The organism is Streptomyces sp. NPDC031225 (genome assembly GCF_055570355.1).
In genome coordinates, this window is sequence record NZ_JBVIHJ010000025.1 from 1 (window position 1) to 55001 (window position 55001).

The window sequence follows — 55001 nt, forward strand, 5'->3', positions numbered from 1 at the left end:
CAGGCCTATCTGGCCGGCGGCGCGGTGCCGTCGTTCACGTATCACCGGTTCTGGGCCCAGGCGGACATCGCCCTGGCCATGGGCTCGTACGCGGAGCTTCTGGAATAGCCCCCGCCGAGCGCTCCGCGGGTTGGGTGGTCGTTCGACTGCGGGTCCGATGTGGCTGGTCGCGCAGTTCCCCGCGCCCCTGAAGGGGCGCACCCCGTACCGCCCACTCCGACGGAACCGCTTGAAGGCTCCGCGCACGAGGCCCCGTCACCTGACGACGGGGCCGACCGGCCGGGCGGCCCCCTCCCGCACTGGGGGTCGCCCGGCACCTCTCGCACCTGACGGAAAGCGCTTGCCCTCCCCCACCCTTCCCCTTTCCGGAAAGGACCCCCCGTGCGAAGAACCCGCATTCTCACGGCCGTTCTCGCGCTCGCGGCCGGGCTGCTCGCCGGTGCCCCGACCGCGCTGGCGGCCGGCAACACCGCGAAGGTGCCGCTCGCCGCCGACACGTACACCTGGAAGAACGCCCGGATCGACGGCGGTGGTTTCGTCCCCGGGATCGTCTTCAACCGCAAGGAGAAGAACCTGGCCTACGCCCGCACGGACATCGGCGGGGCCTACCGCTGGCAGGAGTCGTCGAAGACCTGGACGCCACTGCTCGACTCGGTCGGCTGGGACGACTGGGGGCACACGGGTGTCGTCAGCCTGGCCTCCGACTCCGTGGACCCGAACAAGGTCTACGCGGCCGTCGGGACGTACACCAACGGCTGGGACCCGAAGAACGGCGCGGTCATGCGCTCCTCGAACCGGGGCGCAAGCTGGCAGAAGACCGTCCTGCCGTTCAAGCTCGGCGGCAACATGCCGGGGCGGGGCATGGGAGAGCGGCTGGCGGTCGACCCGAACAGGAACAGCGTGCTCTATCTGGGCGCGCCGAGCGGCAAGGGACTGTGGCGGTCGACGGACTCGGGCGTCAGCTGGTCGCAGGTGACGGGCTTCCCCAACGTCGGCAACTACCAGCAGGATCCGAGCGACACCAGCGGCTACGCCAGTGACAACCAGGGCATCGTCTGGGTCACCTTCGACGAGAGGACGGGCACCTCCGGCACCGCGACGCAGGCCATCTACGTCGGGGTCGCCGACCTCCAGAATTCCGTATACCGGTCGACGGACGGCGGCGCGACCTGGAGCCGGCTCGCCGGCCAGCCGACGGGATACCTCGCCCACAAGGGCGTCCTGGACGCGGCGGGCGGCTATCTGTACCTCTCTTACAGCGACAAGGGCGGCCCGTACGACGGCGGCAAGGGTCAGGTGTGGCGGTACGCGACGGCGACGGGCGCCTGGACGAACATCAGCCCGGTCGCGGAGGCGGACACCTACTACGGTTTCAGCGGCCTGACGGTGGACCGGCAGAAGCCCGGCACGGTGATGGCGACGGCGTACAGCTCCTGGTGGCCCGACACCCAGATCTTCCGGTCCACCGACAGCGGGGCGACCTGGACGAAGGCGTGGGACTACTCGTCGTACCCCACCCGTGCGAACCGCTACACGATGGACGTCTCGTCCTCTCCCTGGCTGACCTGGGGCGCGAACCCGTCGCCGCCCGAACAGGCTCCGAAACTCGGGTGGATGACGGAGTCGCTGGAGATAGACCCGTTCAACTCGAACCGCATGATGTACGGGACGGGAGCGACGCTCTACGGCACCGAGAACCTGACGAACTGGGACTCGGGCAGCCAGTTCACCATCAAGCCCATGGTGCAGGGCCTGGAGGAGACGGCCGTCAACGACCTGGCCTCCCCGCCCTCCGGCGCCCCGCTGCTGAGCGCGCTCGGCGACATCGGCGGCTTCCGGCACACCGACCTGACCAAGGTCCCGTCGATGATGTTCACGTCCCCGAACTTCACGACGACCACCAGCCTGGACTTCGCCGAGACGAACCCCAACACGGTCGTACGGACGGGCAATCTGGACTCGGGTCCGCACATCGCGTTCTCGACGGACAACGGGGCCAACTGGTTCGCGGGCACCGACCCTTCGGGCGTGAGCGCCGGCGGAACGGTGGCCGCGGCGTCGGACGGCAGCCGGTTCGTGTGGAGCCCCGACGGCACGGGTGTGCAGTACACGACGGGCTTCGGCACGTCCTGGTCGGCGTCGAGCGGGATCCCGGCGGGCGCGATCGTCGAGTCCGACCGGGTCGACCCGCGGACCTTCTACGGCTTCAAGTCCGGGAAGTTCTACGTGAGTACGGACGGCGGGGCCACCTTCACGGCGTCCACCGCCGGCAACCTCCCGGCCGGTGACAGCGTGCGCTTCAAGGCGCTGCCCGGCCAGAAGGGCGATGTGTGGCTGGCGGGCGGGTCCACCGACGGGGCGTACGGTCTGTGGCACTCGACGGACGGCGGCGCGAGCTGGACGAAGCTCTCGGGCGTCGACCAGGCCGACGCGATCGGCTTCGGCAAGGCGGCGGCAGGGGCGTCGTACCAGACCCTGTTCACCAGCGCGAAGATCGGCGGCGTCCGTGGTGTCTTCCGCTCGACCGACAAGGGCGCGACCTGGACCCGCATCAACGACGATGCCCACCAGTGGGGTTGGACCGGCGCGGCCATCACCGGTGACCCACGGGTGTACGGCCGCGTGTACGTCTCGACGAACGGCCGGGGCGTGATCTACGGCGACACCTCCGACACGGGCGGCGGCACCGGTCCCACGGATCCGACCGACCCGACGCCGACGGGTGCCTGCACGGTGACGTACAAGATCACCAACCAGTGGTCGGGCGGCTTCCAGGCGGACGTCCAGCTGAGCAACACGGGTACGAGCGCCTGGTCCGGCTGGTACCTCGGCTGGTCCTTCCCGGGCGGCCAGACGATCTCCCAGGCCTGGAACGCCGAGGCCACCCAGTCGGGTTCGACGGCCACGGCCAAGAACGTCGGCTGGAACGCCAACGTGGCGGCGGGCGCGTCCGTGAGCTTCGGCTTCACGGGCAACTGGTCGGGCACGAACGGCAAACCGACGGCCTTCAAGCTGGGCGACCAGAGCTGCACGGTCGCCTGACGGCCCGTCCGCACGGTGGGTGCGTGTCCCGAGGGGGCACGCACCCACCGTCGTTCACGGCGTGTACACCGTCGGCCTCGGTGCCGTCGCCATTCCGTTGCCGAGGAAGAAGCTCGGGTGCGGGGGCTGGTTGTAGGCGGTGTTCTGCCAGGCCAGGGCGGTGCGGTACATCGTGTCGTGGAGGAGGGTCGTGATCTTCGTGGTCGTCTCGTACGGGGTGGAGTAGATCCGCAGGGCCGTGTTGTCGGACGTCGGCCAGACGACCTCCTCGCGCCAGTCGCCCAGGATGTCGCCGGACAGCGACGGTGTCGCCTTGGTGCTGTTGTTGGAGTGGACGCCGGAGCCCGTCAGCAGACGGGTGTCGGCGGAGGTGCCGTACTTGTCGATGTGGGTGCCGTCGAGGAGTTCGCGGACCGTGTCGCCGTCCCACCAGGACAGGAAGTTGACGGAGGACGGCTCGCGGCCCTTGGTGGCGCCGCCCTCGTCGCGGATCGAGGAGTCCGAGGCGGACCAGACCTCGGCCCCGTCGTTGCCGGCCCAGATGTCACCGGCGACTCCGCGGCCGTTGTCGCAGCACCCGGCAAGACTCCAATTGACGGTTCCGTTCGCCGGGTTGATGTACAGCTCCGCCGGCTGGGACGTCGACTCCGAGACCTTGAAGTACTCCAGGCCCGCGTGCGAGGGGTCGAGGTCGCCGAGGTGCTGGGCGTCGCCGTGGCCCGTCTTCGTGGTCCACAGCCCGTTGCCGTTGTCGTCGACGGCCATCGCGCCGTAGACGATCTCGTCCTTGCCGTCGTTGTCGACGTCCCCGACGGACAGACTGTGCGAGCCCTGACCGTCATAGCCCTTGCCACTGTTGGTGGAGGAGCTGGAGTCGAAGGTCCAGCGGCGGGTGAAGGCGCCGCCTCGCCAGTCCCAGGCCGCGATCACCGTGCGGGTGTAGTAGCCGCGGGCCATGACGAGCGACGGTCGGGCTCCGTCGAGGTACGCCGTCCCCGCGAGGAAGCGGTCGACGCGGTTGCCGTAGGAGTCGCCCCACGACGACACCGTGCCGCGCGCCGGTACGTAGTCCACGGTCTGCATCGCCTTGCCGGTCTGGCCGTTGAACATGGTCAGGTACTCGGGGCCGGAGAGGACGTAACCGCTGGAGTTGCGGTGGTCCGCCGACGAACTGCCGATCACCGCGCCCGTGCCGTCGACCGTGCCGTCCGCCGTCTTCACGGCGATCTCGGCCTTGCCGTCGCCGTCGTAGTCGTACGCCTGGAACTGCGTGTAGTGCGCTCCGGAACGGATGTTGCGGCCCAGGTCGATCCGCCACAGCCGGGTGCCGTCGAGTTTGACGCCGTCGAGGATCGTGTTGCCGGTGTACCCGGACTGGGAGTTGTCCTTGGCGTTGGTCGGCTGCCACTTCAGGACGAAGTCCAGCGCCCCGTCCCCGTCGAGGTCGGCGACGGAGGCGTCGTTCGCCTCGTAGGTGTACGCCACTCCGTCCGGGGTCGTCCCTCCGGCGGGCGGGCTGATCGGAACGTCCTTGTATCCGGTGCGGAGTTGGACCGCGTGGACCGAGTCGGTCTGCTCCACGCCGCCGACGATCGCGCGGACCGTGTAGTCGGCCTGGGCGGGCGCGCCGGAGTGGAAGTAGTTCGTGGAGCCGGTGATCGGGGCCGAGTTGACCTTCGTACCGGCGCGGTAGACGTTGAACGAGATGTCGTTCGGGTCGGTGCCGAGCCAGCGCCAGCTGACCAGGTTGCCGCTGTCGGTGTGGACGCTGACGACTCCGCGGTCGAGCTTCTCGACCTGGCGGGCGGTGGCGGCCTGTGCGGTACCGGGCGACAGTGCGGTGAGCCCTGCGGCCACGAGGGCCACGGCGGCGGTCGTCGCCGAGAGCAGGACTCGGCGTCTGCGGTGCGGGTGCGGGTGCTGCACGGGGTGAACCTCCGAAGCGAGAGGACGGACGGGTTCCGCCCACTCAGTCGCCGCACGGGGAAGGCGAGTTGCCGTACCTTTCGGCCAGTTCGGCGACCGTTCGGGCCATGCGTTCGCGCAGCTCGGCCGGTTCCAGCACCTCGATGTCCGTGCCCAGGCGCAGGAATTCGCCATGAGCGTGCTCGATGGACTCGATGGGGACGCGGGTGACGGTCCAGCCGCAGGAATCCGTACGCTCCGAAACCGCCCTCGGCAGCCGCACGCCGGGCGCGAGCCGCACGAGCGCCTCGGCCCGGTACAGCCGATCGTGGAAGTCCCGCTGATACGCCGTCCAGTAAGCGCTCAGATCGAAACCCTCCGGACGGACGAACTCCTCGTCCACAAGGAGAGTTCGAGGATCTGGTCCACCCGGTAGGTGCGCGGCCCCGGTCCCGCGACGACATACCAGCGACCCGCCTTCAACACCATCCCGTACGGCTCCAACCGCCGCTCCACGTCGGTCGGTTCGGCCCAGCGGCGGTATACCAGCCGAAGCACCCGGCTGTTCCACACCGCAGCCGCCACCTGCGGCAGGAACGGCGCCTCCTCGGCCTGTGCGTACCACCCGGGCGCATCGAGGTGGAAGCGTCCGCTGATCCGGTCCGCGTGGGCCCGCAGTTCGGCCGGCAACGCGGCCCGCACCTTCAGCTGGGCGGCGGCGAGGACCGAGCCCAGACCCAGCTCGGCGGCGGCCCCCGGGGCTCCGGCCAGGAAGAGCGCCTCGGCCTCGTTCGCGGTGAGGCCGGTCAGACGGGTGCGGTAGCCGGCGAGCAGGCGGTAGCCGCCCGCGTGGCCCGCGTCGCCGTACAGCGGGACACCGGCCGTACTCAGTGCATCGACGTCCCGGTAGACCGTGCGGACCGAGACCTCCAGCTCCTCGGCGAGCTGGGCGGCCGTCATTCGGCCCCGGGTCTGGAGCAGCAGGAGGATCGAGACGAGGCGGCTGGACTTCACTGCCACATGGTGTCAGTGAAGCGGTCCTACCGTCATCACAGACGGCCGCCGGCCCAGGCCCTCGGCGTCGCCGCTCGTTGACGGTCCCCGCGCAGAGGGGATGGGCAGACCACGCCTCTTGGCAGTGGGTGATCGTGCTTCACCCGTGGGCGCAAAAGTTCGCCGAGTCTTCGGACGACTCCCCCTGGCAGTCCGACACCGCCCGATGCAGACGCCTTGGCCGGGGCAGAGAGGCCAAGCGTCCGGCGTCATGTCGATCACGGGTTGACGGGTGCACTTCACCCGCCGAGACCTGGCCGGGCCGCGCGAAGAAACGCCCGGTGGAGAAACTCCGGCGCGATCTCCTCATCCGTACACCTGCGCACGAGGGTGCTGCGGGCGGGGTGGACGTGCACGGTGCTGCAACCCCGCCTCACCCTTGGCCCGGCCCTTACCGGCCCGGCGCCCAACCTGGTCAACGATCTGCGGGAACCGCCAGGAGGTCGGTGAGGCAGGCGAGGTAGAGGGCGAGGGTGGTGTGGTGGTCGCGCAGGGGGCGGCCGGTGAGCTGTTCGATCTTGTTCATGCGGTAGACGACCGTGTTGCGGTGGATGTGCAGGGCGGCCGCGGTACGGACCAGGTTGTAGCCGCTCTCGCACCAGGCGGTGATCGTGTCGCGCAGGGTGGGCCAGTCCGGCTGGGTGCGCAGTTGGGCGGTGGTGGAGTCCACGAGGCGGGTGCGGGCGGGCTGGCCGAGGGCCGTGAGGAGCTGGTGGACCCGTAGGTCTCTGATGGGGTGGACGAGCGGGCCGTCGGGGCGACGTGTGCCGAGGCGGAGTGCCTCGCAGGCGTCCTGGTAGGAGTGGTGCAGGGCGTCGACGGTGGCGGCCGGCTCGCCGATGCCCGCGCGGGCGGCGAGACCGTCCTGGGCGGCGATCGCGTCGATGACCCGGCGGCAGTCGAGGGGGACGGAGTCCACCGGCCGCCGGGGACCGAGCCGGTGCAGGACGCCGACCCGGCCGGGGGCGGTCGCGGCGACGATGTCCTGCGGGTCGGCGAAGACCTCACGGACCGTGCGCAGGATCTCGGAGCGGACCAGACCGATGTCCCGGCGCGGGGCGCGGGGCGGCGCGGTCACCTCGAAGGCCACCGCGATCCTGCGCAGGCGCAGGTCGAAACCGAGGTCGGCGGCCCGGAAGGCGAGGCTGTCGGCCTCGATGACCTCGGGGTCGTAGGAGGCAAGGTCGGCCAGGAGCTTCTCGACGGCGCGCTCGGCGAGCAGCCGCGAGCGGAGCATGACCGATTCCCTCAGGAGGATCTCGGTCTGGCGTTTGACGAGCAGTCCGAAGCGTCGCACCTGCGCGGGCGTGCCGGTGATGCCGACGGTCCCGACCGCCTGTCCGCCGGCGACGAGCGGCAGGGTGACGCCGGGCCGCACCCCGCGCAGCAGCTGGGCCTGGGAGGCGTTGTGAGTGGCGGCCTCCTTGGTACGCATGACCTCGACGGACGCTTCGTGGAAGGTGCCCACGCGGCTGCGGTCGCCGCTGCCGATGACCACGCCCTCGGCATCGGTGATGAGCACGTTGTAACCGATCACGGCGGAGGTGTCCCCGGCGATCTCCTGGGCGAGCGAGGGGCTCAGCACGGCTCGTCCTCCCGTCCGAGGGCGTTGCTGGGATGGACGGACCGTACAGGGCGGCGCGTGATTTCGGCCAGACATTCGTACGAAGTGAACAGTGACGCAGGGCGGGGTGATCCCTAACGTTTGGCCTCAATCCCACCCCGCCCCGCGACGGAAGGGCTCAGCCCATGTTCCGCCTTCGCTCCCTCGTCGTCGCCCTGGCGGCGACGCTCCTGATGTCCCTGACGGCCGCCTGCGGATCCGGCGACGAAGCTCCCACCAACGTGTCGGCGCAGACCGCCGCGCTGGGCACGCTCACGCCCGGTGTCCTGAAGGTGGCCATCGAGCCCTACGCTCCCTACACCTCGCTCCAGGGCGGCAAGATCGTCGGCCTGGACGGCGACATCCTCGCGCATGTCGCCAAGAAGCTGGGACTGGAGATCAAACCGCAGGTCACCGACTTCGCCGGCATGCTCGCGGGCGTGCAGTCGCGCCGTGTCGACATCACGGTCGGCGGCGTCGCCTGGTCCGCCGACCGGCAGAAACAGGGACTATTCACCGACCCGCCGTACTACTCGCCGCCCGCGATGGCCGTCCGCGACGGAAAGACGTACAAGACGGTCGATGACCTCAAGGGCCTGAACCTGGGCACGGTCGAGGGCTATGTGTGGGTCAAGTCGATCCAGGCGGTGCCGAAGGCGAAGCTGCACGCCTACCCCGACGCCAACGGTGTCTTCGACGACCTCGGCGCGGGCCGTGTCGACGTCGGCTTCCTCGACCCGCTGATCATCATCGCGGCGCAGAAGCAGCGCCCCGACCTGAAGATCGCAACCGGGTATCTGACCCCACCGACCGCCGCCGAGGTGAAGCAGCAGCCCGCCTACGCGTACTTCCAGCAGTACCAGACCGGCTTCTACCTGCCCAAGAAGGCCACCAAGCTGGAACAGGCCATCTCCCGGGAGATCGACGCCATGTACACCAACGGCGAGATGACCGAGCTCGTGAAGAAGTACGGCGGCGACCCGGAGCAGTTCCTGAAGCCGGCCGCGGACGTCGCCACCGCGCGACGCGGAGTGGACCGGCCGGCCGGCTGGAACCCGCCGACCATCGGACAGTGAGGGGCTGACATGTCCGGTCTTTTCCAGGTGCCCTGGTCCGACTACCGCGGCGACCTCCTCGACGCGCTCGGCCGTACGGTCTCCTACACCGTGGTCAGTTTCGCCGGCGCCGTGTTCCTCGGCCTGGCCGTGGCACTGCTGAGGCTCAGCAGGGCATGGCCGCTGCGGACCGTGGCCGCCCTCTACACCGAGGTCTTCAAGAACGTCCCGCTGCTGGCCATCATCTTCCTGACCTACTTCGGCCTGGCCTCCACCGGCATCCGGCTGGACGTGTTCAGCGCGGGATGCCTGTCCCTGATCGTGTTCTACGCCGCCTACCTCTCGGAGATCTTCCGCGCCGCGATCAGCGGAGTGCACGACGGGCAGACAGAGGCCGGCGAGGCGCTCGGCATCGGCAGGGCGGGCATCTTCCTCCACATCGTCCTGCCCCAAGCCGTCCGCCAGGCCCTGCCCGGCACCAACACCATGCTGGTCGACCTGCTGAAGTCGACGTCCCTGCTGGTGACCGTGTCGGCCGCGGAACTGATGTCGGAGGGACGGCTGATCACCTCGGCGACGTTCAGGGCACTGGAGGTCTACCTGGTCATCTCCGCCCTCTACTTCGCCCTGTGCTACCCCCTCTCCCAACTCCTCCTGCTCCTCGAGCGCAAGGTGCGCGCCGGCATCCCGCTGTCCCCGTGGCGACGGCGCCGGGTAAGGGCGGCCCGCGCGCTGCTCGCATCCGACCTGAACGCCACCGCCGGACGAAAGGAGGCGGCCGTATGACCGAGCCCGTCACCACCCACAAGACCGCTGAACGAACTGCCACCGCCGAGGAGGTCATACGGATCGAACGGCTGAGCAAGTCCTTCGACGGCAGGCTCGTCCTCGACGATGTGCACCTGACGGTCGGCCGGGGCCGGATCGTCAGCGTCATCGGGCAGAGCGGCGGCGGCAAGACGACCCTGATGCGCTGCGTCAACCTGCTGGAGAAACCCGACGCCGGCACGGTCGAGGTGGCCGGCGAGGTGGTGCACAGCCAGGGCCGGACCGTGTGCCGCGATCTGCCGCGCCTGCGGCGCACGGTCGGCATGGTCTTCCAGAGGTTCAACCTCTTCCCGCATCTGACGGCCGTGGAGAACGTCGTCCTCGCCCAGCGCAAGGCGGGGATCCCGGAGCCGGAGGCGCTGGAGCGGGCCGTGACGCTGCTGCGCAGGGTCGGGGTGGCCCACCGGGCGCTGGCCCAGCCCGAGCAACTGTCCGGCGGCGAGCAGCAGCGGGTCGCCATCGCCCGCGCGCTGGCGCTCAAACCGGAGGTCCTGCTGTTCGACGAACCGACCTCCTCCCTGGACCCGGAGGCCACCCGCGAGGTGCTGAGCGTGATGCGGGAGCTGGCCGCCGAGGGCATGACGATGCTGCTGGTCACCCATGAACTGCCGTTCGCCCGCGAGGTGTCCGACCATCTCGTCTTCGTCGACGGTGGCCGGATCGTGGAGGAGGGCGCTCCCGGGGACGTTCTGGACCATCCCTCCCACGCCCGGACCCGCGCCTTCCTCGCCGCCTCCGGGAGCGGGGCGTGAACGGGCCCGTCGTGGTGGTCGGCGGCGGTGTGGTCGGGCTGTGCACGGCGTACTACCTGGCGGCCGCCGGGCTGCAGGTCGAAGTGGTGGAGCGCGGGGACCTGGGCTCCGGCGCCTCGCGGGGCAACGCGGGCTGGGTCTGCCTCAGCCACTCCACCCCCGTCCCGGCACCGGGCGTGGTGCGCTACGCGCTGCGTTCGCTGAACCGCCCCGACTCGCCGCTGTATCTGCGGCCCCTGCCGGACCCGGCGTTCGTCCGCTGGCTGTGGCGGTTCTGGCGCAGCAGCACACCGGCCACATTTCGGCGCGGGTACGCGGCGATCGCCGAGCTGAACCGCGACACCTTCGACCTGTTCGACGAGCTGAGCGCGGCGGGCGTGGAGACGACGCTGACCCGTCCCGGCATGGTGCACGCCTTCCTGTCGGCGACCGAAGCCCGCCATCACCTCGCCGTCCAGCGGGAGATGGCCGACGGCCGCTACCGGCTGCCCGACGACGTGACCACCGGCGACAGGGCGCGCCTGCTGGACGACGCCCTCGCGCCCGGGGTGCGGGCCGCGTATCTCGTCGAGGGCGAGGGCCTGGTCGATCCGGAGGCATTCGCCCGCGGACTCGGCCAGGCGCTGACCGCGGCCGGGGTGAAGGTCCACGAGCACACGCCGGTCACCGGGTTCCGCACGGCCGCGGGGCGGGTGACGGCGCTGCGCACCGGCCAGGGCGAGATCCCCTGTGACGCCGTCGTCATCGCCGCCGGCATGCGCTCCCCGGCCCTGCTCGACCTCCTCGGCCGACCGCTGCCGCTCCAGGCGGGCAAGGGCTACAGCTTCTCGGTCGACCTCGACCCGGCACCCCGCCACACCCTCTACTTCGGCGAGCGCCGGGCCGTCGCCTCACCCATCGGCGCCACCACACGCATCGGCGGCACGATGGAACTCAGCGGCAACAACAACCGGCTCGACTGGCGCCGGATCACCGCGGTCGCCCTCGCCAGCAGGCACTACCTCGGCAACTGGTTCGACGACCCCGACGACCTGGTCACCCTGATCCGGGACCCTTGGGTGGGCGGGCGCCCCTTCCTCCCCGACGGACTCCCCGTCATCGACCGCGTCCCCGGCCACGACAACGCCTATGCGGCGACCGGACACGGCATGCTCGGCGTCACCCTCGGCCCGGCCACCGGCCACCAACTCGCCCAATACATCCGCACCGGCAACCGCCCACAAGTACTACGGCCGTTCCGGTTCGACCGATTGCGCGGATAGGGCGTTCAGGGCGTCCCCGTGAGGTGGTCCGACGGCGGTGTTGCCGACGACCAGCAGGAGGATCGAGACGAGTCGGCCGGACTTCACTGCCGCATGGTGTCAGTGAAGCGGTCCTACCGTCCTGCCATGGCCTTCACCGAGAAGCTGCTGACCGTGCCACCGCCCCTGTCGGTCGCCGGGCGGCGGATCAAGCGCTACCACGTCACCTCCGACCCGGCCGGCATCGCGCCCGACGTCGAGAAGGCGGCCTACGAGATCCTCCCGGAGCTGCTGCCGGAGCCGGACGGGACTCCGCCCGCGACCTTCGTCGTCCTGCACCGGGGCGGGGACACCGGCGCCTACCTCAACGTCTACAGCTGGGTGTGGGACAACGTGCTCCACTTCCGGGGCGCATCCGCCGGGCAGCCGACGCTCGGATGCCCGGACCTCGACCCCACGCACTTCGTCAAGCCGGACCTGCCCTGGATCGGCTGCGTCTGGGAGCTCCCGCCGATCCTGCACGAACGGGACGCCTGGGTACGGCACATGCTGGCGCCCGAAGTCCCGGACCTGGCCGGCTACCTGGCCGATTCCCTGCCCGAGGGAACCACTGGAGACCGCTCATGAGCAGCCCCCACGACTTCGACTTCTTCCACGGCGACTGGAAGGCCGTGAACCGCCGCCGCACCGACTTCCTCGACCCCGACAGCGCATGGGAGGAGTTCCCGGCCACGCACCGCTGCCGGCCCCTGTTCGACGGCGCCGCGAACGTCGACGAGATCGACATGCCGCACCTCGAAGCGAAGGGCGTGACGTCGCGACTCTTCGACCGGGAGACCGGACAGTGGTCGCTGAACTGGGCGGCGAGCCGCAGCGGGAGGCTGTTCCCGCCGGTGACCGGACGGTTCGAGGGCGGCCGCGGCGAGTTCCACGGCGACGACACTTACGACGGGAGGGACGTGCGGGTGCGGTTCGTGCGGGCGGACATGTCCGCGGCCGGGGCCCACTGGGAGCAGGCGTTCTCCGTCGACGGCGGGGAGACCTGGGTGACCAACTGGACGATGGAGTTCAGCCGGCCCTGCGGAACGCCCTGACACCGAACACCGGGTCGGCGCGCGGGAGTTCCTGGTCCGGAAGCTCCTCCAGGCGGGCGGCGAACCGTTCGGTGCGGGGGTCGCCGGGCGGCAGCAGGGTGAACCAGCCGCGCCGCAGGTCGGCGGCCGTACGCCGGGGACTGCGGCCCTGACCGCGGCCCGGGAAACGGGCCTGCCCCGCCGGGTGCAGCAGGTGGGCCGCGGCGTACGACTCCACGAGCGGCGCCGCGTCGGGGGCCGGGCGGCGCGGGCGCGGGGCGAGGACGGCGTCGATGTCGCTGCCGACGTCATGGGCGGCGGCCTTGTCGACGGTGGTGACGTACACCCCGCCGGGCCTCAGGACCCGGGCGCACTCGGCGACGACAGCCCGGACGTCCTCGGGTTCGTCGAAGAGGTGCAGCAGCCACACGCTGGTCACGGCGTCGAACGCCCCGTCGGGGAAGGGCAGCGCGCGGCTGTCGGCGAGCACGACGGCGCCGGGCAGCCGGCCGGCGGCCACCCTTGCCATGCCGTACGTCAGGTCGGCGCCCGTCACCCGGGTCGTGGGCCGTGCCTCGGCGAGCCTGCGGGTGACGATCCCGGTGCCGCAGGCCACGTCCAGGAGCCGCCTGGTCTGCGCGGGGACCAGGCCGAGCACGGCGGCCGCGGCCGCGGCGGCCCTGGGCTCACCGCCGCGGGTGGCGTCGTAGGCCTGGGCCTCCTTGTCGTAGTCGAGCACGGGCTCACTGGGCTCCGTGGCCGGGGGCGAGCGCCTCCACGCGCTGCGCGAGCTCGAAGTCCTTCTCGGTGACGGCGCCGCCCGCGCTGTGCGTGTGCACGGACAGGCCGACCGTGTTGTAGCCGAGGGTGAGGTCGGAGTGGTGGTCGAGCTCCTCCTGGACCTGGGCGATGTGCACGACCATCGCGGTCGCGGCGAAGTGCGTGCCGAGCCGGTACGAGCGGGTGAGGCGGCCGCCGTCGAGGGACCAGCCCGGCAGTTCCGCGAGCCGGTCCTCGATCTCCTTCTGCGACAGGGGTTCGACGGGCATGACCTGCTCCTTCCGGGGGGCCTGAGTGTGTGTCCAGCGTGCCACAGCCGTGCCGCAGCGGCCCTGGTCACAAGGGTTCCCGACGGCCGCTCGCGGACACCTTCGGCAGGGGGCGTCGGCGGGCGCGGCGGCATGCGGCCGGTGGCAGCACCCCCGGGGCCGCACTCGGCGGGGGGAGCGGGAGCGGTTGCCACCGTGCGCGCCGGGCAGCACCCCGACTACGGTCGTACGTATGACCATGCTCCCGGCAGGCAAGGCCGACCCCGCCACCACCTCCTCCGGCCAGGCCCTCGGCATCGGCCCCCTCCTGCGCTCCTGGCGTGAGCAACGGCGGCTCAGCCAGCTGGAGTTGGCGCTGCGGGCGGACTCCTCGGCGCGGCACATCAGCTTCGTCGAGACGGGGCGCTCCCGGCCGAGCGAGGAGATGGTGCTGCGGCTCGCGGAACACCTGGACGTGCCCGTGCGGGAGCGCAACGACCTGCTGCTGGCGGCCGGTTACGCCCCGCGGTTCTCCAGGACACCCCTGGACGACCCGGCGCTGGACGCCGTACGGGAGGGCATCGAGCGGCTCATCCAGGGCTACGAGCCCTACCCCGCCCTGGTGTTCGACGCCTCGTACGACGTGGTGGCCGCGAACCGGGGCATCATGATGCTCCTCGACGGCATCCCCGAGTCCCTGCTCCGGCCCCCGCTGAACACGATGCGGCTCACCCTGCACCCGCGGGGTCTCGCCCCGCGCATCCTCAACCTGCGGGAGTGGCGCGGGCATCTGCTGGACCAGATGCGCCGGCAGCTCGCCCTGAGCCGCTCCGCGTCGCTGCGCGAGCTGTACGAGGAGGTGGCGGCGTACCCGATGCCGGAACCCGAGGGCGACGGCCCCGAGGACAGCGAGCCCGTCCCGTACTTCGCGCTGCCGATGCGCATCGAGCACGAGGGCAGGACCCTGTCGTTCATCTCGTCCACGTCCACCTTCAACACGCCGATGGACGTGACCGTCGCCGAGCTGGCCATCGAGACGTTCCTCCCGGCCGACCCGGCAACGGCCAAGTACCTGCACACACTGCTGTCCTGACGATCCCTCAGGACGGCGTACCCGAACGGCGGACCCCGGGCCGGAGTGCGCCGGCCCGGGGTCCCTGTCCTCAGCATCCCGCCCACCCGTTCCCCCGTCGATTACGCCGAAGGTAAGGAACGAAGCGTCCGGGACCGGTGAGACCGGCACCGGAACATGACACACTGCACGCGAACTTCGACGCGTAGGGGAGGCGTGGCGTGAGTGAGCGGCGGCCTGCGCCGACCGTGGGTCAGGTGGTCCTCGGCAGACGGCTCCAGGAACTGCGGGAAGCGGCGGGCCTCAAACGCGAGGAGGCCGCGCTGGTACTGCGGGTGGCCCCCGCGACCGTGCGGCGGATGGAGATGGCCGAGGTCGCCCTGAAGATCCCGTACGTCCAGGTGCTCCTGGAGACGTACGGCGTCCCCACGGACCAGACCGAGGGCTTCGTGCAGCTCGCCGAGGAGGCGAACAAGCCGGGCTGGTGGCAGCGGTTCCACGACGTGCTGCCCGAATGGTTCAGCCTGTACGTGAGCCTGGAGGGCGCGGCCCGCATCATCCGCTCCTACGAACCGCACTTCGTGCCCGGTCTGCTCCAGACCGAGGGCTACGCGCGGGCCGTCATGGAGGCCGGGACGATCGGGCAGTCGGGTCCGGAGTCGCTGGAGCGGCACGTGTCGCTGCGTATCGAACGGCAGCGGCTGCTGGAGCGCCCGAATCCGCCCCACCTGTGGGCGATCATGGACGAGACGGTGCTGCGCCGCCCGGTGAGCATCCGCGCCGAGGTGATGCGCGAACAGCTGGACAAGCTCCTGGAGTTCGCCGAGCGCGACCGGGTGACGCTCCAGGTCTGCGAGTTCGAGGACGGCCCGCACCCGGGGACGTACGCGCCCTTCTCGCTGTTCCGCTTCGCCGAGCCGGAGCTGCCCGACATGGTGTTCACCGAGTACCTGACCGGTGCGCTGTATCTGGACTCCCGCCAGGAGGTCGCCACGCACCTGGAGGTCCTGGACCACATGTCGGCGCGGGCCGCGTCGGCCGAGCGCACGAAGAAGCTGCTGCGGGAGCGCCGCGAGGACTTCTGAGCAGGCAACACAACGGCACCACGACCGCACAGGGGAGCAGACAGCGCATGACCGGATCCGACGTGCCCTCAATCGACACCAGCCGCCCGCATCCGGCGCGGGTGTACGACTGGTGGCTGGGCGGCAAGGACAACTACCCGGTGGACGAGGCCCTGGCCCGCAGGATCCTCGAAGTGGACGGCACCGTGCTGCGCGGGGCGCGCGCCAACCGCCGTTTCATGACGAGGGCCGTGCGCACCGCGGCCGAGGCCGGGATACGCCAGTTCCTGGACATCGGCACGGGCATCCCCACCGAACCCAACCTGCACCAGGTCGCCCAGGGCGTCGCCCCGCACGCGCGCGTGGTGTACGCGGACAACGACCCGATCGTGCTCCGGCACGCGGAGGCACTGCTGGGCGGCACCCCCGAGGGCAGCACCTCCTACGTCCAGTGCGACGTCCGCGACATCGACACCCTGCTGGCCAGGGCGGCCGAGTCGCTGGACCTCGCCGAGCCGGTCGCGCTGTCGCTGGTGGCACTGACGCACTACCTCGACGACGATCCCGACGGGGACGACGTGCACGGTCTGGTGGCGAAGTACGTCGACGCGCTCGCCCCCGGCAGCTACCTGATCCTGTCCCAGGTCACCGCCGACCTCAGCCCGGCGGACGTCGAGAAGGCGGCCGCCCACTTCCACCGAAGCGGCCTGCCCTTCCACCCCCGTCCGCTGGACGGGTTCCGGCGTTTCTTCGAGGGTCTTGAGCTGCTGGGCCCCGGTGTGATCCCGGCCTCCGGGTGGCGGCCCGAACCGGAGGACGTGGCGGTCCAGGCGGAGGGCATCGTGCCGGTGTACGCGGGGGTCGCCCGCAAGGCCTGACCCGTACGGGTGCCGTGAACGGGTGCGCTCCCCCGCCCCGCCCTAGGTTCGAAGGAGCCGCGGGCAAGCCCGAGGGAGCGCAGGTGACCGGAACCCGGATATCGCCGACAGCTGTGCGGACGGCAGAGAACCGACGACGCTCAGGAGGTCCGGATGCCCTCGGATGCGGTGCTGTACCAGGCGGCGGCGCTCTGTCTGACGTATCCCGACGACGGCTTCCGCGCCCGGCTGCCGTTGCTGCGCGAAGCGGCCCCGCAGCTGCGGGAGTTCGTCGACCACGCGGCGGTGACACCCGCGCCGGACCTGGCGGCGCACTACGTCCGGGTCTTCGACGCCGAGAACGGGTGCGGCCTGTATCTCAGCCGGTGGCGGCACGGGATGTCACCCGCACGGTTCAAGGAGGTCTACCAGGCTGCCGGGCTGGAGTTCGCCGGTGTGGAGCTGCCGGACTTCCTGCCCTCGGTACTGGAGTTCACGGCCCGCACCGGGGACGTCGGCCCGCTCACCGAGCACCGTTACGGTCTGCGGCACCTGGGCTCCCGGCTCGGCGACCTGGGCACACCGTACGCATCCGTCCTGGACGCGGTGTGCGCCACGCTGCCGGCCGGGGTCCGCCCCTGACCGGGGGTGGCGTGGCCGGGTCTCAGGCCGCCCCGCCCTTGTGGTCCCGCTCGTCGTCCACGATCTCCGCGTCGACCACGCCCTCCTCCTCCTGCGGGGGTGAGGCCTGTTCGCTGTCCGGCGGCGACTGCTGCGCCTGGGCGTACATCGCCTGGCCCATCTTCTGGCTGACGGAGGCGAGCTTCTCGACGCCGTCGCGCAGGGTGCTCGTCTCGGCGTTCTCCTCCAGGAGCCGCTTCAGGTCCGTCACCGCCGACTCGACCTCCGTCTTCGTGTCGGCCGGGACCTTGTCGGCGTTCTCGCGGACGAACTTCTCGGTCTGGTAGACGAGTTGCTCGGCCTGGTTGCGGGTCTCGGCGGCCTCACGGCGGTCGCGGTCCTCCTCGGCGTACTGCTCGGCCTCGCGCATCATGCGGTCGATGTCGTCCTTCGGGAGCGCCGAGCCGCCCGTCACCGTCATCTTCTGCTCGCGCCCGGTCGCGAGGTCCTTCGCCGAGACGTGCATGATCCCGTTCGCGTCGATGTCGAAGGCGACCTCGATCTGCGGCACGCCCCGGGGCGCGGGCGGCAGGCCCGTGAGGTCGAAGACGCCGAGCTTCTTGTTGTACGCGGCGATCTCCCGTTCGCCCTGGTAGACCTGGATGCCGACGGAGGGCTGGTTGTCGGTGGCGGTCGTGAAGATCTCCGAACGGCGGGTGGGAATCGTGGTGTTGCGCTCGATGAGCTTGGTCATGATGCCGCCCTTGGTCTCGATGCCCAGGGACAGCGGGGTGACGTCGAGGAGGAGTACGTCCTTCACGTCGCCGCGGATGACGCCCGCCTGGAGTGCCGCGCCGACCGCCACGACCTCGTCCGGGTTGACCCCCTTGTGCGGGTCCTTGCCGGTGAGGTCCTTGACGAGATCCGTGACCGCGGGCATCCGCGTCGAGCCGCCGACGAGGATCACGTGGTCGATCGCGGCGAGCTTGATGCCGGCGTCCTTGACCGCCTGGTGGAAGGGGGTCTTGCAGCGGTCGAGGAGGTCGGCGGTGAGTTCCTGGAACTGCGCGCGGGTCAGCTTCTCGTCGAGATGCAGGGGCCCCTCGGCGGAGGCGGTGATGTAGGGCAGGTTGATCGTGGTCTCCGAGGACGACGACAGCTCGATCTTCGCCTTCTCGGCCCCCTCGCGCAGCCGCTGCAGCGCCATCTTGTCCTTGCCGAGGTCGATGCCGTACTGCCCCTGGAACGTCTTCACGAGGTGCTCGACGACCCGCTGGTCCCAGTCGTCGCCGCCCAGATGCGTGTCGCCGTTGGTCGCCTTGACCTCGATGACCCCGTCGCCGATCTCCAGCAGTGACACGTCGAAGGTGCCACCGCCGAGGTCGAAGACCAGAACGGTCTGCTCCTCGCCCCGGTCCAGGCCGTACGCCAGCGCCGCCGCCGTGGGCTCGTTGATGATCCGCAGCACCTTCAGGCCCGCGATCTCCCCGGCCTCCTTGGTGGCCTGCCGCTGGGAGTCGTCGAAGTAGGCGGGGACGGTGATCACGGCGTCGGTGACGTCCTCGCCGAGGTATGACTCGGCGTCCCGCTTCAGCTTCTGCAGGACCCGCGCGGACAGTTCCTGCGCCCGGTAGCGGGTGCCGTCGATGTCGCCCTGGTCCGGGAAGCGCCAGGTCCCGTCGCCCATGTACCGCTTCACGGAGCGCGCGGTGCGCTCGACGTTCGTCACGGCCTGCCGCTTGGCGACCTCGCCCACCAGCACCTCGCCGTTCTTGGCGAAGGCCACGACCGACGGTGTGGTCCTGGCCCCCTCCGCGTTGGCTACGACGGTGGCCTCACCGCCCTCCAGCACGGCCACCACCGAGTTCGTGGTCCCCAGATCTATCCCGACCGCACGTCCCATCACTGTCCCCTTCCGCAAGGCGGGTCCGCCAGGGAGCCTTCCCGCACTCCAGCACAAAACTTGAGTGCGCTCTTGTCAATGGTGCGAGTGGCCCCGCTCAGGGGGACGAGTACCCCCACGGGCGCTCCTCGTGCGGTTTCCCACACACGCCGTCCACCGGTGGGCGCATACGGCGGGGCACGGTCCCTCCTGCGGAGGTCAGCTTCCGGCCGGTGGGCGCTGGGCGGGGATCGGCGCGGGCGGGGTCAGCAGGGGCCCGGAGCGTCTGCCGGTCCGGATGATCCGGACGTAGCCGATCGCGGCGAGCACGAGGAAGGGAACCCAGGCCAGGAGGTACGCCGGGAGGTACCGCGGGTCGAAGATGGAGCGGTGGTCGTTCACGGTCGTGGCGTTGACGCCGAAGAACGCCAGCAGCAGGGTCGGCGGCAGGGCGATCAGGGTGGCGATCGCGACCAGCACGGACACCGTGCGGTCCCTGCGGTCGTCGCGCTCGGAGAGTTCGGCGTCCAGGGCCGCCGAGCGGGCGCTGATCACCGAGGTGAGCCGCTGCACCATGCGGGCCGAGTTGGCCAGGCTGTCCCGGATGCCGAGCGCGTCGCGCAGGGAGGACTGGAAGGCCTCCATGACCGTCTCCGGGATCAGCAGGCCGTCCACGTACGCCTCCACGCCGAAGGCCAGGTCGAGCTGGAGTTCGTTGACCCCGGTGGACAGCTGTGAGATCAGCGACCGGATCTCGTACGGCGAGCTGGTGGACGCCTGTTCGTTCGCCCGCATCGTCTCGAAGGCGGCCAGCCGGGTGCGCTGCAGGACGGCCAGCGCGGAGATCATGCCGACGGCCACCAGAATCAGACCGTTCTCCACGTGTTCGGCCCACCCGGCGTGCACGGAGACCCCGCGGTCGTGCGCGGAGAGCGTGCTGCCGTGGTCGCGCAGATGGGGCGGTTCGGTCGTGGCCGTCCGGCCGCGGTGCAGGATCTCGTTCAGCATGAGGGAGCGCTGCACGGCGTCGGAGTTCAGCAGGTCGTCGCGCAACTCACCGCCCGGGAAGACGAGTTGGTGCACGTTCTGGCCGAAGGCGAGGGGGTCGGACGGGACGGGCCGCAGCCCGAGCGCGGTGAGCAGCGGACGGTCCCCGAGCATGATCCGGTCCCGGTCGAAGCAGGTGGCCGCGAGCCACTCGGCGAGGGCGGCGGCCGGGGTCGGTCCGGCGAATTCGCAGTCCAGGGCGAGGGTGATGTCGCCGCGCGGGGTGGCGAGGACGGCGATCTCGACCGACGCCGGTTCCAGACCCCGGTAGCCGTGCGGCAACCGCAGTTCCCCGGGCCGCACCGTCTCGACCAGCACCGGTACCGGCAGCACCGCCTCGCTGGATGTGAGGTGCAGGGCGAAGCGGCCGAAGTCGAACCGGTCCACGAGGCTGCCCAGCGAGGGGCGGTCCGCCTCCAGGCTGCCGGTGAGGCTGAACAGCACCAGGACACGGGTGAGTTCGCGGGTGCCGGTGTCGAGTACCGCCGTACCGCTGGATGTTCCCGCACTCATCGTGTTGCCTCCCACACCGACGACTTCACACCCGGGACCGGCGGTGCGCAGCCCCCTTCGCAAGGGAGCTGCGCACCGTCCGGGACGGGCCGCCTCAGGCGAGCTTCGCGTCCAGGGTGATCGGTACGGACTTCAGGGCCTGGCTGACCGGGCAGTTGGCCTTGGCGTCGTCCGCGGCGGCGGCGAAGCCCTCCTCGTCCAGGCCCGGCACGGTGCCCTCGACGGTGAGGTGGATGCCGGTGATGCCCTCACCCGGCTGGAAGGAGACGTCGGCCGACGTGACGAGCTTGGTGGGCGGGGTGCCGGCGCCGTTCAGGGCGTGCGAGAGCGCCATGGAGAAGCAGCTGGAGTGCGCGGCGGCGATCAGCTCCTCGGGGCTGGTCTTGCCGTTGGCGTCCTGGGAACGCGAGGCCCAGGTGACCGGCTGTGCCTCGATGGCACCGGAGGAGTCGAAGTTGACGACACCGCTCCCCTCGAGGAGGTTGCCTTCCCAGACGGTGTGTGCGGAGCGCGTGGTGGCCACGATCAGTCCTTTCCTGTGGTCCCGCTGACGGGGGTTACGGGATCCATCCGATCACACTACGGCTCAGCTGACCCTGAAGACCGGCCCGCGTGCGGTGAACGGCAGCCTGGCGCCCTGCGGGATCAGATAGGCGTGCTCGCGTCGCACCCTCAGCACGTCGCACCAGCCGTCGGTGATCACCAGTACGGGCGCGCTCGCGGGGAAGTCGTCGGCGCGGTGCAGCAGGTCGATGCCGGGCTGCAGGACGGTGCCGCCGCGGCCGTGCACCCGGACCCGCTCGGCGATCTCGGTGACGGGCAGATAGCCGGCGTCGTGCGGGGCCGCGTCGCAGAACACGACCCGGGCGGCCGGTACGTCCCGGGCCCCGGCGTACGAGGCGATCGCGCCGAGTGCCTTGCCCAGCAGGGTGCGGTTCATCGAGCCGGAGGTGTCCAGGACCACGCCGAACGTGCAGCGGGCGATCTCCTCGGGCGGGAAGTACCGGCCCGCGCGCGGGATGCCGGGGGTGGAGGACTGACGGCGCGAGGGACGGGCGTAGGTCCTGACGGGCTGCGGGCTGGGCACGAACTCGTCGAACCAGCGGGCCAGTCGGGCGTCCCAGGGCAGGGGCGGATGGCTGAGCGCGCGGATCTCCTCGACCAGGCCGCCGGGCAGGAAGCCGCGCTCCTGCTGCCGGTGCAGGTCGAGGCCCTGGGCGAGGCCCCTGCGGTAGAACTCGTCGAGGTCGACGTAGTCGCGGGGCGAGCCGAGCGGGCCGCCGAGGATGTCGCCGACACCCTTGCCGCGCAGGGTGGCCAGGCGGCGCCCCCGGCGCAGGTCGCCGGCGATACGGTCGTACACCTCCTCGGAGGAGAGTCCGGCGAGCTCGGGGTCGTACAGCAGGCCCTCGGGCATGAGGCCGATCTGCATCTCGTTCAGCCAGCCGTTGATGACGTAGTCGCAGGCGATGTTGAAGAGGTAGGGGTCGCGGGTGCCGCAGCGGTCGCCGTGGCGCAGGGCGGCGTGCAGCATCTCGTGGGCGAGGATGAACCGCCATTCCTCGTCGTCGAAGCGGCGCAGCGGGTTGATGTAGATCTCCGCGGCCTCGGCGTTGACGGCGGCGATCGCGATGCCGTGGGCGCGGGCGAGTTCGGCGTCGGCGACCACCTTGATGCCGGCCGCGATGCCCCCGAGCAGCGGGTAGGAGGAGACGAACCAGCTCAGGGCCTTCTGCCAGGGACGCCGCTGCGGCGCCTCGCCGTCGAGGGAGTCCCGTCGGCCGCCCGCCATGTCCATCGCCGCGGACACGGTCCGGGTCAGTGCGGTGGCGAACGCCAGCTGCCAGTCGGGGGGTTGGGACCAGCTGACCCAGCTCAGCAGCAGCTGGTCCGGTTCGCCGCCGGCCGTACCGCAGTGTTCGTGGACGGGCGGGATGCCGTCGCGCCGCCAGCGGGCGGCGAGTTGCTCCTCGTCGCCGTCGGGGTAGGAGGCGGGCAGGTGCTCGGGGGCCCTGCCGACGGGGAAGCCGAGCAGGAAGCGGTTGACGACCAGACAGCGGGCGGCGAGGTCGAAGCGGTCGGGCTGGACGCGTTCGCCCTTCACCGCCGGGACATGTCCGAAGCCCAGGTGGAGGACGGCGTGGGCGAGCGCCCAGGCCCAGGCGGCGGGCTCGGCCAGCCGGTCGGGGTGGACGTGCAGGTCGCCGTCGGAGTCGACGACCACGAGTCCGTCGCGGGGCGCGAACCGGCACTCCTCCCGGCGGCAGACGTCGAACTCGACGGCCGCGAGGGCGGGGTTGGCCCGCATCAGCTTCATGCCCTCGGCGAACGCCTCGCCCGCGAGGTCCCGCTTCTTCTTCTTTTCGGGGCTTCGGCTCACCGCCGCGCCTCCACCAGCCGGGGCATGTCACGGGCCGCCTCGACGAGGAACCACGAGGGCAGGACGGGGTTGCCCTCGGCGTCGGAGGCGATGACGGTCTGGGCCACCTCGACGGAGATCTCGGCGAGTTGGACGAGCAGCGACTTGGCGCGGTACGCGGTCTGCCTGCCGTTCGCCGACATGTGCTCCTTGCTGACCGGGAGTTCCTTGATCAGACGGCCGCGGAAGGACTCGGCGAGGTAGTAGAGCAGGTCGCGGTCCTCCAGGCGTCCCGGCCAGCGGGTGTCGCCCTTGATGATGGCCTCGATGCCGAACTGCCCGCGCACGATCTTGACGTATCCGCAGAAGGCGGTCGCGTGTGCCGGCGTCAGCGTGCCGTGCGCGAGGACCTTCAGGGTGTCCTCGTCGAGGTCCCGGCCGAAGGAGTGCAGCGCGTCGGAGAGCATGTGCCAGGAGCGGGGCGTGGAGAAGGGCTCCTCGGTCTTCGGCGGCTTGGACCACAGGTGGTCGGGCCGGTCGGTGAGGTGGTCGAGGATCCACGGGTGGATGCCGTTCTCGCCGGCCCAGATCAGCCAGTCCTTGGCGGATGCCTCCAGGTGGACATGGGTGAGCCGGTTGACGAGGGCGGAGGCGATGGGCCGGGCCAGCGCGTTGTCGGTGGCGCGGTTGCCTGCGCCGATGACGATGGAGCCCTTGGGGAGTTCGTAGTCCCCGATACGGCGGTCCAGGATGAGCGAGTAGAACGCCTTCTGCACATCCGGCGTGGCCGCGTTCAGCTCGTCCAGGAACAGGCAGTACGGCTCGTCGCGGGCAATCGACTCCGGCGGGCAGAACACCGACCGTCCGTCCCGGATCTGCGGCACCCCGATGAGGTCCTCGGGGGCCAGCTGGGTACCGATCAGGCTCACGCACTCCAGGCCCAGCGAGGCGGCGAACTCCCTGACGAGGGACGACTTCCCGATACCGGGGGCGCCCCACACGAAGACGGGCCGCACGGTCGCGAGGCCGAGGAGGAGGTCGGGGATCCGGGAGGGCGTGACGGTGACGGCAGCCTGCAAAGCGGAGACTCCAGGGACTGTTCGAGAAGGGGCAACTCGAACAGTGTGTGCGTGGCTGCGAGTAACCGCAGCTGATTTATTCAGGCCCGGGTACCCGCTTTTGGGGGCGCGGGGCTGTATCGATGTGCGGCTCCGCCGCGGGGCGCGACAAGCCCCCACCGCCCCGCAGCCAAACAACTACGCAGCCTTCTCCTCGGCCTTCTCCACCGGCACTTGAGGCCCCCCGGCCTCGTCGAGCCACCCCCGCAGCACCTGGTGCACCTGCTCGGCTCCGGCGATGTCCTCAGGCGGCTCGGACAGGCCGAGCGGCGACAGCAGGAAAGGTTTCCCCTGCGCTCCCCCCAGCCCGCCGTGCGACCCGATCTGCTCCTCGAACGCGAGCACTTCGCCCTCGGCCGGGTCATACCACGAGTTGACCATGATGTCGGCGGTGTGCGGGAAGGAGTGCGTGCGGCGCACGGCCTCGGCCGCGCCGGGCCCGAAGTCGGCCAACGGTCCCGGATTCTCGTCCAGTTGATCCAGCGGGATCTCCGTGCCGAACGGTCCGAGGACCACCCCGCCGTGCTTCTCGCTGCGCACGAGCAGGAACCCGATGCCGGGGTGGTTGGCGAGGGTGGTCAGCAGGGCCGGGTGCCGCGCGTCGATCTCCTCCTTGGTCATCCGGTGATGCACGTCGGGGAAGGAGACCAGCCCGAGGTTGCCGGAGGCGAGCACGATCGGCTCGGAGCCACGGGCGGGCCGGAACTCCTCGCGGCTCTCCTTGCCCGGCCGGCGCAGCGCCGCCCGCACCGCGGCGCGGGCCTCGGCGCCGCTGTGGGTGCGCTCGGCCCTGCGCGGCACGGGCAGCCCGCAGCCGGCCCGGACCAGGTCGCCGAGGGTGAGTCCGTAGCGGGTGCGGAAGGTCTCGCCCGGGCTCTGGCCGTGGTCGGAGAGGACGACGATCCGGTACGGACGCGGGGCGTGCTCGGCGACGTTCTCGATCAGCGCGAGGGAACGGTCCAGGCTCTCCAGGACCTTCGCGGCGTCACGGCCGGTCGGCCCGGAGTGGTGGGCGACCTCGTCGTAGGCCACGAGGTCGGCGTAGACCGCCGTACGCCCGGCGAGCATGTCGCCCATCACGGCGGTGACCACGACGTCCCGCTCCACGACGGTCGCGAAGGCGCGGACGAGCGGGTACAGGCCGCCGCGGCCCACCCGCGGGCGCTCCTTGCGGGCCCGGGCGCGGGTCGACTGGCCGATCTCCCGGCCGACCTCGGCGAAGAAGGACAGGGCGGTGCGGACGGCGTTGGCGGGGTCGGAGAAGTAGGCGAAGTAACCCGCCCTGGAGCGGGTCTCGCGGCTGCGGCGGCGGGCGGCGATGGACAGGACGAGTGCCTGCTCCTCGGCGCCGCCGGAGAAGAGGTTGCCGCGGCTGGCGCCGTCGACGGTGAGCAGTCCGCCGTGTCCCGCCTGCTCCACGGCCCGGCGCTGGAGCTCGACGGCACTGGTCGGGCGGTTGCAGACCATCACCTCGCCGCGGTCCTTCTCGTACCAGCGGAAGGCGGGGACGTCGTGGTTGCTGCCGTGCAGGATGCCGAGCTGGCTGGCGCCGGTCTGGCTGGACCAGTCGGTGCGCCAGGAGGTGAGCCGGTGGGTGGGGCGCGCGCGCCGGCCGGGGGCGTCGGCGCGGCCCGTCCAGCGGGCGACGGTGGGCATCAGTCCCCCGGCGACGGCGGCCAGCAGGACGTCGTGGCCGACGCCGTCGAGCTGGATGAAGACCGTGCCGGGGGTGGCCGGACCCACCGGGCGGCGCCTGCGGCGGCGGTCGGCGAGGCGGTAGAGGCGGCGCCGGTAGGCGTCGTCGTCGCGCACGGCGAGGGCACCGCCGGTCGCGGAGGCGACGGCGGACATCACGGCGGCGACCACGACCGCGGTCTCGGGGGCGGCGTCACCGCGCTCGGCGGGGTTCAGCCGCAGGGCGAGCAGCAGCAGCGCCCCGTTGAGGAAGAAGACGAGGAGGCCGAGCACCAGGGTCGGCACCAGCAGGAACAGCCGCACGAGCAGCGGCCAGACCACCGCCGACAGCACGCCGAAGGCACCGGCGCCGAACGCGGCGGTCACGGCGATCCGGGTCGCGCTGTCACCGGTCGGGGACTGGAGGCGGAAGTCCGGCAGGATCCCGGCCAGGACGAGCATCGTGAGCGTCGAGACGGCCCACACCGTGACGCTGCGCCCGACCTGACTGGCCACCCGCCGCCAATGCCCTGCAAGCACGCGCCGCACACCTCACGTCCCGGCCCGTCGTCGGTGCGGGCGCTGGGCCCAGCGTGTCACACGGGTCGGACAGGCAGCTCCCGGTGAAGGAGCGCGGGGCTCAGCGCCCGTCGTACCCCGCCGTCGGCATCGAGAGTCTGCGGTGCACCCGGGCCTTCATCTGGGCGTCGTACAGGGGCTCCGCGAAGCCGACCGTCTCCACCCGCACCCCTCGCCGGGCGCACTCGGCGGCGAACTCCTCGACCGAGGACAGGGCGCTCTCCAGGACCCGGCGGCTCGGGGCCACGAAGAGGTCGGTGCCCGCCCGCACCCCGTCCCACAGCACACAGTGGTCGGCCCGCAGCCCCCGCACCAGCAGTTCCCGTCGCACGGTGTACCCCCGCTCGGCGGCCCAGCGCGCGCACATCGCGTGCTGGCTGCGCGAGTCCACCAGGAAGGGGTCGGCGTCCAGTTCCTCAAGTGGCGTCAGACTCGCGATCGCCGTGACACGGACCGGTCCCATGGTGTCCCCCTCACCTCCGGGTTTCGCCGCCGACCCTACTCCAGCCCGTAGGCTTCGGGGAGTCGCGCGAAGGAGGCAAAGAGGTGCCGGTGGAGATCACCTGGTGGGGTCACGCGACCTGCACGGTCACCGATTCGGACGTACGTGTGCTCACCGACCCCCTGTTCGCCCGCCGGCTCGCGCATCTGCGCCGGCGCCGCGGGGCGGTGCCACCGCCCGGAGCCTGGCGTGCGGACATCGCGCTCGTCTCCCATCTGCACGCCGACCACCTGCACGTTCCCTCGCTGGCGCGGCTCGATCCGGGCACGCGCCTGCTCGTGCCCCGGGGCGCACCACGCCAGGTGCCGGGGCTGCGCCGGCTCACTCACCTGCGGGTGGAGGAGGTGGCGCCCGGCGACGAGCGGCGCGTCGGCGACCTGCTGATCCGTGCGGTGGCCGCCCGGCACGACGGACGGCGCCTGCCGGTCGGGCCGCACCGCTCCCCCGCGCTCGGTTTCGTCGTCGAGGGCTCGGCGCGCACGTACTTCGCCGGGGACACCGGGCTGTTCGACGACATGGCCAAGGAGGTCGGGCCGGTCGACGTGGCGCTGCTGCCGGTCGGCGGATGGGGGCCGCATCTCGGCGAGGGGCACCTGGACGCGGGGCGCGCGGCCCAGGCGCTGGCGCAGCTCGCGCCGCGCAGTGCGGTGCCGGTGCACTACGGGACGTACTGGCCGATCGGGATGGACGCGGTGCGGCCGCACGAGTTCCACGCGCCGGGTGCGGAGTTCGTGCGGCTGGCGGGCCGGATCGCGCCCGGGGTGGATGTGCACCGGCTGGAGCACGGGGAGAGCGTGCGGCTGGAGGTCGCGGGGTGAGCTGGCTCGCGGCGGCCACCACGGGGGCGACGCCGGGCGCCGCCGGACAGGCGATCGGGTATCCGACGTTGTTCCTGCTGGTGTTCCTGGGCGCGCTGGTGCCGGTGATCCCCACGGGGGCGCTGGTGAGTTCGGCCGCCGTCGTGGCTTTCCATCAGACGGCGCCCCTCGCTCTGCTGTTCGTCTTCGGCACGGCGTCGATCGCCGCGTTCCTCGGGGACATCGCCCTGTACTGGCTGGGGCGGCGCGGAATGAAGTCGAAGAACGGATCGCGGTGGCTTGAGGCCATCCGGTCCCGGGCGCCGGAGGAGCGGCTCTCCCAGGCGCAGGGGAAGCTGACCGACCACGGCGTGGCCGTTCTCGTGCTGTCCCGGCTGGTGCCGGCGGGGCGGATTCCGGTGATGCTGGCCTGTCTGATGGCCGAGTGGCCGTTGCGGCGGTTCGTCCGGGGGAACCTGCCGGCCTGTCTGGCCTGGGCCGTGACGTATCAGCTGATCGGGATTCTGGGCGGGTCGTTGTTCCGGGAGCCCTGGGAGGGTGTGTTGGCGGCGGTCGCGCTGACCGTCGCGATCAGCGCGGCGCCGACGGTGTGGAAGCGGGTGCGCTCCTAGGTCCTTACGGGCCCTCCAGGACCCGTGAGCCTCCGATGGGAAGGTCCCACAGGTCCTCGCGTGCCAGGCCCGCCTTCGCCCATGCCTCTCGCACCCTGGTGAGCGGTTCCAGGACCGGTTCCGCCGACAGCACGAACGTCGCCCAGTGCATGGGGGCCATCTTGCGGGCGCCCAGGTCCTGGGAGGCTCGCACCGCCTCCTCCGGGTCGCAGTGGACGTCGCTGAGCCACCAGCGGGGGTCGTAGGCGCCGATGGGGAGCAGGGCCAGGTCGATGCCGGGGTAGCGGTCGCCGATGCGGGAGAACCAGTGGCCGTAGCCCGTGTCGCCCGCGAAGTAGACGCGTTGGCCGTCCCGCGCCGTCAGGACCCAGCCGCCCCACAGGGTGCGACAGGTGTCCGTGAGGGAGCGCTTGGACCAGTGGTGGGCGGGGACGAAGTCGAAGCGGACGCCGCTCAGTTCGGCCGCCTCCCACCAGTCCAGTTCGGTGACCGCGGTGAAGCGGCGGCGGTGGAACCAGCGGGCCAGGCCGGCCGGGACGAACACCGGGGTGTCGCGCGGGAGTCGGCGCAGGGTCGGGGCGTCCAGGTGGTCGTAGTGGTTGTGGCTGATGACCACCGCGTCGATGCGCGGCAGGGTGCTCCAGTCGATGCCCACCGGGGTGATGCGGGCCGGGGTGCCGAGGATGCGGCGGGACCAGACCGGGTCGGTGAGGACGGTCAGGCCGCCGATCCGCACGACCCAACTGGCGTGCCCTGCCCAGGAAACGGCGATCGTGCGGCTGTCGACGGCGGGCAGCGGGCCGGGTTCGTACGGCAGTTTCGGGATGTCGGCGAGGCCTTCGGGGCCGGGGCGTACCGCGCCCTCGCGGGCGAAGCGGGCCATGGCCTTCAGACCGGGCAGGGGCGCGGTCAGACGGTCGTGGAAGGACCTCGGCCACACTCTCCGCTCCCCCAGCGGCCGTGGTTCGGCGAGGGGAGGCTGCGGCGGCGCGAAGGGGGACGGGGCCGCCGGGCCGTCGGCCACCCGGGTGGTGGTGCTGGTGGTCGACTCGGACTGCTGCGTCATCGAGGAGGCTCCCATCGCTGAGCGTCGTCGCAAAGGTCGTCGAAGACCGACTTCAAGGTGATCAACGCGCGTTGCACGTGTGGCAGTTCCAACGGCGCGGGTGAGGTGAGGCATTCCGCGCGTTCCGCGTCCGAGGTGCCGAGCAGCGGGCCGGTGGACAGCCTGACGCGCAGCGCGCCGAGGTCGTCGCCGAAGCGGTGGCCGCCGGGCGCGGGCATGCCGAGCCGGGTGGTGAGGAAGTCCTCCAGGTCCTGGGCGTCGCCGACGCCCCGCGCGGTGAGCGCGGGGCGCAGGGGACCGAGGTCGACGTAGAGGTGGCGGCCGGCCTGCGGGGGCCGGCACAGGGCGCCCGCGCCGGCGACGACGGCGTGCGCGGCGGCGGCCACCCGCGCGTGGAGGGCCACCACGGCGGCACGGTGGGCGGCGACCGGTTCGGGCTCGGTGAGCGCGTGGGCGGCGGCCGCGGCCACCGGGGCGGCGACGCGGGCGTCCAGGGCGGTCAGTACGTCCAGCACGCGGGCGCGCAGGCCGTCGCCGCTGCCGTTCGCCGGGAAGCGGGCGATGGCGGCGGGCCAGCCGGCCGGCAGCAGTCCGCCGGCCAGGTCGGTGACGACGGTGACCCGGTCGGGCAGCATCTCGGCGGGGCTGAGCAGAACGGTCTCGTGCGGGGCGTGCACGGTGTCGCGCCAGGTCTCGTCGCTGACCATGTGCAGGCCCTCGCCCGCGGCGGCCTCGACGGCCTCGTGCAGCGCCTCGGGCGGGGCGACGGTGGCGGTGGGGTCGTCGGCGACGGACAGCACCAGCAGCCGTGGGTCACCGCCTTCGGCCCGCACCCGGCGCACGGTCTCCAGCAGGGCGTACGGATCCGGGACACCACCGCACTCGGCGGGTGTCGCCACGTGGAAGACGGGCCTTCCCAGCAGGCGTGCGTACGGTGCCCACCAGGCGGCGCAGGGGCGGGGCACCAGGACGTCACCGCCGAGGGCGGCGGTCAGGGCGACCAGCAGGGAGGGGGCGCCGGGGGCGGCGGCCACGTGGTCGGGCCCGGCGGGCAGGCCGCGCCGGGCGCCGTAGCCGCAGGCGGCCTCCAGGAGCGGGGCGCCGCCGCCGACGGGTTCGGCGCGGGGGCGGGTGGCCGCGGCGGCCAGCACGGCGGTGAGGTCCGGCAGCACCGGCAGCGCGTCGTCGGGCGGTGGGGGGCCGTAGCGGACGGGGCCGTGGCCCTCCGGTTCGGTCCGCATGGTCACCTCCGTCAGCCGCTCTCAGGTGGCCCGCCGCCCGGTCCGCCGTCTCGTCCGCTCACCCTCGGTGAGGCGACGCCTGGTGAGGCGCTTCGTGCACTCCTCGCGCTCTGAGTACCCACGGTGCCACCGGCCCATGGGCGCCCGTGCGGGTTGCACCCGTCACACGGTTCCCGGGTTTCGCCTCAGACCTCCGCCTCGGGGGCCTTGCGGCGCAGCCGGTACACCGCCCCTGCCGCGGCACCCGCGATCAGCAGGCCGCCGGTGACCAGGGCGGGGACGCTGTCGCGGAAGGTGCCGCCCTGGCCGGCCCTGACGGGGCGCTGGATGACCGCGGCACCGCAGGTGTCGGTGCTCGGTTCGGTCCGCGTCGCGGTGCGCGTCTCGGTGCACGGGCGGCGTTCGCCGCTGTCGGTGGCGCTGTCGCGGGTGACGGTGAAGGTGGCGCTCCACGCCTTGCCTGCCGCGCGGTCCGCGGTGGGACAGGTGCCGTCGACGGTCCACGCGGAGTCCGGGCCGACACCGCCGGCACCGTCCTGGAGCGCCTGGTCGGCGGCGACGCGCGCGGTGCCGCTGTAGGCGGGGCCGGAGACGGCGTCGTCGTTGCCGGGCACCAGTTGCAGTCTGACGGTGGCCGTCTCGAAGGCCTTCGAGGTGGCGTCGAGGGTGGCGGGTGGCGTACCGCCGCCGGGGTCGCAGGAGACGGACACGGTGACGTTCGCGCCCGGCGTGACACTGCTCGGGCTGACTTCGGCGGCCGGGTCGGCGAAGGCGCTCGGAGCGGCGAGACCCAGGGTGACGCCGAGTGCGAAGAGGACGACGGACAGGGCCCGGAGACGGGCGGTGCGGCGCATGGGGTGGACTCCTTCGGCCGACGGCTGCGGGGCCCGTCGTCGGGCGTCGGGGATGCGACGACTGGACCGTGGGCGCGACGGTCGCACCCACGGTCATCACAGCCCCAGGGGCCCTGGTCCGCGCGCGGCCGAAGGCCATTGGCGGGACGGTGGGGGCCGAGTGGGTGATCCCGGGCGCCCGGTCGGACCGGACCGTCAGAGCCGTTCCGTCACACGGCGGCCGAACCGTTACGTCACGCGGTGGCGTCGCGCATGATCTGTTCGCGCAGTCGTCCGCAGCAGCGGTTGATCAGCCGGGACACGTGCATCTGGGAGATGCCCAGCTGCTCGGCGATCCGGCTCTGGGTCATGTCGCCGAAGAACCGCATGTAGAGGATGGCCCGCTCGCGTTCGGGCAGCGCGGCCAGCCGGGGCCTGACGGACTCGCGGTCGACGACCGTGGCCAGTGCGGGGTCGAGCGAGCCGAGAGAGTCGGCGAGCGAGTAGCCGTCCTTGCTGCCGGGCAGTTCGGCGTCGAGGGACAGAGCGGTGAAGCTCTCCAGTGCCTCCAGGCCGACCAGGACGTCCGCTTCGCTCATGGTGGCGTGTGCGGCGATCTCGGCGACGGTGGGCCTGCGGCCCGGGATGGTCTGGGCGAGGTCCTGGATGGCGGAGCGGACGCGGTTGCGCAGCTCCTGGACCCGGCGCGGCACGTGCAGGGTCCACATGTGGTCGCGGAAGTGCCGCTTGATCTCGCCGGTGATGGTGGGCACGGCGTAGCTCTCGAAGGCGTTGCCGAGTGCGGGGTCGTAGCGGTCCACGGCCTTGACCAGGCCGAGGGCCGCGACCTGGCGCAGGTCGTCGAAGCTCTCGCCCCGGTTGCGGAAGCGGCCGGCGAGCCTGCCGGCCATGGGCAGCCACGCCTCGACGATCCGTCCGCGCAGGGTGTCGCGCTCGGGTCCCGGCGGGAGTGCGGCGAGCCTGCGGAAGGCCTCGACGGTGTCGGGGGCGTCGTCGTGCGGGTGGTGCTTCGCGCTCACTGGAGTGGGCATGTGCGTCGCAACTCCCTAGATCGTGCTCTGGGTTGGACGATCGGGGTGGGAGTGCGTCTGCGAGGGGGACCGGGCAGGCGCGACCGTGGCGGCGCGGGGCCGCTCCCACGGGCGTGCCTCCGGTCCGAAGCACTGGGAGTGCGCCTGCCCCGGCGCTCCGGGGGCAAACACCGGGGAAGGTTTTCCGGGCGCGCGCAGGGTGACTCGTAGGGCTGCTGTCTGTGCCCCCCATGTCCGGAGGTCAGCCCATGAGCACCAAGGTGTCCGACCACATTCTCGAACGTTTGCGCGAATGGGGGGTGGACCATGTCTTCGGCTATCCGGGCGACGGCATCAACGGCCTGCTCGCGGCCTGGGGCCGGGCGGACAACCAGCCACGGTTCGTGCAGTCGCGGCACGAGGAGATGTCCGCGTTCGAGGCGGTCGGATACGCCAAGTTCAGCGGCCGCATCGGAGTGTGCGTGGCGACCTCGGGGCCCGGTGCGATCCACCTGCTCAACGGCCTGTACGACGCCAAGCTGGACCATGTGCCGGTGCTGGCGATCGTCGGCCAGACGCACCGCACCGCGATGGGCGGGTCGTATCAGCAGGAGGTGGACCTGCACACGCTGTTCAAGGACGTCGCCTCGGAGTTCGTGGAGACGGTGACGGTCCCCGAGCAGCTGCCGAACGTCCTGGACCGGGCGATCCGCACCGCGTACGCGCGCCGGTGTCCCACGGCGATCATCGTTCCCGGGGACGTACAGGAGCTCGACTACGCGCCGCCCACGCACGAGTTCAAGATGGTGCCGTCCAGCCTGGACCACAGCGACTGGACGTCGGCCCCGTCGCAGGAGTCCCTGGAGCGGGCCGCGGAGATCCTCAACTCCGGCGACAAGCCCGCGATCCTGATCGGTCAGGGCGCGGCCGGCGCCCGGCCCGAGGTGGAGCGGGTCGCCGAACTCCTGGGCGCGGGGGTGGCCAAGGCGCTGCTCGGCAAGGACGCCCTGAGCGACGAACTCCCGTATGTCACCGGCTCGATCGGGCTTCTCGGCACGCGGCCGTCGTACGAACTCATGCGGGACTGCGACACCCTGCTGACCATCGGCTCGTCGTTCCCGTACACCCAGTTCCTGCCGGAGTTCGGCAAGGCGCGGGGTGTGCAGATCGACATCGACCCGCACATGATCGGGATGCGGTATCCGTACGAGGTCAATCTCGTCGGCGACGCGAAGGCGACGCTTCAGCGGCTGATCCCGATGCTGGACGTGGAGCGCGGCGGGCGCGAGTGGTACGACACGGTGTGCGACAACGTCTCCCGCTGGCGTGACGTGATGGACCGGCGGGCGCAGCAGTCCGCTGACCCGATCAACCCGGAGTACGTGGCCCGCGCCCTGGATCCGCTGCTGCCGGACAACGCGATCGTCACCTCGGACTCCGGTTCCACCGCCAACTGGTACGCCCGGCACCTGACCATGCGGCCCGGCATGCGCTCCTCGCTGTCCGGCACGCTGGCGACGATGGGTCCCGGGGTGCCCTACGCGATCGGCGCGAAGTTCGCGCACCCGGACCGGCCCGCCATCGCGCTGGTCGGGGACGGGGCGATGCAGATGAACGGCATGGCCGAGCTGATCACGGCGGCCAAGTACCGGGACCTTTGGGAGGATCCGCGGCTGATCGTCGCCGTCTGGAACAACCACGACCTCAACCAGGTCACCTGGGAGATGCGGGCCATGGAGGGCGCCCCGTCGTTCCTGCCCTCGCAGCAGCTCCCGGACGTGCAGTACGCCGCGTTCGCGCGCTCCCTCGGTCTGACCGGGATCCGGGTGGAGAAGCCGGAGGACGTCGAGGCGGCCTGGCGGGCCGGGCTGGCCGCGGACGGACCCGCGGTCCTGGAGTTCCTCACCGACCCTGCCGTGCCGCCGATCCCGCCGCACGCCACCTGGGACCAGCTGGAGGCCACGGTCTCCTCGATCCTCAAGGGCGACGCGGACGCGGCGTCCATGGTCAGGCAGGGCTTCAAGGCGAAGGTGCAGGAGTTCCTGCCGGGGCGGGAGAGGAAATGACCGCTGCCGCCGGGAGGACGGCCGGTTCGGACCGGTCGTCCTGACGCGTCGGAAGCATCAGCTCCTCGTACCGGCCGAGCGCGAGGACCACGCCGAGCATGAGCAGGGGTATGAGCGCGACGAGGAACACCATCGCCTGTCCTTCCCGAGGGAGGTGCGCGGGGGGTCCGGGCCGGGTCTCCCGGCTTCGGTGACACAAACCCCGTGTCGGCCCGCGGTGCTCGGGTACGCGGTGCTGACCCGAAGATCTGGAGGGGAAACATGCAGCGAGGCAGCGACCGGCTGAGCCGCCACCGCGACGACGAGATGAAGCACGAACTCCAGGGTCTGCTCCGCTCCGGGCACCCCACCCGGAGCGAGGAGTGGAACGACCCGGAGCCGACCGCCGACGACGATCCGCAGGTCTGGGGCGGCCCCGTGACGCCCGACCGGCCCGGGGCGTCACTGGAGGGTGTCCGGCTGGAACTGGCCCGGATCCTGGGCCGCAGCTCCTTCCCCGCCACTTCCGTGGAGCTGGGGCGGACACTGCGCCGCAAGCACGCCCCCGACCCCCTCGTGGAGGCGGTGGAGGCGTTGCCGCGCAAGGAGAACTACGCCACCGTGCAGGAACTCGCGCGGGCGCTGACCCGTACGGAGGGCGCGCCGTGACGGCCGAGCTCGTACGGGACGTGATGACACCCGGTGTGGTGGCCGTCCGGCCGGACGCCTCGCTGGTCGAGGCGGCGCGGCTGATGCGCACGCAGGACATCGGCGACGTGGTGGTCGCCGACGGTCAGCGGGTGGTGGGGGTGCTCACCGACCGGGACATCACGGTCCGGGCCGTGGCCGACGGCGTCGACCCGTTGACGGTGAGCGCCCAGTCGGTGTGCACGCCGGATCCGGTGACGGTGGCCCCCGGCGACCCGGTGACCCAGGCGGCCGCGCTGATGCGGGCGCACGCCGTACGGCGGCTGCCGGTGATCGAGGACGGCATGCCGGTCGGCATGGTGAGCCTCGGGGACATCGCTGAGGCGCGGGACCCGGGTTCCGCACTCGCCGACATCAGCCGCGCAGGTCCGGAGGGCGGGGCCGCGGTATGAGCCGGGCCCGGCGGAACGGGCAACGGCCCGTGCCGGCCGTGGAAGGAAAAAGCTTTCCAGGAAAGGTCTTGATCCATCATGCGTATCGCGTTTCTGACCGCACCCGAGGGCGTCGAGCAGATCGAGCTCACCGATCCGTGGCAGGCGGCGGTGGACGCGGGGCACGAGCCCGTGCTCGTGTCGACCGAGCCGGGGAAGATCCAGGCCTTCAACCATCTCGACAAGGCGGACACGTTCCCGGTGCAGGAGGTCGTGGCCGAGACGTCCGCGGACTCCTTCGGCGCGCTGGTGCTGCCCGGCGGGGTCGCCAACCCGGACTTCCTGCGGATGGACGAGAAGGCCGTGGCGTTCGTCCGGGACTTCTTCGCCCAGGGCCGTCCGGTGGCGGCGATCTGTCACGCGCCGTGGACGCTCGTCGAGGCGGACGTCGTACGGGACCGGGTGCTCACGTCCTGGCCGAGTCTTGAGACGGACATCCGCAACGCCGGCGGCACCTGGGTGGACGAACAGGTGAAGGTCTGCGACCACGGGAACAACAAGCTGGTCACCAGCCGCAAGCCGGACGACCTCAAGGCGTTCTGCCGGACCTTCCTCGACGTGTTCGCCCAGGAGGCGGCCGCCTGACGGGATCAGGCCCCGCGAGAACCACTCGGTGACCTGCTGATCACGCGATCGGCAGGTCACCTTTCGCTTTCGCCGGGGATCGGTGGCCGGTCCCGGTCAGCACGTCGGTGTGGCCGACTCCCCCGGCCTCCGCTCCCGCGCGCCCTCCCGGGTGCGGCCCGCGGCCACCGTACGGCGCGGGTTGCGGCGCAGGTACTCGCCCTCCAGCCGTGCCATGCGCTCGTTGTGGGCACTGAGCGCGTCGTTCGAGCCATGGAGCAGTGTCTCGTGCCGGGTGCGGTGGATCGTCTCCAGCTCTTTCATCAGCTGCGCGTCGTCCAACCGGCCGGGGTCGACTCCGGTCGTCGTGGTGTCCCGCTCGTCGTGTTCGTTCATGCGCTCCGGGTACCCGCCCGGCACGCATTACCGCACTGCCCCCGAGCGGTATCCGGGAGGGAAGCAATGGATCTCGCTCTTCTGCACCCCCTCCACGAACATCCGGGCCCCTGGACGGGCCCGGTGACCTACCGGGCCCGTTCCACGCGCCGCTCGTCCCACACCGGCTCGTCGGTCTCCCGCACCCGCCCGTCCGAACCGAAGACGAGATAACGGTCGAACGAACGCGCGAACCACCGGTCGTGCGTGACCGCGAGGACCGTGCCGTCGAAGGCCTCCAGACCCTCCTGCAGGGCCTCCGCGGACTCCAGGTCGAGGTTGTCCGTGGGCTCGTCCAGGAGCAGCGCGGTGACGCCCTGGAGCTCCAGCAGGAGGATCTGGAAGCGGGCCTGCTGGCCGCCGGAGAGACGGTCGAAGCTCTGCTCGGCCTGGCCGGTCAGTTCGTAGCGGCGCAGCCGGGAACTCGCCGCGCCCCGGTCCTGGGCGTGCTCCTTCCAGAGGATGTCCAGGAGCGTGCGCCCCTCCAGCTCGGGGTGGGCGTGGGTCTGGGCGAAGTGCCCGGGCACCACCCGCGCCCCGAGCTTCCACTCCCCCGTGTGCGCCACGTCGCCGCCGGCCAGCAGCCGCAGGAAGTGCGACTTGCCCGAGCCGTTGGAGCCGAGGACGGCGACGCGTTCGCCGTAGAAGACCTCCAGGTCGAAGGGTTTCATCAGACCGGTCAGCTCAAGTCTCTTGCAGGTGACCGCTCTTACGCCGGTGCGGCCGCCCTTGAGCCGCATCGTGATGTCCTGCTCGCGCGGCGGCTCGGGCGGCGGTCCGGCCTCCTCGAACTTACGCAGGCGCGTCTGCGCGGCCTGGTAGCGGGAGGACAACTCGTGGCTGATGCTGGCCGCCTGACGGAGGTTCAGCACCAGCTTCTTCAACTGCGCGTGCTTCTCGTCCCAGCGCCGGCGCAACTCCTCGAAACGGGCGAAGCGTTCGCGCCGGGCATCGTGATAGGTCGCGAAGCCACCGCCGTGCACCCACGCGTCCGCCCCGGCCGGGGAGGGCTCCACCGAGACGATCCGCTCGGCGGCACGCGAGAGGAGTTCCCGGTCGTGGGAGACGAACAGGACCGTCTTGCGGGTCTCCTTGAGCCGCTCCTCCAGCCAGCGCTTGCCGGGCACGTCGAGGTAGTTGTCCGGCTCGTCGAGCAGCAGCACCTCGTCCGTGCCGCGCAGCAGCGCCTCCAGCACGAGCCTCTTCTGCTCACCGCCGGACAGCGTCCGCACCTGCCGGAACTGCGCCTTGTCGTACGGCACCCCGAGCGCGGCCGTGGTGCACATGTCCCACAGCGTCTCGGACTCGTATCCGCGTACCTCGGCCCAGTCGGAGAGGGCCTGCGCGTACGCCAGCTGGGCGGCCTCGTCGTCGACGGTCATGATCAGGTGCTCGGCCCGGTCCACGGCGTGCGCGGCGTCCTGGATCCGGGGCGGCGCGACCGACACGAGCAGATCCCTTACGGTCGTCTCGTCCCGTACGGACCCCACGAACTGGCGCATCACGCCCAGGCCGCCGCTCACCTTGACCGTTCCGCCGTGCGGTTTCAGCTCTCCGGAGATCAGCCGCAGCAGGGTCGTCTTGCCTGCGCCGTTGGGTCCGACGAGGGCCATGACGGCCCCTTCGCCCACCCGGAAGGACACATCGCCGAGCAGCGCCCTCCCGTCGGGGAGGTAGTACTCGAGGTGCGCGGCTTCCAGATGTCCCATGAGGCCGCATTGTGCGGGTCACCTGTGGCGATGGGCAAACCCTTATCAGGGACAGGAAGCCACCGCGCGGGTACCCGGGGCCGTATGAGCCCAGACGTCGACCTCACCGTCCCGAAGCCCGGCCCCCGCTTTCTGCGCGACCGCCTGCCGGCCCTGGACCTCGCGGACGGCCGGTTCGACGTACGGGTCGTGCACGGCGGCCGTCGGCCCACCCTGCGTCTGCTCGCCGCCGCGCTCGCGAGCCCGCTGACCCGGTCCCCCGCCCACGCCGCGGTCCAGGTGGGACGCCTCCGCCTGGCGGGGGTCGCACCGGGCACGCTCCTCGCCCACGACGGCGAGGTGACCGATGTGGAGGGCGAGGTGACGCTGGAGAAACTGCCCGAGGCGCTCACCGTGTACCGCCCGCCGCCCGGTAACTGATTATCCGTCAGTCCACATCGCAATACGGGGGTCTCACCATTCGACATGCGGGCGTACGGTTCTGCGTACCGACGGACATGTCGAGAAGGGGAGGCCGGCCATGCCGACATCGCAGGAGAAGCCGCAGGAGACCGCCGTCTACACGCACGGGCACCACGAGTCCGTGCTGCGTTCGCACACCTGGCGTACCGCCGCCAACTCGGCGGCCTACCTGCTCGGTTCGCTGAAGCCCCACATGAAGATCCTGGACATCGGCTGCGGTCCGGGCACCATCACCGCCGACCTCGCCGCACTGGTCCCACAGGGACACGTCACCGCGGTCGACCGGGCGCCGGGCATCCTGGAGCAGGCGCGGGCCACGGCCGCCGGGCGCGGTCTGACGAACGTCGACTTCGCGGTCGCGGACGTGCACGCCCTGGACTTCCCCGACGACACGTTCTGCGTGGTCCACGCCCATCAGGTGCTCCAGCACGTCGGTGACCCGGTGCAGGCGCTGCGCGAGATGAAGCGGGTCACCAGGCCGGGCGGGTACATCGCCGTACGCGACTCGGACTACGCGGCCATGACCTGGTATCCGGCGTCCGAGGGGCTGGACGGCTGGCTGGACCTGTACCGCAGGGTGGCGCGGGCCAACGGGGGCGAGCCCGACGCCGGGCGCCGGCTGAAGTCCTGGGCGCTGCGGGCGGGCCTCACCGACATCACGGCGAGTTCCGGCACCTGGACCTACTCCACAGCAGCGGAACGTGAGTGGTGGAGCGGGCTGTGGGCGGACCGCACCGTGGAGTCGGCGTACGCGGAGCGGGCCACCGAGGGCGGCCACGCCACCGCGGCGCAGCTGACGGCCGTATCGGAGGCCTGGCGGGAATGGGGAAAGCGGGAGGACGGCTGGTTCTGTGTGCTGCACGGAGAGATTCTGTGCCGTAAAAACGGCTGAATCCCCTTTTCCGGGATACCCGGGCAGCAGGAGGTTCACATCATGATTGCCATTCTCCTGGTACTGCTTCTGGTGCTGGTTCTTTTCGGTGCCGGATTCGCGGTGAAGATTCTCTGGTGGATCGCACTGGCCGTGCTGGTGCTGTGGCTCTTGGGGTTCCTGATGCGCGGCACGACGGCGGGCGGAGGCAGGGGCCGCTGGTACAGGTGGTGACGACTCCCGGGAACCGGTCCTGACACCGGACCGCTCATTCCCGGGGAAGCAGCGGTCCCAGCGGCCCGAGGTCCAGATTGAGGTCCTCGGGCCGCAGCCCGTAGCGATCGCGCAGCTCGGCCATGCGGTCGTCGAGCAGCATCAGGGTGAGCCCGATGCGCTCCTCCTGCTCCTCGCTCAGGTCACCCACGTCGAAGCGGCGCAGCGCCTGCCGCTCCATGAGCTGGCGCAGCAGCTCCACGACGGTCAGCACGAGCTTGACCAGGTCGCGCTCGACGGTGTCGGGTTCGAGGTCCAGTTTGTTGCGTCGGTCCGTCACAGCAACTCCTCCCACGGTGAGGGCACTTGAGCGTTGACCGAGCTGATCAGTGCGTTCAGGTCGATGCGCACGAGGTCGACGTCGGCGATGCGCAGGGTGATGTCCCCCGTGATGACGACCCCGCCGGCCAGCAGCCGGTCGAGCAGGTCGACCAGGGCCACCTCACGGCGTTCTATCACGGTCACGCCTGTTCCTCCCCCGCGAAGGAATACGCCGCCCAGGGGCCGGTGAGTTCCACCCGCATTCCCGGAACCTCGTCCTTCGTCCGGTCCACCATTTCCACGAATTCCTCGGAATCACCGCGCGGCACGAGATAGGCGGCGTTCAACACGTTCCGCCCGGACGCCCCGGAAAGCGTGGGGTTCTGCGGAGCGTGCAGTCGCGCGTCCTCGGAATACGCGGAAAGCGTATGGTGCAGCCCGGTCGCGAAGGCCTCCGCCTGCTGCCACAGATCCTCGTGCGAGCGCATCTGCGAGCGCCGGCGGCGCAGATAGTCCCGGCCCGACACCGGCTTGGCCGGTGTCTCCTCGGGCTCGGCGGGAGCCGTCGCCGCCGATTCGGCGTACACCTTGACGCCCCACTCCACCCGGTCCTTGAGCCGGTCGAGTGTGCGCAGGAAACCGTCCTCGCGTTCTTCGAGCATCACGCGGACCCCGCTGTCGTCGCGGAAGACGGTGCCGAGGCGCAGCGGCAGCGGGGTGGTGACGACGGTGAGCGCGTCGATCACGCTCTGGTGGGCGCGCACCGTCGTGGTCAGCCAGTCCAGGTCCTCCAGATGCCTGCGGAGCGGCTCCTCGGCGAAGTCCCGCTCCGGCACATGGCTGACCACGGCGACCAGACCGCGGTGGTGCAGCAGTCGGGGCGGGTCACCGGCCACTCCGGCCAGCTGGGCCTGCAACGGGGTGCCGAAGGGACGGCAGACGGCGTAGACGTACCGCAGTCCGGTCATGAAGTCTCCTCCTCGCCACGGGCAGGCTCCAGCTGTTCGAGGCGCGCCAGCCGCTCGCGCAACTCGGTGTTCTCCCGGGTGAGTTCGTCACGGCGGGCCCGGGTGGACAACGCCGGGTCGTCCTCCCACCAGTCGATCCCCATCTCCTTGGCCTTGTCGACCGAGGCGACGATCAGCCGCAGCTTGATGGTGAGCAGCTCGATGTCGAGCAGGTTGATGCGGATGTCACCCGCGATCACGATGCCCTTGTCCAGCACGCGCTCCAGGATGTCGGCCAGGTTGGCTCCGCTTCCCTGGCCGTAGGGATCCGGGAGCCGGCTGGGCATGCTCATCGTCGGCTCCCACCCTCGGCGTACTCGTAGTCCTCCTCTTCCTCAGGCTCTCCCTCGGGGACCTCTTCGTCCTCCGCGGTCGCCTCGCCCTCGCCCTCGACCTCGTACTCGTCCTCGGGCTCCTCCTCGTACTCCTCGTACTCGTCCTCGGGCTCGCCCTCTTCCTCAGGCTCGTCCTCGGTCTCGTCCTCGGCGTACGGGCCTTCCTGCTCCTCTTCCTCGTCTTCCGCCGTCTCCTCGGCGCCCTGTTCCTCTTCCTCCGCCACCGCGTCCTCGTGGCTCTTGACGACCTCGCCGTCACGGATCTCGCCGCGCCAGCCGTCCTCCGCCACGCCCTTGAGCGTGATGAAGCGGGCGAAGTGCTTGAGGTCGAGCCGGGCCCGGCGGCCCTGGGCGCGCCAGATGTTGCCGGTCTTCTCGAACAGGCCCTTGGGGTAGTACTCGATGACCAGCAGGACCCGGGTGAGGTTGTCGGCCAGGCGGTGGAAGGAGACGACGCCCTTGCTGGTGCCCTTGGCGCCCTCCGACGTCCACTGGATCCGGTCGTCGGGGACCTGGTCGGTGGTGGTGGCCTTCCAGCTGCGGTTGGACCAGAAGATCTTCATCTGCCAGTCGGTGTGGGTGTCGTCGGCGCGGTTCGCGCTCTTGACACCCTTCGCGAAGGTGGAGAAGTCCTGGTACTGCGTCCACTGGTCGTAGGCCGTGCGCAGGTCCACACCGACATCGATGAACTCGATGATCACCGTGGGCTTCTGGCCCGCGCCGCCCTTGCGCTTGCCCTTGCCGCCGCCGAGGTTCTTGAAGGCGCCGACCACCTTGTCCTTGGCGTGCGAGACACCGAGCTCGACCGCGCTGCGCACCGGGCCCTTGCCCTCGGCGATCTTGCGGCCGCCGTCCAGGGCGAGCTTGGCGAAGCCGGGGCTGTTGCCCTCGGCGATGTCGTTCAGCTTGCCGGTGGTCTCGCCCAGCTTGTGGCCGACCCCGACCAGCATCCGCTGGACCTGCGCGGAGAGGTAGTCCTGCACCTCGCCCTTGAGCCGGTCGGCGGCCTCACTGTGGACCACGTCCGTGACCGGGTTCTTCTTCGCCTTGTCGGTGACGTTCTTCGCTGCTCCGAGGGTCTCGGTCATCACTCACCGCCTCCCTTCGGCAGTCGGGTCCGGGCACCGCGGGCGCCGCCCCCGGCCGCGGTCGACTTCTTGGCGGCCGTCTTCTTGGCCGCGGTCTTCTTCGCCGTCGTCGTCTTCTTGGCCGGCGCACGCTTGGCGGGCGGCTTGTTGTCGGCCGACTTCTTCGCCGGCGCCTTCTTCGCGGTCTTCTTCACCGCGGCCGGGGCCCTGTCCTCGCGCGTCCGGCGGCGCGGCTCGGGTTCCTCGTCGTCCTCTTCGCCGTCGTCGGCCTCGGCCGTCTCGTCGGCCTCCGCCTCCGAGTCGTCGTGCGCCCGGCCGCCGTCGCGCTCGGTCTCTTCGTCCTCGGTCTCTTCGTCCTCGTCCTCGAAGCCGAGGTCCGGCGTCACGCCTGAGAGCTGGTCGCGGACCTCGGCGGTACGGCCGTGCAGACGATCGGCGACGGCGTTGATCTGCCGCTCCACCATCGCGCCGGAGGCCGCCTTGCCGACGCCGCGCAGGTCCTGGCGCAGCGTGTCCCCGATCTCCTTGAACTGCGGGTTCTTCAGCAGTTGCTGGCTCACCAGGTCCGCGAGCGCCCGAGGGGTCAGATTCATCTTCTTGCCGGCGACCAGGGTGCCGACGGCGAATGCCAGTTTCAGTTTCTTCGTACGTCCGAGGACGTATCCGGCCCCTATCGCGAGGCCCATTCCCACTCGGTTCATCGTGTCGTCCCGTCGCCAGTCCCCGCGCCACCGCGCAGGCCGATCTCCAGCCGGTCGAGAAGCTCGTCCTCCTGTCGGTCGAACTCGTCCTCGTCGATCTCGCCCGCCTCCAGCCGCTCCTCCAGCTTCGCGAGTTCGGCCCGGACGGCCGCCGGGTCGTAGTAGAGGCGCTCTGCCTCGCTCAGCACCTGTCTGATGACCCAGGCGCTGCCGCGTACCGGTGCGAAGGGCAGCAGCAGCACCTCTCCTATGAGTCCCACCGTCGCCTCACTCCTCGGCTCCCATGTCGGAGCGGATCCCGGCACCCGCCGGCTCCGGGCCCGGCTCCACGAAGCTGTACGGCGGCAACGGGCCGTTGATCCGCAGTTCGAGGTGCGCATGGCTCTTGCGCAGCTGCTCCGCGGTGGCCAGGAAGGTCTCCGCCGAGTCGCGGGGCACCAGGAAGGACACGTTGGCGAGCCAGCCGCTGGACTCGGGGCCCACGCTCACCGCGTCGGCGACGGATTCCAGGGTGGTGCGCACATCGGTGGCGTCCTCGGCCTCGCGGGCCTTGACCGCGGCCACGACCATCTCGCCGAGGCTGAGCCGCTGCTCGTACGTGCCGCCGCCCGCCTGCCGGTTGGCCTCGGTGACGGACCGGATCTCCGGGCTGTCGGACATCACCCGGTGCAGCACGGCCTCTTCGTCGTGCGTGGCCTTGATGTTGTACTCGACCCTGCCGTCCAGGGCCCGGAGCCGCTCCTTGTAGTGCTCGGCGCGTTCCTCCAGCACTCCGGTGACGGCACTGTCGTCCGTGGCGACGCTGCCGAAGCGCATGGGCAGCACGACACCGCCGGCGCCCGTCTCGGCCAGGACGTTCTGGTGGGCGAGCAGGTCCCGCCGCTTGGGCCGCAGTCCCTCGGGGGCGTCGCTGACGACGGCCGCCAGGTCACCCGTCTTCAGCACGCGCACCGGGAGCGACGGCGCGCCGACGCCCGCGATGCCGTCCGGCAGCGAGGGGTGGGAAGCGGCGGTGATGCCGTAGACGTAGGTGCTCACTCCTGCTCCTCCTTCCTGCGCGTGGCCGTGGCCTTGCGGGCCCGCGGCCTGGACTGCCTCTCGGAGCTCTCGGACTCCTCACGCGACTGCTTGAAGGCGTCGGAGATGGTCTCCGCGGCGCCGGACAGCGCTCCCTTGGACTTGCCGCGCGCGCCGGACTCGGTCATCTCGCCGACGAGGTCGGGCAGACCGGGGTCACGGTGCGGGCCGGCCTCCAGGTCGAGTCGGTTGCAGGCCTCGGCAAAGCGCAGATAGGTGTCGACGCTCGCGACGACGACACGGATGTCTATCTTCAGGATCTCGATGCCGACCAGGGAGACCCGTACGAACGCGTCGATGACGAGACCCCTGTCGAGGACTAGTTCCAGAACGTCGTAGAGGCCACTGCTACCGCCTCCGCCACCGCTCTGCTGGGCCGGGACAACGGTCATGTCGACCGCACCTCCTTGTCTGTGCACTGGTGAGTTGTCTGTGATGGACCGGTCAACGGACGTGTGAACGGCACGACGGCCTAGCGTCGGTGTGCGTCGGCCCGCCCGCGTTCGTAACGACGGACGCGCCGGTAGCCGGTGAGCTGCCCCTCGTGGTCGAGTTCGACCTGGTAACTCGCCATCAGGCTCATCGTGTCCGGCACCCGCGAGAGTTCGAGGACCTCCACCTCCAACGACCAGCCGTCTTCGGTCTGTTCGAAGGAGGAGACGTTCTCGGCGGTCATGCCGGTGAGCTCGGTGAGCTGGGCGCGCGCCTCGCGCAGCACCTCCATCGGCTTGGGCCGCCGTTCGTCCGCCACGTTCTCTTCCGTGTCCTTTTCTTTCCCTCTGGGGGAATCCTGTGAAGTCTGTGATTCCGGTGAGTTCTTTGTGTTCGACATGGCACCTCTCCCTGCGGGTGGCCGCTCGTCCGTCGGCCAAACCTTCAGGAGGGCATCAACGCGTTCAGCCTGCGCCGGGCCGGGCCCAGCGCCCGGCCCTTGGACAGCACTCCGGCCCAGGGACGGGTGCGGGCCTGCTCGACGGCGTCGGCGATGGTCCAGCGGCGCGCGTCCAGGCCCGGATCGTCCAGCTGGGACCAGGCCATCGGGGTGGCCACCGGGGCGCCTGGGATCGCACGGACGGTGAAGGGGGCGACCGCGGTCTGCGCGTAGGCGTTGCGCTGTACGTCGAGGTAGAGACGGTCGCCGCGGTCCTTCTTGCGGGCGGCGGTGGTGAGCCGGTCGGGGTGACCGGCGACCAGGGTGTCGGCGGCGTCCTTGGCGAACGCGCGGACCTCGTCGAAGTCGTGCCGGCCGTCGAGGGGCACGATCACATGCAGTCCGCGGGAGCCGGTGGTCATCAGTGCCGAGGGCAGCTTCAGCTCGTCCAGCAGTTCCCCGAGCAGCTGAGCCGCCTCCCGGACCGCCGCGAAGTCGTCGTCCCCGGCCGGGTCGAGGTCGAAGACCATCCGGTCGGGGTGGTTCTCGCTCCCCGCCCGGGACAGCCAGCGATGCAGGGTGAGGGCGGCCTGGTCGGCGAGGTACAGCAGGGTCGCGGTGTCGTCACAGACGGTGTGGCAGACGGTGCCGCCCTCCTTCGACACCTCGACCCGGCTGATCCACTCCGGGTAGCCGTCCGGGGTGTTCTTCTGCATGAACCGGGGGCCGTCGAGGCCGTCCGGATACCGCTCCAGCATCAGCGGACGGCCCCGCAGCTGCGGCACCATGAACGGCGCGACGGACCGGTGGTAGTCGACGAGATCGCCCTTGGTGTACTCCTTCGCGCCGTCGGCGCCGGGGAAGAGCACCTTGTCCGGCCGGTGCACCTCAACGGTGCGCCGTCCCGCCCGTACGGTGCGTACGTCGTCGCTGCTCACGGGGTGACCGACTGTTCCACCAGCAGTCGGGCGGCGGTGGCGATCGACTCGGCGTCGATGCCCGCGGCATGCAGCTGCTCGTCGGGCGAGGCCGAGCCCGGCATCGTACGGACGGCCAGGCGCACCAGACGGGGCACGGGCCGGCCGTCGGAGAACGCGTCGAGGACGGCGTCACCGAGGCCGCCCTCCTCGTGGTGGTCCTCCACCGTCATGAGGCAGCCGGTGTCCTCGGCGGCCTGCCGCAGGGTGTCGCGGTCCACGGGCTTGACCGAGTACAGGTCGATCACCCGCACCTGGATGCCCTCCCCGTCGAGGGCGTCGGCGGCCTTCAGCGCCTCGGGCACGGTGACGCCCGCCGCGACGACCGTCATCCGGTCGCGGGCGGAGGACCGCAGCACCTTGCTGCCGCCGATCGGGAACTCCTCCTCGGGCCCGTAGATCACCGGGCTCTCGCCGCGGTTGGTGCGCAGATAGCGGACGCCGTCCAGGTCCGCCATGGCGGCCACCAGGTGGGCGGTCTGGTTGGCGTCGCACGGGTACAGCACGGTCGAGCCGTACACCGCCCGCATCATCGCCAGGTCCTCCAGACCCATCTGGCTGGGGCCGTCCTGCCCGATGGCGACACCCGCGTGCGAGCCGACGAGGTTGATGCCGGCGCCGCTGATGGAGGCCATGCGCACGAAGTCGTAGGCGCGGGTGAGGAAGGCCGCGAAGGTGGTGGCGTACGGCACCCAGCCGCGCGCGGCGAGTCCGACGGCGGCCGCGACCATCTGCTGCTCGGCGATGTAGCACTCGAAGTAGCGGTCGGGGTGCTCCTTGGCGAAGAACTCGGTGCGCGTGGAGTCACCGACCTCGCCGTCGAGGGCGACGACGTCGGCCCGCCCGTTGCCGAGGGCGGCGAGCGCCTGTCCGTAGGCGTCGCGGGTGGCGACGCCCTCCTCCTCTGAGCCCTTGTCCCACCTGGGCAGTTCGAGGTGTCCGGCGTGCACGGAGTGCAGCAGGCGGGCCGCCTGCGGTTCATGCACCCGGACGTGGAGGTCCCGGACGCCGCCGAGCTCCTCGATCGCCTCGTCCGCGTTCTTCAGCGGCTTGCCGTGCAGCCCCTCGCGGTCCTCGATGTCGGCGACGCCCTTGCCCTTGAGGGTGCGGGCGATGATCACGGTGGGCTGGCCCTTGGTGGACGCGGCCTCGCCGTACGCGCGGTCGATCGCGTCCACGTCGTGTCCGTCGACCTCGACGGTGTGCCAGCCGAAGGCCTGGAAGCGGCGGGCGTAGGCGTCGAGGTCGTGGCCGTGCCGGGTGGCGCCGCGCTGGCCGAGCCGGTTCACGTCGACGATCGCGGTGAGGTTGTCCAGGTGCTCGTGACCCGCGTGTTCGGCGGCCTCCCAGATGGAACCCTCGGCGAGCTCGCTGTCACCGGTGAGCACCCACACCCGGTAGCCGGTACGGTCCAGGTGCTTCCCGGACAGCGCGATCCCGACGCCCACCGGCAGCCCCTGGCCGAGAGAGCCGGTCGCCGTCTCGACCCACGGCAGCTTGCGCGGGGTCGGGTGTCCTTCGAGTCGGCTGCCGATCCGGCGGAACGTCAGCAGCTCCTCGTCGTCGACGGCACCGGCCGCCTTGTAGGCGGCGTACAGCAGCGGCGAGGCGTGGCCCTTGGACAGCACGAAGCGGTCGTTGCCAGGGTGTTCGGGGCGGTCGAAGTCGTAACGGAAGTGGTTCGCGACGAGTACGGCCATCAGGTCCGCGGCGGACATCGAGGAGGTCGGGTGCCCGGATCCCGCAGCCGCGGAGGCGCGCACGCTGTCCACGCGCAACTGCTGGGCGAGTTCGACGAGTTCACCGGTGTTCATGAGTCTCCTTCCGCGGAGTCCGCGTCAGTGTTCTTGGCGGCGCCGAGGGATTTCCTCGGCTCACCGCCGGGTTGGTTCTCGGCGGGGCGGGCCGCCTCACGTGCCTTCGCTTCCGCGATCACGGCCTCGCCGGCGCTCGCCCCGGCGACCGTCAGCTCCGGTGGACCGGCCTGCTCGGTTGCGGGTTTGGCCGGCTCGGGCGGTTCCGGCCTCGTGTCCTCCTCTGTCGCCGCGCCCGGCCCGGAGCGTGCGGCGGCCTCCTCGCGCGCCCCCGGTCGTCCCGGGACGCGGGCCGGCTCCGGGGACTCCGATTCCAGCGGCACCGACCAGAACCGTCCGAGGCCCAACCGGACCGCCTGGCGCGGGAGTACGGCGTCCAGCAGCCAGTCGGCGGCGACCCGGACGCGGTTGCCGGGCATCACGGCGAGGTGGTAGCCGCGGGTGACGGCACCGGCGAGGGGCCCGGACAGGGGGATGTGCAGCGGGTTGGCGGCGGCCTTGGCGCCACCGAGGTCCACGACGAAGCCCAGGTCCCTGTGCCGGTACGGCTGCCGCTCACCGTCCCCGAACGAGGCGGCGATGTTGTGCGCCACCGTCCTCCCGTGCCGCCAGGCGTGCTGCGCGGTCATCGGCGTGACGTCTCCCGGATTGTCCAGGTCGGGCACCGCGGCCGCGTCACCGCAGGCGAACACCTCAGGACGGCCCGGGAGTTGGAGATACGGGTCGACGACGAGCCGCCCGCGCTCCACGGGCTGGCCGGTGGACTCGACCAGCGGATCCGGCCGTACCCCGACACACCACACGAGGGTCCGGGTCGCGACGAACTCGCCGTCGCTCAGCAGGACGCCGTCCGACGTGGCCTCCTTGACGGAGGTCCCCGTCCGCACCTCGACACCCCGCTCCCGCAGGGTGCGGTCGGCGGTGGTGGAGAGGTGTCCGCCGAGTTCGGGCAGCACCCGGTCGGCGACGTCGAGGAGCAGCCACCGCGGCCGTACGCCCTCCTTCAGGGGCCGGCCGCGGACCTGCGCGTCGGTGTGGAGCTGCCCGTGCGCGGCGACCTCGGTGCCGGTGTATCCGGCGCCGACCACCACGAACGTGCAGCGGGCCCGGCACTCGTCCTCATCGTCGGTCGCGGCCGCGAGTTCCACCTGCCGGGTGACGTGGTCACGCAGGTACAGGGCCTCGGGGAGTCCGCGGAAGCCGTGGGCGTGCTCGGCGACCCCGGGAACGGGGAGCAGTTTGTTGACGCTGCCGACGGCCAGCACGAGCCGGTCGTAGGGGAGGGTGCCGCCCTCGCCCTCGGGGCCGGTGTAGTGGACGGTTCGCGCGTCCATGTCGATGCCGTCGGCCTCGCCGAGCACCAGCCGGACCCGGGGCAGGGTGCCGGAGAGGGAGACGGTCACGCGGCGGGGTTCCAGGATCCCGGCGGCGACCTGGGGCAGCAGGGGCAGGTACAGGAAGTAGTCGGTCGGGTTGAGCAGGGTGATGTCGGCCTTGCCGCGGGCCTTTCGGGACAGTTCCTTGGCCGTCCGGTACCCGGCGAAGCCGGCACCGACGATCACGATGCGGGGTCGACTCACGGTTCGCCTCCGGGGCTGTCGCGTACCTCGGGAGCCTTCCGCGTCCCCCTGGCCGGGGAGCCCAAACGCCGGTTTCCGCATGGGTCGTCGGGTACTCGGACCGGGCCCACTGCTCATGGACCCGCCGGAGGTGCCCCCATGCCCGAATACGGCTATTTCCTGTCGTGCGAGGAGTTCGGTCCCGCGGAGCTGGTCGAACAGGCCCGGATGGCCGAACAGGCCGGATTCCGCTCGTTGTGGATCTCCGACCACTACCACCCGTGGAACGACGCGCAGGGCCAGAGCCCCTTCGTGTGGTCGGTGATCGGCGCGCTGTCGGAGGCGGTCTCCCTGCCCATCGAGACGGCCGTGACCTGCCCGACCGTGCGGATGCACCCGGCGGTGGTGGCTCAGGCCGCGGCGACCTCGGCGGTGATGACGAACGGCCGCTTCCGGCTGGGCGTCGGCTCCGGCGAGGCCCTCAACGAGCACGTCCTCGGTCATGTCTGGCCGCCCGCGCACATCCGGCTGGAGATGCTGGAGGAGTCGATCCAGGTGATGCGCCGCCTCTTCACGGGCGAGGAGGTCAACCATCACGGCACGCACTACACGGTGGAGAACGCCCGCCTCTACACGGTTCCCGACGAGCCCGTCCCCATCGACATCTCCGGCTTCGGGCCGGCGGCCACGGCGCTCGCGTCCCGGGTCGGCGACGGCTACATCACGATGATGCCGGAGGAGTCGATGGTCGAGCAGTTCCGCAAGGGCGGCGGCGCCGGGAAGCCGGTGAGCGGTGGGACGAAGGTCTGCTACGGCACGGACCGCGAGGAATGCGTCCGTACGGTCCGCAAGCTGTGGTTCAACCAGTTCCTGCCCGGTGAGATGGCCCAGATCCTGCCCTCGCCCAGCCACTTCGAGCAGTTGGAGCCGCTGGTCACCGAGGAGATGGTGACCGAGAAGTCGGTGTGCGGGGACGACGTCGACGAGCACGTCTCCGCGCTGAGCGCCTTCGCCGACGCGGGCTTCGACCGTGTCTACGTCAACCAGATCGGCCCGGACCAGCGCGGGTTCTTCGACTTCTACCGGACGAAGGTGCTGCCCCAGCTCCAGCAGGCGTGAACGGTGGGACTCGGTGGAGGAGCACCGGTGCTCCTCCACTTCACATCATGAGCCTGCTCAGCCCCGTCGGCGCAGCCGGGCCGTCACCGCGGCGAGCCCCCCGGCGGCGACCGCCGTGAGCACGCGATTGCGGTTCCGGGACATCCACTCCTGCGGGCTGGACGAAATGGCTTCCTCGTCGAACCGCCCGTGCGGTCCGTCCACGGGAGCCCACAGGTTCCCGGGACCGTCGTGCCGGCCCTCGTCCTGCTGTGCCTCGACGTTGGTGCGGGCGAGGTAGCGGTCCAGCAGCCCCGGCACGACCGCGTTGGCGATGAGGGTGGCCGCCGTCGATCCGCCGACCCAGTACTCCCGCCGCCGCGCGTGAGAGGCCGCGTGGACGACCGCGCGGGCGGCGATCTCCGGCTGGTACACCGGCGCCACCGGGCGGGCCCGGCCCGGCATCCGGTTCAACACCCAGTCGAACTGCGGGGTGTTGAGGCCTGGCATCTGCACCATTGTCGTACGGACACCGGTGCCCGAGTGCAGCAGCTCGCACCGCAGGGACTCGTTGAACCCCTGGATGGCGTGCTTGGCCCCGCAGTACGCCGACTGCAGGGGGATGCCCCGGTAGGCCAGCGCGGATCCCACCTGCACGATGGTGCCCCGGTCCCGCGGCAGCATGTGCCGCAGCGCCGCCCGGGTGCCGGACACATAGCCCAGGTACGTCACTTCGGTCACCCGGCGGTACTCGTCCGCGGTGATCTCGGTGAACGGCGCGAAGACGCCGGTGAAGGCGTTGTTGACCCAGACGTCGATGTGCCCGAAGGCGTCGACGACCTGCTGGGCCGCGTCGTCGACCGCCTTGGCGTCGGCCATGTCGACGCTCACGACGAGGGCTTCGCCGCCCGCCTGCCGTACATCGTCGGCGCCGGCCTCCAGGCCTTCGCGGCCCCGGGCCAGCAGGGCGACGCGGGCGCCCTTCTCGGCGAAGGCCCGGGCCGTGGCCCGTCCCACGCCGCCGGTGGCTCCGGTCACCACCACGACCTTGCCGTGCCTCAATCCTGGTTCCTTCTTTGCGTCGGGCACCTCGGGTCACGCCCGGTGGTGCGGCTGCTCGGGGTCGTTCCCGGCCTGCGTGGGCGTCGTACCGGGCGCCGGTGCGCCGGGGGCGACCGGCGGCATGGGCGGATACGGCGGGTTCGCCGGTGCCGTGCCGTCGGCGACTCGGCCTGCCGCGGCGTCCGCCTCCGGGCCGGCCGTCGGCCGGTGCGCGGAGGGCCTGGCCGCGCCGCGCAGCACATAGGCCACGGCGCCCAGGATCGCGCCGGTGATCAGCGCGGCGGCCCAGTCGGGCAGCCCGAGGCCCACGGCGAGTGCCACGGCCGCGCCCGCGTACAGGGCGACGGCGCCGGACGCGGCGTACAGCACGGCCGTACGGCGCTGCTTGCGCGTCTGCTCGCGCAGCTCCTCCCGCACGGTCTCGCGCGCCACCTGCGCCAGCTCGTCGACCAGATGCTTGTCCAGATGCTCCAGGTGATCCAAGCGCTCCATGGCCGCCGGGTACCCGCACGCCTGTGCGCATAACGCCGTCCTCAACCGCTCCGTGCCGTGCGCGTACGCACACCCGTGGCCGGGTCGGGAGGATCGCGTGAAACGATCTCCTCGGCCCGGCCGCCCGAACTAGGCTCGTCGGTATGGAGATTCTGGGAACCACGCTGCGCGTCTGCGTCGACGACCTGGAGAGCGCGGTCGTCTTCTACGAACGGCTGGCGGGCGCGAAGGCCCTCCGTTTCGAGCGGGCCGGCGTCCAGGTGGCCGCGGTGGGCTGCTTCCTGCTGATGAGCGGGCCCGAGGCGGAGCTGGAGGTGCTGCGCAAGGTCGCGGCGACCATCGCCGTGAAGGACGTCGACGAGGCGTGTCAGGTGCTCGGCGAGCTGGGTGCCCGCATCATCGCGGGCCCGGTACCGACGCCGGCGGGCCGCAATCTGATCGTGATGCATCCGGACGGGGTGGTGTACGAGTACGTGGACCGCAACGTCTCCTAGGCCTGCGCGAAGGCGTCCACGACGATGTCGGCGAGCAGGGCGCCCGCGGTGCCCTCGGGGTCGAGGTCGGGGTCGTAGATGGTGATGTTGAGGCCGACGCACGCGGGTGAGGCGAGCAACGGCCTGAGCAGTGCGACGAGTTGGCCGGGAAGCAGCCCGTCCGGGTCGGGGCTGTCGACGGCAGGCATGACCGACGGGTCGAGGGAGTCGGCGTCCAGGTGCACCCAGAACCCGTCGATCTCCGGGATCTCGAAGGCCTGGGCGGTGGCCCGGGCGAGGGCGTCCGCGCCCCACTCCCGGATGTCGTCGACGGTCACGACGGGGATCTTCAGGGCGGCGAGTTCGGCCCGGTCCTCCTCGAAGGCGTCGCGGATCCCGAAGAACCGCACGTCCTCGTCGCGCAGATAGGGCCTCAGTCCCTCCAGGTCCGTCAGGTCCTCCTGACCTCGCCCGGTGCCCAGCGCGACCTCCTCGCCGCCCGCAGCGCCGATCCGGTCGGAGTTGCCGGCGTGCCGGAAGTCCGGCGAGGCGTCGATCGCGGCGAGCCCGTACCGCCCGACGCGGCGCAGGGCGAGCGAGGCGCCGAGCTGGATGGAGCAGTCGCCGCCGAGGACGACGGTGAAGTCCCCGGCCCGCACATGGCGTTCGATGCGATCGGCGAGCCTGCGCGTGTACGAGGCGATGGCGGCGGCGTTGAAGACCCCGTCGCCCTCCTTCCAGTCCCCGCGGTCGTAGCGCGGCGGCACGACCACCCCGCCCTCCAGCGCGTGCAGTCTCTGCACGATCCGCTGCTCGCGCAGGGCGCCGGCGAGTTTGTGACAGCCGGGCACGGTGCCGGGGGCGGGCGGGCGCAGGCCGAGGTTGGAGGGGGCGTCCAGCACGACGATATTCCGCATGCGAGGCATCCTCGCCGACGTACAGTCGACCGTCCACGGAGATACGCGAGGGAGCGACAGTGAGTGAGCAGCACACCTACCGGGTGATCGTCCGGGGCACCTGGGACGGGCTCACCGAGGAGGCCCGCGCGCGGCTGCTCGCCGAGGCGCCGGAGCACGGCCTGACGAGCATGCGGTTCACCGAGGAGGGCTCGCTGTCGTACGAACCGGCACCGCTGAAGCACTTCTCCATGCGGTACGTCGTCGTCTCGGACGCGGCGGACGGCGAGGAGATGGCGGGCGCGATCGCGGAGGACCGCGCCGAGAGCGTGCTGCGGGAGTGCGGGTACGGTTTCCGCGATCTGAAATCGACGGTCACGGACCTCGACACCATGAAGGTCAACCGGAAGTCCGCATCTCGGCGGTGATCGCCCACCGCTCGTGGTCCCGCCACTCCCCGTCGACGTAGATCATCTTCGGGGAGAACCCCTCCAGCCGGAAGCCGCAGCTGCGGGCGAGGGCGATGGAGGCGGTGTTCCGGGGCTGGGCGTTGATCTCCAGGCGGTGCAGCCGCATCGGGCCGAAGGCGTGGCCGACCACGAGGTCGAGTCCCTCACGCATCAGCCCGCGCCCGGCGGCGTGCGCGAAGGCGCCGTAGCCGAGGGCCCCGCACTGGAAGCCGCCCTCGACGATGTTGTTGATGTTGATGAACCCGGCGATGGCCCCGTCGCCCCGCTCGCCGTCCTTCTCGCAGACGAGGAATCCCGCCTTGGTCCGGTCCTCGATCAGCCGGCCCGCGTAGGCGCTGTAGGCGGGGACGCTGTCCGGCGGGAACAGCCAGGGCCGGTGCAGGTCCTTGCTCTCGCGGGCCAGCGCGGCGAACTCGGCGCCGTCCTGGTGGGTGAAATGGCGTATGCCAACGCGGGGGCCTTCGGCGAGCCAGCGGGAAGCGGTGTGCGACATCCCGCAACCCTACGGTCCGCTAGGTGCGCCGCTTCATGAAATACGCCCCGCACAGAGCACCGATCAATCCGGTGGCGAGCAGCGCCGTCCACAACGGCATCGTCACGTCGGGGATCAGCAGCCTGATCTTCGTCTCCCGGGTGTTCTCGAAGATGAAGATCAGGGCGAGGACGGCGAGCAGCAGGACGATCGCCCTGGCCGGTGTCACCGCCCCGCTCCTGCCTTTGCCTGTGCCTGTGCCGCGCTCGGAGGTCTTCGGGCTCATGCGCCCAGGGTGAGCCCGAAGACCTGGTCACGCACGGTGAGGGCTGCCCTCCGGGTGACTCACCGCGTCGCCACGGGCAGCTCCAGCACCCCGGCC

59 protein-coding genes and 2 pseudogenes (1 of these 61 running past the window's edge) are annotated in these 55001 nt (G+C 71.3%); 24 read left to right on the plus strand and 37 right to left on the minus strand.

Annotated features, from left to right (window positions below):
- Positions 1-108 (plus strand): glycoside hydrolase family 48 protein (locus tag ACZ48Z_RS34195; RefSeq protein WP_389821076.1); only part of this gene is annotated, 108 nt, incomplete at its 5' end.
- Between the two features lie 273 nt (positions 109-381).
- Complete coding sequence (locus tag ACZ48Z_RS34200) at positions 382-3042, plus strand: cellulose binding domain-containing protein (RefSeq protein ID WP_468739789.1); 2661 nt, start codon at positions 382-384, stop codon at positions 3040-3042.
- Between the two features lie 54 nt (positions 3043-3096).
- Here the strand turns inward: ACZ48Z_RS34200 and ACZ48Z_RS34205 are convergent, their stop codons facing one another.
- The 3 genes and pseudogenes from ACZ48Z_RS34205 to ACZ48Z_RS34215 all read right to left on the minus strand — a co-directional run bounded on the left by ACZ48Z_RS34205 (position 3097) and on the right by ACZ48Z_RS34215 (position 7585).
- Complete coding sequence (locus ACZ48Z_RS34205) at positions 3097-4968, minus strand: rhamnogalacturonan lyase (RefSeq protein ID WP_468739790.1); 1872 nt, start codon at positions 4966-4968, stop codon at positions 3097-3099.
- 43 nt (positions 4969-5011) lie between these two features.
- A pseudogene (locus tag ACZ48Z_RS34210) lies at positions 5012-5961 on the minus strand (helix-turn-helix transcriptional regulator).
- A gap of 454 nt (positions 5962-6415) precedes the next feature.
- Positions 6416-7585 carry a CdaR family transcriptional regulator gene (locus ACZ48Z_RS34215; RefSeq protein ID WP_468739791.1) on the minus strand — a complete coding sequence of 390 codons (1170 nt, stop codon included), beginning with the start codon at positions 7583-7585 and terminating at the stop codon, positions 6416-6418.
- Between the two features lie 164 nt (positions 7586-7749).
- Between ACZ48Z_RS34215 and ACZ48Z_RS34220 the strand changes: the two genes are divergently transcribed.
- The 6 genes from ACZ48Z_RS34220 to ACZ48Z_RS34245 all read left to right on the plus strand — a co-directional run bounded on the left by ACZ48Z_RS34220 (position 7750) and on the right by ACZ48Z_RS34245 (position 12573).
- Positions 7750-8679: a substrate-binding periplasmic protein gene (locus ACZ48Z_RS34220; protein ID WP_468739792.1), complete on the plus strand. Its 930-nt coding sequence runs from the start codon at positions 7750-7752 to the stop codon at positions 8677-8679.
- 9 nt (positions 8680-8688) lie between these two features.
- Positions 8689-9444 (plus strand): amino acid ABC transporter permease, encoded by a 756-nt coding sequence (locus ACZ48Z_RS34225; protein ID WP_468739793.1) that lies wholly within the window; start codon positions 8689-8691, stop codon positions 9442-9444.
- On the plus strand, positions 9441-10238 hold the full coding sequence (locus ACZ48Z_RS34230; RefSeq protein ID WP_468739794.1) for an amino acid ABC transporter ATP-binding protein: 798 nt from the start codon (positions 9441-9443) through the stop codon (positions 10236-10238). Before ACZ48Z_RS34225 ends, ACZ48Z_RS34230 begins: the two co-directional genes overlap by 4 nt.
- The gene (locus tag ACZ48Z_RS34235) at positions 10235-11500 is read left to right on the plus strand and encodes an NAD(P)/FAD-dependent oxidoreductase (RefSeq protein WP_468739795.1); all 1266 of its coding nucleotides are present in this window, start codon (positions 10235-10237) and stop codon (positions 11498-11500) included. The genes ACZ48Z_RS34230 and ACZ48Z_RS34235 overlap by 4 nt, the downstream gene beginning before the upstream one ends.
- 126 nt (positions 11501-11626) lie before the next feature.
- The gene (locus ACZ48Z_RS34240; protein WP_468739796.1) at positions 11627-12106 is read left to right on the plus strand and encodes a hypothetical protein; all 480 of its coding nucleotides are present in this window, start codon (positions 11627-11629) and stop codon (positions 12104-12106) included.
- A complete protein-coding gene (locus ACZ48Z_RS34245; protein ID WP_468739797.1) occupies positions 12103-12573 on the plus strand; it encodes a hypothetical protein in 471 nt (156 codons plus the stop codon). The genes ACZ48Z_RS34240 and ACZ48Z_RS34245 overlap by 4 nt, the downstream gene beginning before the upstream one ends.
- On the opposite strand, the gene ACZ48Z_RS34250 is transcribed toward ACZ48Z_RS34245, so the two are convergent.
- Positions 12548-13291: a class I SAM-dependent methyltransferase gene (locus tag ACZ48Z_RS34250; protein ID WP_468739798.1), complete on the minus strand. Its 744-nt coding sequence runs from the start codon at positions 13289-13291 to the stop codon at positions 12548-12550. The two genes, ACZ48Z_RS34245 and ACZ48Z_RS34250, sit on opposite strands and share 26 nt — an antisense overlap.
- 4 nt (positions 13292-13295) lie before the next feature.
- Positions 13296-13601 carry a 4a-hydroxytetrahydrobiopterin dehydratase gene (locus ACZ48Z_RS34255; protein ID WP_468739799.1) on the minus strand — a complete coding sequence of 102 codons (306 nt, stop codon included), beginning with the start codon at positions 13599-13601 and terminating at the stop codon, positions 13296-13298.
- A gap of 232 nt (positions 13602-13833) precedes the next feature.
- On the opposite strand from ACZ48Z_RS34255, the gene ACZ48Z_RS34260 reads away from it, so the two are divergent.
- The 4 genes from ACZ48Z_RS34260 to ACZ48Z_RS34275 all read left to right on the plus strand — a co-directional run bounded on the left by ACZ48Z_RS34260 (position 13834) and on the right by ACZ48Z_RS34275 (position 17215).
- A complete protein-coding gene (locus ACZ48Z_RS34260; protein ID WP_468739800.1) occupies positions 13834-14673 on the plus strand; it encodes a helix-turn-helix domain-containing protein in 840 nt (279 codons plus the stop codon).
- Between the two features lie 200 nt (positions 14674-14873).
- Positions 14874-15737, plus strand: a complete 864-nt coding sequence (locus ACZ48Z_RS34265) for a helix-turn-helix domain-containing protein (RefSeq protein ID WP_468739801.1) — start codon at positions 14874-14876, stop codon at positions 15735-15737.
- Positions 15738-15784: 47 nt separating this feature from the next.
- On the plus strand, positions 15785-16594 hold the full coding sequence (locus ACZ48Z_RS34270) for an SAM-dependent methyltransferase (RefSeq protein ID WP_468739802.1): 810 nt from the start codon (positions 15785-15787) through the stop codon (positions 16592-16594).
- 153 nt (positions 16595-16747) lie between these two features.
- Positions 16748-17215 (plus strand): nitrate reductase molybdenum cofactor assembly chaperone, encoded by a 468-nt coding sequence (locus tag ACZ48Z_RS34275; protein ID WP_468739803.1) that lies wholly within the window; start codon positions 16748-16750, stop codon positions 17213-17215.
- Between the two features lie 22 nt (positions 17216-17237).
- On the opposite strand, the gene dnaK is transcribed toward ACZ48Z_RS34275, so the two are convergent.
- The 7 genes from dnaK to ACZ48Z_RS34310 all read right to left on the minus strand — a co-directional run bounded on the left by dnaK (position 17238) and on the right by ACZ48Z_RS34310 (position 26829).
- Complete coding sequence (gene dnaK, locus ACZ48Z_RS34280; protein ID WP_468739804.1) at positions 17238-19097, minus strand: molecular chaperone DnaK; 1860 nt, start codon at positions 19095-19097, stop codon at positions 17238-17240.
- Positions 19098-19295: 198 nt separating this feature from the next.
- Positions 19296-20636, minus strand: coding sequence for a hypothetical protein (locus ACZ48Z_RS34285; RefSeq protein ID WP_468739805.1), 1341 nt, complete (start codon positions 20634-20636; stop codon positions 19296-19298).
- Between the two features lie 94 nt (positions 20637-20730).
- Complete coding sequence (locus ACZ48Z_RS34290) at positions 20731-21159, minus strand: OsmC family peroxiredoxin (protein WP_356106123.1); 429 nt, start codon at positions 21157-21159, stop codon at positions 20731-20733.
- Positions 21160-21222: 63 nt separating this feature from the next.
- Positions 21223-22953: a vWA domain-containing protein gene (locus ACZ48Z_RS34295; protein WP_468739924.1), complete on the minus strand. Its 1731-nt coding sequence runs from the start codon at positions 22951-22953 to the stop codon at positions 21223-21225.
- A gap of 59 nt (positions 22954-23012) precedes the next feature.
- Positions 23013-24074 carry an ATP-binding protein gene (locus ACZ48Z_RS34300; protein ID WP_468739806.1) on the minus strand — a complete coding sequence of 354 codons (1062 nt, stop codon included), beginning with the start codon at positions 24072-24074 and terminating at the stop codon, positions 23013-23015.
- A gap of 177 nt (positions 24075-24251) precedes the next feature.
- Positions 24252-26336 carry a phage holin family protein gene (locus ACZ48Z_RS34305; RefSeq protein WP_468739807.1) on the minus strand — a complete coding sequence of 695 codons (2085 nt, stop codon included), beginning with the start codon at positions 26334-26336 and terminating at the stop codon, positions 24252-24254.
- A 91-nt stretch (positions 26337-26427) separates the two neighbouring features.
- Entirely contained in the window at positions 26428-26829 is a 402-nt protein-coding gene (locus ACZ48Z_RS34310; protein WP_468739808.1) for a hypothetical protein, read from the minus strand.
- Between the two features lie 83 nt (positions 26830-26912).
- On the opposite strand from ACZ48Z_RS34310, the gene ACZ48Z_RS34315 reads away from it, so the two are divergent.
- Together ACZ48Z_RS34315 and ACZ48Z_RS34320 are read left to right on the plus strand one after the other, a co-directional pair.
- A complete protein-coding gene (locus tag ACZ48Z_RS34315; RefSeq protein ID WP_468739809.1) occupies positions 26913-27686 on the plus strand; it encodes an MBL fold metallo-hydrolase in 774 nt (257 codons plus the stop codon).
- Positions 27683-28297: a DedA family protein gene (locus ACZ48Z_RS34320; protein ID WP_468739810.1), complete on the plus strand. Its 615-nt coding sequence runs from the start codon at positions 27683-27685 to the stop codon at positions 28295-28297. The genes ACZ48Z_RS34315 and ACZ48Z_RS34320 overlap by 4 nt, the downstream gene beginning before the upstream one ends.
- 4 nt (positions 28298-28301) lie before the next feature.
- Here the strand turns inward: ACZ48Z_RS34320 and ACZ48Z_RS34325 are convergent, their stop codons facing one another.
- From ACZ48Z_RS34325 to ACZ48Z_RS34340, 4 genes are all read right to left on the minus strand, one after another.
- Positions 28302-29363 (minus strand): MBL fold metallo-hydrolase, encoded by a 1062-nt coding sequence (locus tag ACZ48Z_RS34325; protein ID WP_468739811.1) that lies wholly within the window; start codon positions 29361-29363, stop codon positions 28302-28304.
- Positions 29360-30604, minus strand: a complete 1245-nt coding sequence (locus ACZ48Z_RS34330; protein ID WP_468739812.1) for an aminotransferase class I/II-fold pyridoxal phosphate-dependent enzyme — start codon at positions 30602-30604, stop codon at positions 29360-29362. Before ACZ48Z_RS34330 ends, ACZ48Z_RS34325 begins: the two co-directional genes overlap by 4 nt.
- Positions 30605-30789: 185 nt before the next feature.
- Positions 30790-31458 (minus strand): hypothetical protein, encoded by a 669-nt coding sequence (locus tag ACZ48Z_RS34335; protein WP_468739813.1) that lies wholly within the window; start codon positions 31456-31458, stop codon positions 30790-30792.
- A 233-nt stretch (positions 31459-31691) separates the two neighbouring features.
- Positions 31692-32489: an RNA polymerase sigma factor SigF gene (locus tag ACZ48Z_RS34340; RefSeq protein ID WP_468739814.1), complete on the minus strand. Its 798-nt coding sequence runs from the start codon at positions 32487-32489 to the stop codon at positions 31692-31694.
- A gap of 248 nt (positions 32490-32737) precedes the next feature.
- On the opposite strand from ACZ48Z_RS34340, the gene ACZ48Z_RS34345 reads away from it, so the two are divergent.
- The 4 genes from ACZ48Z_RS34345 to ACZ48Z_RS34360 all read left to right on the plus strand — a co-directional run bounded on the left by ACZ48Z_RS34345 (position 32738) and on the right by ACZ48Z_RS34360 (position 36237).
- Positions 32738-34534 carry a thiamine pyrophosphate-requiring protein gene (locus ACZ48Z_RS34345; protein ID WP_468739815.1) on the plus strand — a complete coding sequence of 599 codons (1797 nt, stop codon included), beginning with the start codon at positions 32738-32740 and terminating at the stop codon, positions 34532-34534.
- Between the two features lie 261 nt (positions 34535-34795).
- A complete protein-coding gene (locus ACZ48Z_RS34350) occupies positions 34796-35182 on the plus strand; it encodes a DUF2795 domain-containing protein (protein ID WP_468739816.1) in 387 nt (128 codons plus the stop codon).
- Positions 35179-35613, plus strand: a complete 435-nt coding sequence (locus ACZ48Z_RS34355) for a CBS domain-containing protein (protein WP_468739817.1) — start codon at positions 35179-35181, stop codon at positions 35611-35613. The genes ACZ48Z_RS34350 and ACZ48Z_RS34355 overlap by 4 nt, the downstream gene beginning before the upstream one ends.
- Positions 35614-35691: 78 nt before the next feature.
- Positions 35692-36237 (plus strand): type 1 glutamine amidotransferase domain-containing protein, encoded by a 546-nt coding sequence (locus ACZ48Z_RS34360; protein WP_468739818.1) that lies wholly within the window; start codon positions 35692-35694, stop codon positions 36235-36237.
- 96 nt (positions 36238-36333) lie between these two features.
- On the opposite strand, the gene ACZ48Z_RS34365 is transcribed toward ACZ48Z_RS34360, so the two are convergent.
- Positions 36334-36612, minus strand: a complete 279-nt coding sequence (locus ACZ48Z_RS34365; protein WP_468739819.1) for a DUF6158 family protein — start codon at positions 36610-36612, stop codon at positions 36334-36336.
- 128 nt (positions 36613-36740) lie between these two features.
- Positions 36741-38360: an ATP-binding cassette domain-containing protein gene (locus ACZ48Z_RS34370; protein ID WP_468739820.1), complete on the minus strand. Its 1620-nt coding sequence runs from the start codon at positions 38358-38360 to the stop codon at positions 36741-36743.
- 153 nt (positions 38361-38513) lie between these two features.
- On the opposite strand from ACZ48Z_RS34370, the pseudogene ACZ48Z_RS34375 reads away from it, so the two are divergent.
- The 3 genes and pseudogenes from ACZ48Z_RS34375 to ACZ48Z_RS34385 all read left to right on the plus strand — a co-directional run.
- A pseudogene (locus ACZ48Z_RS34375) lies at positions 38514-38780 on the plus strand (phosphoesterase); the annotation flags it as partial.
- A gap of 100 nt (positions 38781-38880) precedes the next feature.
- Positions 38881-39714, plus strand: coding sequence for a class I SAM-dependent methyltransferase (locus tag ACZ48Z_RS34380; protein ID WP_468739821.1), 834 nt, complete (start codon positions 38881-38883; stop codon positions 39712-39714).
- A gap of 42 nt (positions 39715-39756) precedes the next feature.
- Positions 39757-39927 carry a hydrophobic protein gene (locus tag ACZ48Z_RS34385; protein WP_389108488.1) on the plus strand — a complete coding sequence of 57 codons (171 nt, stop codon included), beginning with the start codon at positions 39757-39759 and terminating at the stop codon, positions 39925-39927.
- A 34-nt stretch (positions 39928-39961) separates the two neighbouring features.
- Here the strand turns inward: ACZ48Z_RS34385 and ACZ48Z_RS34390 are convergent, their stop codons facing one another.
- The 13 genes from ACZ48Z_RS34390 to ACZ48Z_RS34450 form a co-directional block, all read right to left on the minus strand.
- Positions 39962-40246: a gas vesicle protein K gene (locus tag ACZ48Z_RS34390; RefSeq protein ID WP_468739822.1), complete on the minus strand. Its 285-nt coding sequence runs from the start codon at positions 40244-40246 to the stop codon at positions 39962-39964.
- Complete coding sequence (locus ACZ48Z_RS34395; protein WP_007385868.1) at positions 40243-40431, minus strand: gas vesicle protein; 189 nt, start codon at positions 40429-40431, stop codon at positions 40243-40245. The genes ACZ48Z_RS34390 and ACZ48Z_RS34395 overlap by 4 nt, the downstream gene beginning before the upstream one ends.
- Entirely contained in the window at positions 40428-41195 is a 768-nt protein-coding gene (locus tag ACZ48Z_RS34400; RefSeq protein WP_468739823.1) for a GvpL/GvpF family gas vesicle protein, read from the minus strand. Before ACZ48Z_RS34400 ends, ACZ48Z_RS34395 begins: the two co-directional genes overlap by 4 nt.
- Positions 41192-41527 (minus strand): gas vesicle protein, encoded by a 336-nt coding sequence (locus ACZ48Z_RS34405; protein WP_468739824.1) that lies wholly within the window; start codon positions 41525-41527, stop codon positions 41192-41194. The genes ACZ48Z_RS34400 and ACZ48Z_RS34405 overlap by 4 nt, the downstream gene beginning before the upstream one ends.
- Complete coding sequence (locus tag ACZ48Z_RS34410; RefSeq protein WP_468739825.1) at positions 41524-42657, minus strand: SRPBCC family protein; 1134 nt, start codon at positions 42655-42657, stop codon at positions 41524-41526. The genes ACZ48Z_RS34405 and ACZ48Z_RS34410 overlap by 4 nt, the downstream gene beginning before the upstream one ends.
- Positions 42657-43358 (minus strand): DNA primase, encoded by a 702-nt coding sequence (locus tag ACZ48Z_RS34415; protein WP_468739826.1) that lies wholly within the window; start codon positions 43356-43358, stop codon positions 42657-42659. Before ACZ48Z_RS34415 ends, ACZ48Z_RS34410 begins: the two co-directional genes overlap by 1 nt.
- Positions 43355-43618: a gas vesicle protein GvpG gene (locus ACZ48Z_RS34420; protein WP_468739827.1), complete on the minus strand. Its 264-nt coding sequence runs from the start codon at positions 43616-43618 to the stop codon at positions 43355-43357. Before ACZ48Z_RS34420 ends, ACZ48Z_RS34415 begins: the two co-directional genes overlap by 4 nt.
- A 7-nt stretch (positions 43619-43625) precedes the next feature.
- The gene (locus tag ACZ48Z_RS34425) at positions 43626-44396 is read right to left on the minus strand and encodes a GvpL/GvpF family gas vesicle protein (protein ID WP_468739828.1); all 771 of its coding nucleotides are present in this window, start codon (positions 44394-44396) and stop codon (positions 43626-43628) included.
- The gene (locus ACZ48Z_RS34430; RefSeq protein ID WP_328751631.1) at positions 44393-44827 is read right to left on the minus strand and encodes a gas vesicle structural protein GvpA; all 435 of its coding nucleotides are present in this window, start codon (positions 44825-44827) and stop codon (positions 44393-44395) included. The genes ACZ48Z_RS34425 and ACZ48Z_RS34430 overlap by 4 nt, the downstream gene beginning before the upstream one ends.
- Before the next feature lie 80 nt (positions 44828-44907).
- Complete coding sequence (locus ACZ48Z_RS34435) at positions 44908-45267, minus strand: gas vesicle protein GvpO (RefSeq protein WP_468739829.1); 360 nt, start codon at positions 45265-45267, stop codon at positions 44908-44910.
- Between the two features lie 44 nt (positions 45268-45311).
- Positions 45312-46244: a non-homologous end-joining DNA ligase gene (gene ligD / locus ACZ48Z_RS34440; protein WP_468739830.1), complete on the minus strand. Its 933-nt coding sequence runs from the start codon at positions 46242-46244 to the stop codon at positions 45312-45314.
- Positions 46241-48097: a transketolase gene (locus tag ACZ48Z_RS34445; RefSeq protein ID WP_468739831.1), complete on the minus strand. Its 1857-nt coding sequence runs from the start codon at positions 48095-48097 to the stop codon at positions 46241-46243. The genes ligD and ACZ48Z_RS34445 overlap by 4 nt, the downstream gene beginning before the upstream one ends.
- Complete coding sequence (locus ACZ48Z_RS34450; RefSeq protein ID WP_468739832.1) at positions 48094-49677, minus strand: NAD(P)/FAD-dependent oxidoreductase; 1584 nt, start codon at positions 49675-49677, stop codon at positions 48094-48096. Before ACZ48Z_RS34450 ends, ACZ48Z_RS34445 begins: the two co-directional genes overlap by 4 nt.
- A gap of 138 nt (positions 49678-49815) precedes the next feature.
- Here ACZ48Z_RS34450 and ACZ48Z_RS34455 point away from each other — a divergent pair, with 138 nt between their 5' ends.
- Positions 49816-50775 carry an LLM class F420-dependent oxidoreductase gene (locus tag ACZ48Z_RS34455; protein WP_468739833.1) on the plus strand — a complete coding sequence of 320 codons (960 nt, stop codon included), beginning with the start codon at positions 49816-49818 and terminating at the stop codon, positions 50773-50775.
- 57 nt (positions 50776-50832) lie between these two features.
- Here the strand turns inward: ACZ48Z_RS34455 and ACZ48Z_RS34460 are convergent, their stop codons facing one another.
- Together ACZ48Z_RS34460 and ACZ48Z_RS34465 are read right to left on the minus strand one after the other, a co-directional pair.
- Complete coding sequence (locus tag ACZ48Z_RS34460) at positions 50833-51816, minus strand: SDR family oxidoreductase (protein WP_468739834.1); 984 nt, start codon at positions 51814-51816, stop codon at positions 50833-50835.
- Between the two features lie 33 nt (positions 51817-51849).
- Positions 51850-52308 (minus strand): phage holin family protein, encoded by a 459-nt coding sequence (locus ACZ48Z_RS34465; protein ID WP_468739835.1) that lies wholly within the window; start codon positions 52306-52308, stop codon positions 51850-51852.
- Positions 52309-52451: 143 nt separating this feature from the next.
- On the opposite strand from ACZ48Z_RS34465, the gene ACZ48Z_RS34470 reads away from it, so the two are divergent.
- Positions 52452-52802: a VOC family protein gene (locus ACZ48Z_RS34470; protein WP_468739836.1), complete on the plus strand. Its 351-nt coding sequence runs from the start codon at positions 52452-52454 to the stop codon at positions 52800-52802.
- Here the strand turns inward: ACZ48Z_RS34470 and ACZ48Z_RS34475 are convergent.
- Positions 52799-53698 carry an arginase family protein gene (locus ACZ48Z_RS34475; protein ID WP_468739837.1) on the minus strand — a complete coding sequence of 300 codons (900 nt, stop codon included), beginning with the start codon at positions 53696-53698 and terminating at the stop codon, positions 52799-52801. The two genes, ACZ48Z_RS34470 and ACZ48Z_RS34475, sit on opposite strands and share 4 nt — an antisense overlap.
- A 59-nt stretch (positions 53699-53757) precedes the next feature.
- On the opposite strand from ACZ48Z_RS34475, the gene ACZ48Z_RS34480 reads away from it, so the two are divergent.
- A complete protein-coding gene (locus ACZ48Z_RS34480; protein WP_468739838.1) occupies positions 53758-54105 on the plus strand; it encodes a DUF6204 family protein in 348 nt (115 codons plus the stop codon).
- Here the strand turns inward: ACZ48Z_RS34480 and ACZ48Z_RS34485 are convergent.
- The 3 genes in view from ACZ48Z_RS34485 to ACZ48Z_RS34495 are tightly spaced (at most 59 nt apart) and all read right to left on the minus strand, a layout consistent with a single transcriptional unit that may run on beyond the window.
- Positions 54077-54640, minus strand: coding sequence for a GNAT family N-acetyltransferase (locus ACZ48Z_RS34485; protein ID WP_468739839.1), 564 nt, complete (start codon positions 54638-54640; stop codon positions 54077-54079). The genes ACZ48Z_RS34480 and ACZ48Z_RS34485 overlap by 29 nt on opposite strands.
- Positions 54641-54659: 19 nt before the next feature.
- On the minus strand, positions 54660-54905 hold the full coding sequence (locus ACZ48Z_RS34490; protein WP_468739840.1) for a LapA family protein: 246 nt from the start codon (positions 54903-54905) through the stop codon (positions 54660-54662).
- A 59-nt stretch (positions 54906-54964) separates the two neighbouring features.
- Positions 54965-55001, minus strand: partial view of a CocE/NonD family hydrolase gene (locus ACZ48Z_RS34495; protein WP_468739841.1) — the end only. 1718 nt of this gene lie beyond the right edge of the window; the window shows 37 of its 1755 coding nt (coding positions 1719-1755); its start codon lies off the right edge, out of view; its stop codon occupies positions 54965-54967.

Coding starts and splice junctions, on each gene's coding strand:
- ACZ48Z_RS34455 (WP_468739833.1), top strand. CDS start 49,816: ATGCCCGAATACGGCTATTTCCTGTCGTGCGAGGAGTTCGGTCCCGCG.
- ACZ48Z_RS34340 (WP_468739814.1), bottom strand. CDS start 32,489: ATGCCCACTCCAGTGAGCGCGAAGCACCACCCGCACGACGACGCCCCC.
- ACZ48Z_RS34405 (WP_468739824.1), bottom strand. CDS start 41,527: ATGAGCATGCCCAGCCGGCTCCCGGATCCCTACGGCCAGGGAAGCGGA.
- ACZ48Z_RS34330 (WP_468739812.1), bottom strand. CDS start 30,604: ATGCGGACCGAACCGGAGGGCCACGGCCCCGTCCGCTACGGCCCCCCA.
- ACZ48Z_RS34295 (WP_468739924.1), bottom strand. CDS start 22,953: ATGAAGCTGATGCGGGCCAACCCCGCCCTCGCGGCCGTCGAGTTCGAC.
- ACZ48Z_RS34285 (WP_468739805.1), bottom strand. CDS start 20,636: ATGAGTGCGGGAACATCCAGCGGTACGGCGGTACTCGACACCGGCACC.
- ACZ48Z_RS34350 (WP_468739816.1), top strand. CDS start 34,796: ATGCAGCGAGGCAGCGACCGGCTGAGCCGCCACCGCGACGACGAGATG.
- ACZ48Z_RS34240 (WP_468739796.1), top strand. CDS start 11,627: ATGGCCTTCACCGAGAAGCTGCTGACCGTGCCACCGCCCCTGTCGGTC.
- ACZ48Z_RS34335 (WP_468739813.1), bottom strand. CDS start 31,458: ATGCGCCGCACCGCCCGTCTCCGGGCCCTGTCCGTCGTCCTCTTCGCA.
- ACZ48Z_RS34370 (WP_468739820.1), bottom strand. CDS start 38,360: ATGGGACATCTGGAAGCCGCGCACCTCGAGTACTACCTCCCCGACGGG.
- ACZ48Z_RS34275 (WP_468739803.1), top strand. CDS start 16,748: ATGCCCTCGGATGCGGTGCTGTACCAGGCGGCGGCGCTCTGTCTGACG.
- ACZ48Z_RS34435 (WP_468739829.1), bottom strand. CDS start 45,267: ATGTCGAACACAAAGAACTCACCGGAATCACAGACTTCACAGGATTCC.
- ACZ48Z_RS34385 (WP_389108488.1), top strand. CDS start 39,757: ATGATTGCCATTCTCCTGGTACTGCTTCTGGTGCTGGTTCTTTTCGGT.
- ACZ48Z_RS34220 (WP_468739792.1), top strand. CDS start 7,750: ATGTTCCGCCTTCGCTCCCTCGTCGTCGCCCTGGCGGCGACGCTCCTG.
- ACZ48Z_RS34270 (WP_468739802.1), top strand. CDS start 15,785: ATGACCGGATCCGACGTGCCCTCAATCGACACCAGCCGCCCGCATCCG.
- ACZ48Z_RS34415 (WP_468739826.1), bottom strand. CDS start 43,358: ATGAACCGAGTGGGAATGGGCCTCGCGATAGGGGCCGGATACGTCCTC.
- ACZ48Z_RS34485 (WP_468739839.1), bottom strand. CDS start 54,640: ATGTCGCACACCGCTTCCCGCTGGCTCGCCGAAGGCCCCCGCGTTGGC.
- ACZ48Z_RS34230 (WP_468739794.1), top strand. CDS start 9,441: ATGACCGAGCCCGTCACCACCCACAAGACCGCTGAACGAACTGCCACC.
- ACZ48Z_RS34430 (WP_328751631.1), bottom strand. CDS start 44,827: ATGACCGTTGTCCCGGCCCAGCAGAGCGGTGGCGGAGGCGGTAGCAGT.
- ACZ48Z_RS34345 (WP_468739815.1), top strand. CDS start 32,738: ATGAGCACCAAGGTGTCCGACCACATTCTCGAACGTTTGCGCGAATGG.
- ACZ48Z_RS34225 (WP_468739793.1), top strand. CDS start 8,689: ATGTCCGGTCTTTTCCAGGTGCCCTGGTCCGACTACCGCGGCGACCTC.
- ACZ48Z_RS34325 (WP_468739811.1), bottom strand. CDS start 29,363: ATGACGCAGCAGTCCGAGTCGACCACCAGCACCACCACCCGGGTGGCC.
- ACZ48Z_RS34365 (WP_468739819.1), bottom strand. CDS start 36,612: ATGAACGAACACGACGAGCGGGACACCACGACGACCGGAGTCGACCCC.
- ACZ48Z_RS34255 (WP_468739799.1), bottom strand. CDS start 13,601: ATGCCCGTCGAACCCCTGTCGCAGAAGGAGATCGAGGACCGGCTCGCG.
- ACZ48Z_RS34470 (WP_468739836.1), top strand. CDS start 52,452: ATGGAGATTCTGGGAACCACGCTGCGCGTCTGCGTCGACGACCTGGAG.
- ACZ48Z_RS34245 (WP_468739797.1), top strand. CDS start 12,103: ATGAGCAGCCCCCACGACTTCGACTTCTTCCACGGCGACTGGAAGGCC.
- dnaK (WP_468739804.1), bottom strand. CDS start 19,097: ATGGGACGTGCGGTCGGGATAGATCTGGGGACCACGAACTCGGTGGTG.
- ACZ48Z_RS34475 (WP_468739837.1), bottom strand. CDS start 53,698: ATGCGGAATATCGTCGTGCTGGACGCCCCCTCCAACCTCGGCCTGCGC.
- ACZ48Z_RS34490 (WP_468739840.1), bottom strand. CDS start 54,905: ATGAGCCCGAAGACCTCCGAGCGCGGCACAGGCACAGGCAAAGGCAGG.
- ACZ48Z_RS34360 (WP_468739818.1), top strand. CDS start 35,692: ATGCGTATCGCGTTTCTGACCGCACCCGAGGGCGTCGAGCAGATCGAG.
- ACZ48Z_RS34410 (WP_468739825.1), bottom strand. CDS start 42,657: ATGACCGAGACCCTCGGAGCAGCGAAGAACGTCACCGACAAGGCGAAG.
- ACZ48Z_RS34380 (WP_468739821.1), top strand. CDS start 38,881: ATGCCGACATCGCAGGAGAAGCCGCAGGAGACCGCCGTCTACACGCAC.
- ACZ48Z_RS34445 (WP_468739831.1), bottom strand. CDS start 48,097: ATGAACACCGGTGAACTCGTCGAACTCGCCCAGCAGTTGCGCGTGGAC.
- ACZ48Z_RS34400 (WP_468739823.1), bottom strand. CDS start 41,195: ATGACCGGACTGCGGTACGTCTACGCCGTCTGCCGTCCCTTCGGCACC.
- ACZ48Z_RS34310 (WP_468739808.1), bottom strand. CDS start 26,829: ATGGGACCGGTCCGTGTCACGGCGATCGCGAGTCTGACGCCACTTGAG.
- ACZ48Z_RS34465 (WP_468739835.1), bottom strand. CDS start 52,308: ATGGAGCGCTTGGATCACCTGGAGCATCTGGACAAGCATCTGGTCGAC.
- ACZ48Z_RS34260 (WP_468739800.1), top strand. CDS start 13,834: ATGACCATGCTCCCGGCAGGCAAGGCCGACCCCGCCACCACCTCCTCC.